Origin of the sequence: Pantoea sp. AN62 (assembly GCF_050432985.1) — a bacterium.
GTDB classification, from domain to species: Bacteria; Pseudomonadota; Gammaproteobacteria; order Enterobacterales; family Enterobacteriaceae; genus Pantoea; species Pantoea brenneri.
In genome coordinates, this window is sequence record NZ_JBNPYB010000016.1 from 57,672 (window position 1) to 115,004 (window position 57,333).

The following is a 57,333-nucleotide window of genomic DNA, read 5'->3' on the forward strand; positions in this document are numbered from 1 at the left end:
AACACCGCGCAGCGCAGTGCCAGCAGCGCATACAGCTCGGTAGTGGTTAGTTCACGATGATGTTTATCCAGCCAGGTTATGTCCATAGGGTCTCCTTGTCAGCTTACTTACTTTAGCGGATCGGCCTGTGGCGGAACAAATCTCCGCCGCGCGCAGGCAAATTGCGGGCAAAAAAAATCAGGCCCGCAGGCCTGATTGTCTGGTAAGGGTCGAACTTACATCAGCGGCTGGGCCATCTGTACCAGCGTAATCAGTGGCTGCGGGTAGACCCCTAACAGCAGCACCAGAATCGCTGAAATCAGCACCACTACACCGCCAGCGGTAAAGGCCCAGTTAGCAGGCGTATCGCGGGTATGCAGTTCCGGCGGGCTAAGATAGAGGCTCACCGTGACGCGCAGATAGTAGTAGAGGCCAATTGCACTGCCCGCTACCACCGCACCGGTTAACCACCACAGGTGCGCGCTGACGCCCGAGGCGATAACGTAGAATTTACCGATAAAGCCGAGCGTCATCGGGATACCGGCCAGCGACAGCATCATCACCGTCATCACGGCTGACAGGATCGGACGATGCCAGAACAGACCACGATAGGAGTAGAGCGAATCGGCATCCGGACCACGATACGGGCTGGACATCAGGCTGACCACGCCAAACGCGCCGAGGCTGCTGAACAGGTAACCGGCCAGATAAACCCCGGCCGTTTCCAGCGACAGCTGATGATCTTTCACCGCAATCAACGCCACCAGCAGATAACCGAGGTGGGCGATAGAAGAGTAACCCAGCAGGCGCTTGATGTTGCTCTGCGAAATCGCCATCAGGTTACCGAACAGGATCGAGACAAACGCGATCACGCCCAGTACCGTCCGCACCGCTTCACTGTCGGTCACCGGCGCGTACATGAACAGACGCATAATCACGCCGAAGATAGCAATCTTGCTGGCGGTTGCCAGGAAGGTTGAAACCGGCGCAGGCGCACCCTGATAAACATCCGGCGTCCAGAGATGGAACGGCACCAGCGAAAGCTTGAAGCCGAGACCGATGATCATCATGCCCAGACCCACCAGTAACAGCGGCTCCTGAATCATGCTGTCGGTCAGGCTCTTGCCAAGCGTCACGAAGCTCAGGTTACCGGAGTCTGCGTAAATCAGCGCAATACCAAACAGCAGGAACGACGAGGCCGCCGCCGACAGGATGGTGTATTTCAGCGCCGCTTCCAGCGAACGTTTCTGGCGGAAAGCGTAGCCAATCAGACCAAACAGCGGCAGTGACAGCAGCTCAATCCCGATGAACAGCGCCGCCAGATGGTTAGCGCTGGCCAGCACGATGCCACCGAGTGCCGCAATCAGCACCAGCAGATAGAACTCATCTTTGTTGTCGGGGAAATCTGTCAGCCAGGGATAAGCAAAGGTGCAGGTTGCCAGACTCGCCAGTACCACCAGCGCGGTATAGAAAATGGAATAGCCATCAACCCGCAGCAGCGGCGTGACATCCATCGCCCCGACCTGGCCGACAAAGTAGAGTGACAGCAGCGCCAGGTTCAGGCCCACCACCGTTAGCGTGGCGTTAACGAAGTGGTTGCGTCGCCAGGCAATGGACAGCATCACAACCACCACCGTCAATCCGACGATTAACAGCGGCAGCAACGCGATCAATTGTTGAGGAGTTATTGTCATGGCGAATTACGGCCTTGTAGTTGAAATTGAAGCGGTAAACCACTGCTGAATATTGCTCATGGCAGCGTGCGAAGTATCCAGAATCGGCTGTGGATAGACGCCCAGCAGCACCAGCAGCACCACCAGAACCCCGATGGTCAGAAACTCACGCGGCGACATGCCCGGCAGCGGATCTTTCGATTTCGCTTCGCCATAGTAAGCGCGCTGCATCATCACCAGCGAGTAGACCGAGGCGAACACCAGGCCAAAGGTGGCGATGACGATAATCACCGGCACCACCTGGAAGCTGCCGGTCAGAATCATAAATTCGCCGACGAAGTTACCGGTGCCCGGCATCCCGAGGTTAGCCACGGCAAAGAACAGCGACAGGCCAGGGATCCATTTAATCCGTGACCACAAGCCGCCCATCTGACGCATGTCACGGGTATGCAGACGCTCGTACAGCTGACCACACAGGATGAACAGTGCCGCGGCTGACAGGCCGTGCGCAATCATCTGCACTACCGCACCCTGGAACGCCAGCTGGCTGCCGGTGTAGATCGCAATCAGCACAAAGCCCATGTGCGAGATTGAGGTGTAGGCGATCAGACGTTTGATGTCGGTCTGCGAGAACGCCATCCAGGCACCGTAGAAAATACCGATGATGCCTAACCACATGGCAATCGGCGCGAACTCGGCGGAGGCGTTCGGGAACAGCGGCAGGCTAAAGCGCAGTAAACCGTAAGCCGCCGTCTTCAGCAGAATACCGGCCAGGTCGACCGAACCTGCAGTCGGTGCCTGACTGTGTGCATCAGGCAACCAGCCGTGCAACGGAACCACCGGCATTTTCACCGCGAAGGCGATAAAGAAGCCCAGCATCAGCAGATACTCGACACCGCTCGACATTGGCGTTTTCAGCAGCTGCTCGTAGTTAAAGGTCCAGACGCCGGTGGCGTTGTAGTGGACGAAAACCAGTCCCAGAATCGCAATCAGCATCACCAGACCTGACGCCTGGGTATAGATGAAGAATTTGGTGGCGGCGGTAATACGGGTTTTACCGTCAGAGGCTTTATGACCCCAGAGCGCGATGAGGAAGTACATCGGCACCAGCATCATTTCCCAGAAGAAGAAGAACAGGAACATGTCGATGGCAAGGAACACCCCGATCACGCCACCCAGAATCCACATCAGATTCAGGTGGAAAAAGCCCTGATACTTTGAAATCTCATTCCAGGAACAGAGCACCGCCATCAGGCCGAGCAGGCCGGTCAGTACCACCATCAGCAGCGACAGACCGTCGATGGCGACATGGAAGCTGATGCCGAAGCGTGGGATCCACGGTACGGAGAAACTTGACTGCCACTGCGGAATGCCCGCTGCCTGCGTCAGTGAATAGCCTCCCTGCAACCAGAGTTGCAGCGAAAGCGCCAACGTCAGCCCCATGGTGATCAGTGCGATCCAGCGTGGCACCTTCGCGCCGAGGCGCTCGGTCAACCAGCAAATCAGACCACCGACGAAGGGTATGATAATTAGCCAAGGTAATAACACGGCACACTTCCCTTTTCTTTGTCTTAGTTCGGGCTATCTTACTTGCCATTTTGGCTCCCGGCAGTGCTCGCAATCCTCACATACTTCAGTATGCTCCGGTTGCTGTGCGCTGGCGGTAACCAAACTGGCCGCGACGATAACGCCCTTGCTCAGGACAATTTTTGACATTCTCAATGGGCAGATTAGCTAACCTGCCCCGCTCATCAATCTTTAAATCACCAGCAGCAGAGCCAGCACGACCACGGCACCGACACTCATCGACGCAACGTACCAGCGCAGGTACCCGTTTTCACTGACCACCAGACCTTTATTGGCGATACGTGAGAACAGCGCGGGCAGGTTCATCAGGGCATTCAGTGGATCACGTTTCAGCAGCCACGCAATACCGAGGTAAGGTTTGACGAACACTTTGTCGTAAAGCCAGTCGAAGCCCCATGCAGCGAACCACCAGGTACCGAAGAAACGGCCCGGCGCACTGTTAGCGATCTTCGTTACCAGCTCACGTTTGCCCAGCCACAGCGCGGCAGCGATCAGAATGCCGACCACAGCGACCACGCCAGAGGTGATTTCAAGTCCCACTTTACCGGCTTCACCAAACTCATTGGCAGGCAGTACGCCAGCCAGTGGCGGCGTAATCAGCGCGCCGATGAAGGTGGAAAGCAGCAGCAGCACAATCAGTGGCAGATGATGGGTAATGCCTTTACCGGCATGCGCATGAATTTTCTCTTCACCATGGAACACGATGAAGATCATGCGGAAGGTGTAGATAGAGGTCAGGAAAGCGCCCACCAGACCGGCAACCATCAGGTTGATGTGACCGTTGGCCAGTGCGCCAAACAGGATCTCATCTTTACTGTAGAAGCCCGCGGTAATCAGCGGCAGCGCCGCCAGCGCCGCGCCGCCCACCAGGAAGCAGGTATAAACCAGCGGAATGCTCTTACGCAGGCCGCCCATCTTAAAGATGTTCTGCTCATGGTGACAGGCCAGGATCACTGAACCGGAGGAGAGGAACAGTAACGCTTTAAAGAAGGCGTGCGTCATCAGGTGGAAAATCGCCGCATCCCACGCCTGGACGCCCAGCGCCAGGAACATGTAGCCAATCTGGCTCATGGTGGAGTAAGCGAGTACGCGTTTGATATCGGTTTGCACCAGCGCGGCAAAGCCAGCCAGCACCAGGGTAATCGCCCCGATAATGCCGACCAGATGCAGCACTTCCGGCGTCAGCAGGAACAGACCGTGACTACGGGCAATCAGGTAGACACCGGCGGTCACCATGGTCGCGGCGTGGATCAGTGCCGAGACCGGCGTCGGACCGGCCATCGCATCTGCCAGCCAGGTCTGCAGCGGTAACTGCGCCGATTTACCGACCGCGCCGCCCAACAGCATCAGCGTCGCCCACTGCAGCATGTGGTTGTCTGCGGCAAAGTGCGCCGGTGCCAGTTCCATCATCTCGCGGAAGTTCAGCGTGCCCAGCTCGTTGTAGAGAATGAACAGCGCGAACGCCAGAAACACGTCGCCGACACGGGTGATGATGAACGCTTTCATCGCCGCTTTGCCGTTGTCCGGATTGCTGTAGTAGAAGCCGATCAGCAGATAAGAGCAGAGCCCTACCCCTTCCCAGCCGAGATACATCAGCATCAGGTTATCGGCCAGTACCAGAACCACCATGCTGGCGATAAACAGGTTGGTGTAGGCGAAGAAGCGCGAGTAGCCCTCTTCACCGCGCATGTACCAGGAGGCGAACATGTGGATGAAGAAACCGACGCCGGTGACCACTGACAGCATGGTCAGCGACAGGCCGTCCAGCGTCAGGTTCACTTTCATATCAAAATTGCCGACATGCATCCAGGTCCAGAGCGCCTGAGTATAAGCCTGCTGGCCGTTGGCGAAGAAGTCGATGCCGACCATCACCGTGGTCAGCGCCGCCAGTCCTACCGATCCCATACCAATAGCGGCCGACAGATTTTCTGACCAGCGACCACGGGAAAACGCTAACAGCAGGAAGCCGATCAGCGGAAACAGTACTGTTAAATAGAGAAGATTCATCCGCGCATCTCGCTCACAGTGTCAATGTTCAGCGTCTGACGACGACGATAGAGCTGGAGCAGCAGCGCCAGGCCAATACTCGCTTCGGCGGCGGCCAGACTGATCGCCAGGATATACATCACCTGTCCATCGGCCTGCCCCCAGTAGCTCCCCGCAACCACCAGTGCTAAGGCGGCGGCGTTAATCATGATCTCCAGGCCAATCAGCATAAACAGCAGATTGCGGCGGATCACCAGCGAGGTCAGACCAAGGACAAATAGCACGGCAGCAAGTATCAATCCATGTTGTAACGGGATCATGCATTCTCCTTTTTCGCTTGCGCGGCGTCAGAAACGCGGTTGCTGAGAACTTCACCCTGACGATCTTCACGACCGACGTGGAACGCCACTACCAGACCCGCCAGCAGCAGCATTGACGCCAGTTCAACCGCCAGCACGTAAGGACCAAACAGGCTGATGCCGACCGCTTTCGCGTCGATAATGGTGCCGTCAATGCCCTGATCGTTAGCGGTCAGGATGGCGTAGACCATGACTACCAGCAGCAACAGCGAGACCAGGCCAGGCCCAATCCACAGTGACGGACTCAGCCACTCGCGCTCCTGCTTCTCAGTCTGTTTGCCCAGGTTCAGCATCATCACCACGAAGACGAACAGCACCATAATCGCACCGGCGTAAACGATGATCTCCAGCGCGCCGGCAAAATAGGCGCCCATAGAGAAGAAGACGCCGGCAATCGACAGCAGCGAAATGATCAGGTACAGCAACGCATGTACCGGATTAGTGTGGGTAATGACGCGCAACGTCGTCAGCACCGCCACCAGCCCGCAAAGATAAAACGCAAATTCCATGCCTTGCTCCTTAAGGTAATAAGCCTTTGACGTCGATAGGCTTAGCTTCATTTTCCGCTTCGCCTTTATCTTTACCGTCAATCGCCATACCCGCCATGCGGTAGAAGTTGTATTCCGGATATTTACCCGGACCCGAGATCAGCAGATCGTCCTTCTCGTACACCAGATCCTGACGCTTGAACTCACCCAGTTCGAAATCAGGCGTCAGCTGAATCGCCGTGGTCGGACAGGCTTCCTCACACATGCCGCAGAAGATGCAGCGTGAGAAGTTGATGCGGAAGAACTCCGGGTACCAGCGACCATCTTTGGTTTCCGCTTTCTGCAGCGAAATACAGCCGACCGGACAGGCAACGGCGCACAGGTTACAGGCTACGCAACGCTCTTCGCCATCCGGATCGCGGGTTAACACGATGCGGCCGCGATAGCGTGGTGGCAGATAAACCGGCTCTTCCGGGTACATCTGCGTTTCACGTTTGGCGAAGGCGTGCAGGCCAATCAGCCAGATACTGCGGACTGTCGTGCCGAAGCCAACGACAATATCTTTTAAAGTCATTTGTTAACCCCTTACTGCGCTGTGTAGAGAATCACTGCGGCGGTCGCCAGCAGGTTCAACAGCGTCAACGGCAGACACACTTTCCAGCCGAACGACAGCACCTGGTCATAGCGTGGACGCGGAAGCGCAGCACGAATCAGGATGAACATCATCATAAAGAACGCCGTTTTCAGGGCGAACCAGATGAACGGCGGCAGGAATGGGCCATGCCAGCCACCAAAGAACAGCGTGACGATCAGCGCCGACACGGTGGTAATCGCCACATATTCGCCGACAAAGAACAGGCCGAACTTCATACCGGCATATTCAATGTGGTAACCATCGGCCAGTTCCTGCTCGGCTTCCGGCTGGTCAAATGGATGACGGTGACACACCGCAACGCCAGCAATACAGAAGGTTACGAAGCCGAAGAACTGCGGAATGATGTTCCACAGGTGCGTCTGGCTGTTGACGATATCGTTCATGTTGAACGAGCCCGCCTGCGCCACCACACCCATCAGCGACAGCCCGAGAAACACTTCGTAGCTCAGCGTCTGCGCCGAAGCACGCATCGCACCCAGCAGCGAGTATTTGTTGTTACTCGACCAGCCAGCGAACAGCACGGCGTAGACCGCCAGGCCCGCCATCATCAGGAAGAACAGCAGACCGATATTCAGGTCCGTCACCATCCAGGTCGGCGAAACCGGCACAATCGCAAACGCCAGCAGCAGCGACACGAAAGCGATAACCGGTGCCAGGGTGAAAATGAAGCGGTCGGTAAACGGCGGGACCCAGTCCTCTTTAAAGAACATTTTGATCATATCCGCCACCAGCTGCAGCGATCCGCCCCAGCCTACCCGGTTCGGTCCGTAACGGTTCTGGAACAGGCCGAGCAGACGACGCTCGGCAAAGCTCATGAACGCGCCACAGGCCACCACCACCAGCAGAATGACGATGGCTTTACCGATGGCCAGCAGAATGTCGATAACATCCGGTGTTAACCAGCTCATTGCGCCGTCTCCTGCAGTTTGTCGATTTTTCCGTTCGCCAGGAACGGCGGTACACCCGGCATGCCCAGCGGCAGGCCAATCTGTCCCGCCTGCAGTGACGCTGAGAAACGGACCGGCAGACGTACGGTTTCACCGGCACAGGTAAACTCAACGGCTGCGCCGTTGTTAACACCCAGTTTCGCCGCATCATCCGGGTTAATCACCAGCATCGGCTGCGCCATGCGCTGCTGGAATACCGGCGAACGCTGTGACATCTCTTCACTGCCAAACAGCTGATAGTAAGGTGCCACGCGCCACTGCGTTTCGCTGACAAACGCCGCAGGGACGTTGCTGAACCACGGCAGCTGGGCGGCGCTGGCTTCAAACAGGCGTACGCCCGGATCGCCATTACGCAGTTTACCGCCCACTTCAACCTGGAATTTGTTCCACGCCTGCGGTGAGTTCCAGCCCGGTGCCCAGGCAAACGGAATCTGCGAACGTGGCGCGCCTGGCTGGTTGTTGCCTTCCATTGAGAAGGCGAACATGGTGTCCTGATCCTGCGGCTGACGCGGTTCGTGCACGCTGATGTTGGCGCGCGCGGCGGTACGGCCACTGGAACGGTGCGGTGAACGCGACAGTTTCTGCCCGCGAATACGGAAGCTGGCATCCGGCGCCGCATCCTTGATGCCGGCCAGCTGTGGCAGATGACTCACCACCGCATCGATCACGTGGTCCAGCTGCGTCCAGTCGACGTGACGACTTTCCAGCGTGCTGTGCAGCGAATGCAGCCAGCGCCAGCTTTCAAGCATCACAATGCTGTTGTCGTAGTAGGAAGGATCGTAAACCTGGAAGAAACGCTGTGCGCGGCCTTCATGGTTAATCGAGGTTCCGTCACTTTCGGCGAAGCTGGCGGTCGATAACACCAGCCCGGCTTTCTCCAGCGTAGCGGTACGCTGATGATCCACCACAATCACGTTGGTGGTCTGTGCCAGTGCCGCATCAACCAGCGCTTTCGGTGCATGGCGATAGAGATCGTTTTCCAGCACCACCAGCGCATCGGCTTCACCGTTGCTCAGTTGCTCCAGCGCGCTTTCCAGCGTATTGCCGCCCATCAGGCCAAGACCCACACTGTTGGCATGTCCCGCCAGCAGCGTTATCCCGACATCGGCACCGCGCGCTTTCAGCGCTTTGGCCACGTTGGCAGCCGCTTCGATCATCGCGCTGCTGCCGGAATGGGTACCGGAAATGATTAACGGTTTTTTCGCGCCGGCCAGCGCCTGCACGATAACATCCATCTTGCCGTTCAGTTTGCTGTCGAAATCGGTCACCGCCGGAGCAGTTTCATCCAGCGCGTTGGCGATGGCGAAACCGAGGCGCGCCTGATCTTCAACCGGTGCACGGTAGCTCCAGGCAGCGATATCATCCAGACGGGTTTCATCGACGTTAGTGATAAACAGCGGATGTTTGGCGTTCTGACCGATGTTGAGAATCGCTGCAATCTGCCAGTCTGCCACTTTCTGGGCGGCAGCCATGTCGCGCGCCTTGCCTTTAACGGCCTGACGCACTGACAGCGCCACGCGTGCGCCAACCTGGGTCAGATCTTCACCCAGCACCAGCACCGCATCGTAGCTTTCAATTTCGCGCAGCGATGGCGTGTAGATCCCGCCTTCACGCAGTACTTTCAGCATCAGTTCCAGCCGGGCCTGTTCGCCAGCCGGCATCCCGGTGGAGAAGTTTTCGGCGCCAACCAGCTCACGCAGCGCAAAGTTGCTTTCAACACTGGCGCGCGGCGAACCGATACCAATCACTTTTTTCGCCTGACGCAACAGATCTGCGCCGGCATTAACTGCCTGTTCTGCGTTCAGCGTCACCCAGTCGTTGCCGCGCAGCAGCATCGGCTGGCGGGGACGATCTTTGCGGTTAACGTAGCCGTAACCAAAACGGCCACGGTCACACAGGAAGTAGTGGTTTACCGTGCCGTTGTAGCGGTTCTCAATGCGGCGCAGCTCCCCGTAACGCTCACCCGGACTGGTGTTACAGCCAACGCTGCACTGCTGGCAGATGCTCGGAGCAAACTGCATATCCCATTTACGGTTATAGCGTTCAGAGTGGGTTTTATCGGTGAACACGCCGGTCGGGCAGATCTCAACCAGGTTACCGGAGAATTCGCTCTCCAGCGTGCCATCTTCCGGGCGACCGAAATAGACGTTGTCGTGCGCGCCATAGACCCCGAGATCTTTGCCGTCGGCATAATCTTTGTAGTAACGCACACAGCGATAGCAGGCGATACAGCGGTTCATCTCGTGAGAAATGAACGGGCCAAGATCCTGATTGCGGTGGGTACGTTTGGTGAAGCGATAACGGCGGAAGCTGTGGCCGGTCATCACTGTCATATCCTGCAGGTGACAGTTACCCCCTTCTTCACAGACCGGGCAGTCGTGCGGGTGGTTGGTCATCAGCCACTCCACCACGCTTTCGCGGAACTCTTTCGCTTCGCCATCGTCGATGGAGATAAATGTGCCGTCAGAAGCCGGCGTCATGCAGGACATGACAAGACGGCCGCGGGTATCTTCGGCATTCTGGAATTGCTTTACCGCGCACTGGCGGCAGGCCCCAACGCTTCCCAGCGCCGGATGCCAGCAAAAATAAGGAATATCAAGGCCCAGAGAGAGACACGCCTGTAGCAGGTTGTCCGCTCCGTTCACATCATACTCTTTACCGTCTACATGGATTGTAGCCATAGTGACATGCTTCCGTAAGGCTCGTCAGAAACGAGCGTTAATCAAATTCTTGCCCCGACACACTGCGATTATCGGGGCGGCGGCACCAGGCCTGATTCCGTGTGCTGCGGCGAATTACCAGCGCGCTTTCAGCAGGTTTGGCTGAATCCCGCCAATCGCGCGGGTATTACCGAACACCTGCGGCGCAATGCCGGCTTCAAACTCTTCACGGAAATATTTAATCGCACTCTGCAGCGGCTCAACCGCACCCGGCGCGTGTGCGCAGAAGGTTTTACCCGGGCCGAGCTGACGGCAGAGTTGCTGTAAGGTTTCGATGTCGCCTGGCTGACCCTGCTTCTGCTCCAGCGCGCGCAGAATTTTTACGCTCCACGGCAGACCGTCACGGCATGGCGTACACCAGCCGCACGATTCACGGGCGAAGAACTCTTCAAGATTACGCACCAGCGAAACCATGTTGATTTCATGATCGACTGCCATCGCCAGCGCGGTTCCCAGACGGCTGCCGGCTTTACCAATGCTGGCAAACTCCATCGGCAGATCCAGGTGCTCATCCGTCAGGAAGTCGGTCCCTGCCCCGCCTGGCTGCCAGGCTTTGAAGCGCAGTCCGTCACGCATCCCGCCGGCGTAATCTTCCAGAATTTCACGTGCAGTAATGCCGAACGGCAGTTCCCAGACGCCAGGATTTTTCACCCGACCGGAAAAGCCCATCATCTTGGTGCCGGCGTCGTCACTTTTCGAGATGCCTTTGTACCAGTCGACGCCGTTTGCCAGGATGGCCGGCACGTTTGACAACGTTTCCACATTGTTAACGCAGGTCGGTTTACCCCATGCGCCCGCACTCGCCGGGAACGGCGGTTTGGAACGCGGGTTAGCACGACGGCCTTCCAGCGAGTTAATCAGTGCTGTCTCTTCGCCGCAGATATAACGACCCGCGCCGGTGTGCACAATCAGTTCGAAGTCAAAACCGGTGCCGAGAATGTTTTTACCGAGATAGCCCGCTTCGGTGGCTTCAGCAATCGCCCGGCGCAGATGCACCGCAGCTTCAATGTATTCGCCACGCAGGAAGATGTAGCCACGGTAAGCCTTCAGCGCAAAGGCACTGATCAGCATCCCTTCCACCAGCTGGTGAGGCATCTGCTCCATCAGCAGGCGGTCTTTATAGGTGCCCGGCTCCATTTCATCGGCGTTACACAGCAGGTAACGGATGTTCATCGACTCATCTTTCGGCATCAGGCTCCACTTCAGGCCGGTGGAGAAGCCCGCACCGCCGCGCCCTTTCAGGCCAGAGTCTTTTACTGCCGCCACGATTTCGTCAGGTGACATGCTGTTTAACGCTTTTTCAGCGCCGGCATAACCGTTTTTACTGCGGTATTCATCAATCCACACCGGCTGCTTGTCGTCGCGCATCCGCCAGGTAAGAGGATGGGTTTCAGCAGTACGAATGATAGTTTTCAATGTCATTGATACTGCTCCAGCAAAGTGGCGATGCCTTCAGGCGTCAGATGCACGTGGGTGTCTTCATCCACCATCATCGTTGGCCCTTTATCGCAGTTGCCCAGACAGCAGGTCGGCAGCAGGGTAAAGCGTCCGTCCGCCGTGGTCTGGCCCGGTTTGATATTCAGATTCTGTTCCAGCGCAGCCTGAATGCCCTGATAGCCGGTGATGTGACACACCACGCTGTCGCAGTAACGGATGACATGGCGGCCAACCGGCTGACGGAAGATCTGGCTATAGAATGTCGCCACACCTTCCACATCACTGGCCGGAATGCCCAGCACCTCAGCGATAGCGTGAATCGCGCCATCCGGCACCCAGCCGCGCGCTTTCTGCACGATCTTCAGCGCTTCGATTGAGGCTGCACGCGCATCTTCATAGTGGTGTTTTTCGTGCTCAATGGCGTGATGTTCTTCCGCGCTCAGCACGAAGACCTCGTTGGGGTCGATCGTTTTAATGGCAATGTGTTGATCGTGCATAATTAGCGGTCCACGTCTGACATAACAAAATCGATACTACCGAGGTATACGATCAGGTCGGATACCAGGCTGCCGCGGATGACTGAAGGAATCTGCTGCAGATGCGGGAAGCTGGGCGTACGCACGCGGGTGCGGTAGCTCATGGTGCTGCCGTCGCTGGTCAGGTAGTAACTGTTGATCCCTTTGGTCGCTTCAATCATCTGGAAGGATTCGTTGGCCGGCATTACCGGGCCCCACGAGACCTGCAGGAAGTGGGTGATCAGCGTTTCAATATGCTGCAACGTCCGCTCTTTCGGCGGCGGTGTGGTCAGCGGGTGATCGGCTTTGAACGGCCCTTCCGGCATGTTGTTCAGGCACTGCTCAAGAATACGCAGCGACTGCCACATCTCTTCCATCTTCAGCTGGACGCGGCTGTAAGCATCACTGATGCCGGAACCGATTGGGATTTCGAAATCGAAGTTTTCGTAGCCGGAGTACGGACGCCATTTACGCACGTCAAAGTCGAGACCGGTGGCGCGCAGACCAGCACCGGTGGTGCCCCACGCCAGCGCTTCTTCCATGTTGTACGCGGCAACGCCTTTGGAACGACCTACCAGCACGCTGTTACGCAGGGCGGCTTTGTCATATTCCTTCAGGCGCTTCGGCATCCAGTCAAGGAAGTCACGCAGCAGACGTTCCCAGCCTTTCGGCAGGTCGTGCGCCACGCCGCCAATGCGGAACCACGCCGGGTGCATACGGAAGCCGGTAATGGCTTCAACCACGTCATAAATTTTCTGGCGATCGGTAAAGGCAAAGAACACCGGCGTCATGGCGCCAACGTCCTGAATAAAGGTCGAAATGTAGAGCAGATGGCTATTGATACGGAACAGTTCTGACAGCATCACGCGGATCACGTTAACGCGATCCGGTACCACGATACCGGCCAGTTTCTCTACTGCCAGCACATAAGGCATCTCATTGACGCAACCGCCAAGATATTCGACGCGGTCGGTGTAAGGAATGTAGCTGTGCCACGACTGACGCTCACCCATCTTTTCGGCACCGCGATGGTGATAACCGATGTCAGGTACGCAGTCGACGATCTCTTCGCCATCCAGCTGCAGAATGATACGGAAGGCCCCGTGCGCCGACGGGTGGTTAGGACCAAGGTTGAGGAACATGAAGTCCTCATTGGCGGTGCTGCGCTTCATGCCCCAGTCTTCAGGCTTGAAAGTCAGCGCCTCCATCTCCAGATCTTCTTTCTGTTTGGTCAGCGTAAACGGATCGAATTCGGTGGCGCGCGCCGGGTAGTCCTTGCGCAGCGGGTGACCTTCCCAGGTCGGCGGCATCATAATGCGGGTCAGGTGCGGGTGACCATCAAAGGTCACGCCAAACATCTCCCAGGTCTCACGCTCATACCAGTTGGCATTCGGGAAAAGGCGGGTGAGGGTCGGCAGGTGCATATCATTTTCAGATAACGCTACCTTGAGCATGATGTCGCGATTACGTTCAATCGACAGCAGATGATAGAAAACGGAAAAATCCGCAGCAGGTAAGCCTGCGCGGTGGGTACGTAAACGCTCATCCATGCCATGCAGGTCATACAGCATGACGTAAGGCTTGGGTAATTTACGCAGGAACTCGGTGATTTCCAGTAGCTGTTCACGCTTCACCCAGACTACCGGAATACCGGTGCGGGTCGCCTGAACGGTAAAGGCATCCGGCCCAAAACGGTTACGCAACTCGCCGATCACCGGGTCATCCAGGTGATCACGGGTTTGCCATGAAGGCTGAGCGAGATCTTGCGTGGTCAAATCTGTCATACGTTACTCACCATTCCGGCCTGGTCTCAGGCACTCAAATGAAGGCGTCAGGATGGGGCCATGCATTAAATTGTGATGTTCTGCTGCAGGCGCGGTTTGCCATCCATACGGTTAACTTACACTTCGTCCGGGCTACGCAGGTTAGTGACCGCAATGCGCTCACCGCGTTTTCTCTCACGCTCGGATTGCATGTTGGCGCGGTAAACCCCCTGATCGCCGACCACCCAGGAGAGCGGACGGCGCTCTTTGCCGATCGACTCCTGCAACAGCAGCAGCGCCTGCATATAGGCTTCCGGACGCGGCGGGCAGCCAGGAATGTACACATCAACCGGCAGGAATTTATCCACGCCCTGCACCACGGAATAGATGTCATACATGCCGCCGGAGTTAGCGCAGGCACCCATTGAGATCACCCATTTCGGCTCCAGCATCTGGTCATACAGACGCTGAATCACCGGGGCCATTTTGGTAAACGGCGTACCGGCGATTACCATAAAGTCGGCCTGACGAGGCGAGGCACGCATAACTTCGGCACCGAAACGTGCCACGTCATGCACTGCGGTAAACGAGGTCGTCATCTCTACATAACAACAGGAGAGGCCGAAGTTGTAAGGCCACAGGGAGTTTTTACGTCCCCAGTTCACCATGTCGTGCAGGGCATTTTCGAGTTTGCCCATGTAAACGCTGCGATGAACGTGCTGCTCCAGCGGATCGCTGACGATTTCCTGCTTTTGCAGAGGATAACGGTCGTTCTCACCACCGTTCGGGTCTATGCGGGTGAGCGTATAGTCCATCTTATTGCCTCTCTTTTACTGCTTGTGAGGATTGGTGTGACTGATCGTGGTGGTTTTAACCACGACGCGACGACGTGCAGGAGCCCAATCGAGTGCGCCGATGCGTACCAGATAGACTAAGCCCGCCAGGAGCACCAAAATGAAAATTGCGGCTTCCACAAAGCCGACCCAGCCGCTTTCGCGGATTGAGGTCGCCCATGCGTATAAAAAGAGGGCTTCGACGTCGAAGATGACGAAAAACATCGCAACCAGATAAAATTTTGCCGACAGGCGGATGTGGGTATCGCCCACTGACTCGATGCCCGATTCGAACGGCGTGTCTTTATGACGCGCGCGTGCTCTGCCGCCAAGCAGCCATCCTCCGGTCAACATGAAAGCACACAGGCCAAATGCGATGACGATAAATACGATAAACGCCCAATGCTGAGCGATGATTTCGGTGGTAGTTGACATACTCATTGCTTACTCATCAAAAGTGGCGCTGGCATCCTGCACGCGTTTCCCGCAGCAAACTGACCACATCGATTCAAGGGAAGGATAAAAACCTTTTAAACGTCGCTGTTATTCTTAAATAAACAGCAATTTTATGGGGTTTTTTACTCCTTTCTATAACCTTTTGTCAACTTTGACAAAAGTATCCAAACATTATTTCACACCTGCATCATATTATTAACAAATGATGCCCCGCTTTCCAGCTAAATCGCTTCAGTCTGTGGGGTTAATTTTAGTGTAGCGGGTATTTACATGCATGGATCGTGCATTTAACAAACATATTTTGACAGGTATCACTGTGTTTTCCTTCCCCTTAGCAGGGGTATTTTCTTGATCCAGAACACACTTCTGCCCTTTTTGCGTTAAATTTCTCCGTTTTTTAGCACTAGCCGAAACATAACGTCCGTTTTTTTGGTGGGTAAATTTCAGATAGCGCAAAGATGAAATTAATTGCAACCCGTGACTATTGAAAAAGATGATTCAGGGGGAAATTCAGAGGGTCAGGAAGGTAGCGGCAGGCAAAAAAAAGCCTCTCGCTCTGCTTACAGAATGAAAGGCTTTTTTATCGGGGTTTTGATGCGCGCATTCTGCGCATTATTTGCGCAGCATGGAGGCAGCAAAATTATTCTTCGTCATCCAGTAACAGAGTACCGTCAGGATTAGCGCTCAGGTTGTACGGATCGTTGGTGGACTGCATGGCATTAAAGATCGCCAGCGCCAGTTCATTATCGCTGTCAGGATTACGACACAGCAGATACTGCGTATCTGGCAGAACCGGCAGCCCTTCCGCTGCACCCATTACCCGCAGTTCCGGACTCATCATCTCTACCGGGCGTGCCGTCACACCCAATCCTGCTTTAACCGCAGCACGTACCGCAGCCAGCGTCGACGCGACATACGAAATACGCCATGGGATGCCCGCTTCGTTGAGGTGATCGATCGCCATATCGCGATAAGGGCTTGGCTCATCCAGCAATACCAATGGAATGGCTTCACCACGCTGGAAGATGTAATCCGCCGCGCAATACCACAAGGTTGGCGAGGTGCGCAGCACCTGATAGGTGAAATTGCCCGGGCTGGAGGTGGTGACCACAAGGTCCACTTCGCCCTGATTGAGCATTTCCATCATGAAAGGGTTACGTTTTACCCGTACATCAATCGCCAGTTTCGGATAAACCGAGGTTACGCGGTTTAGCAGGAACGGCAGAATGGTGTCAGAGGTGTCATCGGAAGCGCCAATAGTCAGCACACCCTGAATATTGCTGTACATCAGAGAGGTGCAGGCTTCGTCGTTAAAACGAAGGATTTTTCTGGCGTAACCTAACAGCTGGATCCCGTGCTCTGTTAACAGCTTATTACGTCCATGTCTGGCAAACAGCTCTTTACCTACCAATTGCTCCAGACGTTGCATCTGCTGGCTGACTGCTGACTGGGTTCTGCAGACCGCTGCAGCCGCCGCAGCAAAAGTATTCAGGTCAGCAACGGCAACGAAGGTTCTCAGCAGATCGAGGTCGAGATTCAGTATCGGACGATTTGCATTAGTCATGTTTTTTCTTCACTTATTAGGTTTTTACGAACTACTACCCTGGTGTTATTACTAAGCTTATCAAAGTGATAAACAGTAATGGTGCTCAATGACAGTCCTGTGTTGAGACTGACACAAAAAATTTCACGAACGTTTACAGACCGCTGATGACCCCTAGAAAGCTAAAGATCCACAGGGTCGGAAGACAGATACAACTTCTGAACCGAAGGCGCGGGGTGCGCGTATGCAGGAAGCTGCGTAGTTGTCTTATTCCCACCCAAAAAGGCCAGGCGGGACAGAATGCGTGATGGGGCGACGCATTAAGCGGAGCGGCCATACACACTAAATAATAAATTATACTTAATCATTTTTGACTTCAAAATGGAAATGATTTTGTGAAAACCGCTGTAAATTTTGTGCTAAAGGCGTTTCCAGCACATCCTGGCAGCGTATCGCTTTCTTTTCATCCCGCCGGTGAAGAAAATTTCAGCAGAGAAGCAACAGACGATACGCTGAATTGCGCTTATCTGCTGCCATCCGGCCCTGATCATGTGGCACTTCTCCGGGAATCACAGGGTGATGGCCGCACCAATCTTTAACAGTCTTAAGCCGTAAGTGAAATCGCCCTGCCCTGAACGGTCATTATTTAACCATCAATAAAATATCGTTTAACTATTTCCCACAGTGTGTATTTCAAAAGCGAGGAAAGGTTCCGCCGCCATAAGTTCCAAAAATGTTTCATAATGTGCGAAAGGACAGCGGATTCCGCCTCCCATTATTAGCTCAAAATATCGTTTAATCATTCTAATGTGGATAGTTTAACTAATTATTACGTTAACAAATATCTTTTGCACTACACGCGACCGGAAAAGTTGCTGAACGCGCCAAAACCGAGCGGCACCCTTCTTTTGTGTCCGTGAGGAGAGTACATTGTGCTGGTTTGATTTCTGCGGCAGCCAAAAGGATTCTGCCCATTAAGGCGATAACAATGACTTTTCAGATTGATAAATCCGGTAAGCTGGATAACGTTTGCTACGACATCCGTGGCCCGGTATTGAAAGAGGCTAAGCGCCTCGAAGAAGAAGGCAACAAGGTTCTTAAACTGAACATCGGCAATCCAGCGCCGTTTGGCTTCGAAGCCCCTGATGAAATTCTGGTGGATGTGATCCGTAACCTGCCGAGCGCGCAGGGTTATTGCGACTCCAAAGGCCTCTATTCCGCCCGCAAAGCGATCATGCAGCATTACCAGGCGCGTGACATGCGCGATGTCACCGTAGAAGATATCTATATTGGTAATGGCGTCTCTGAGTTAATCGTGCAGGCGATGCAGGCCCTGCTGAACAGTGGCGATGAAATGCTGGTGCCGGCACCCGACTATCCGTTATGGACCGCGGCCGTGTCGCTGTCGAGCGGTAAAGCGGTGCACTATCTGTGTGACGAATCGGCTGACTGGTTTCCCGACCTGGACGATATCCGCAGTAAGATCACCCCGCGCACTCGCGGCATCGTCATCATCAACCCGAATAACCCCACCGGTGCGGTTTACAGCAAAGAGCTGCTGTTAGAGATTGTCGACATTGCCCGTCAGCATAACCTGATCATTTTCGCCGATGAGATTTACGACAAAATTCTTTACGACGAAGCCCAGCATCACTGTATCGCCGCTCTGGCACCCGATCTGCTGACCGTCACCTTCAACGGCCTGTCGAAAACCTATCGCGTTGCGGGCTTCCGTCAGGGCTGGATGGTGCTGAACGGCCCGAAAAAACATGCTAAAGGCTACATTGAGGGGCTGGAGATGCTCGCCTCAATGCGTCTGTGCGCCAACGTACCGGCTCAGCATGCGATTCAGACTGCGCTGGGGGGTTACCAGAGTATCAGTGAATTTATCGTGCCTGGTGGTCGTCTGTATGAGCAGCGCCAGCGCGCATGGGAACTGATTAACGACATTCCCGGCGTCAGCTGCGTCAAACCCCAGGGTGCGCTGTATATGTTCCCGCGCATCGATGCGAAAAAATTCAACATCTTTGACGATCAGAAGATGGTGCTGGATTTCCTGCTGCAGGAAAAAGTTCTGCTGGTGCAGGGCAGCGCCTTTAACTGGCCGTGGCCGGATCACCTGCGCATCGTTACCCTGCCGCGCGTCGATGACCTGGAAATGGCGATCAATAAATTTGGCCGTTTCCTGCAAGGCTACCGTCAATAATCTCAGCCGCGTATACTGACGCTATTTGGGGAGAGCCGGTCTCTCCCCTGTCGGCTCACAGGAACGCTCATGACTCAAAGCCACTTTTTTGCCCACCTCTCCCGCCTTAAGCTGATCAATCGCTGGCCGCTGATGCGCAATGTGCGTACCGAAAACGTCTCTGAGCACAGTCTGCAGGTGGCGATGGTGGCGCACGCCCTGGCGGTGATTAAAAATCTGAAATTCAACGGTACGCTTAACGCCGATCGCATCGCTATGCTGGCGCTCTATCATGATGCCAGCGAAGTGCTGACCGGCGATCTGCCGACGCCGGTGAAGTATTACAATGCGCAGATTGCCCATGAATATAAAAAGATTGAAAAAATTGCCCAGCAGAAGCTGATCGAGATGCTGCCTGAGGAGTTTCAGGCGATCTATCGCCCGTTGATTGATGAGCATCTGCACAGTGAAGAAGAACAGGCGGTAGTAAAGCAGGCCGATGCGCTCTGTGCTTATGTGAAGTGTCTGGAAGAACTCTCCGCCGGCAATAATGAATTTTTGCTGGCGAAGGCGCGGCTGGAAACGACGCTGGCGCAACGTCGCTCACCGGAAATGGATTACTTCGTTGAGGTATTTATTCCCAGTTTCAGCCTGTCACTGGATGAGATTTCACAGGATACGCCGCTCTGAATCTGGCGGCGCAGTGAGGCTATTACGCCTTGCGCCCAATGCTGAACTGGCCGCTGCTCTGTCGGTTGACGATTAACGACTCGAGCGACGACAGCTGCAGCGTGACGTCATTCAGTCGCGGCGTTTCAGCCGGTGCATTGACTGCAATCACCGCACAGCCGGCATTCAGACCGGATAAAATCCCGGCGGGCGCATCCTCAACCACGACGCATGACGTTGCCGCTAAGTCAAGCTTTTCAGCGCCCAGCAGATAAGGGTCCGGTTCCGGTTTGCCCTTTGCCACCTGCTCCGCGGTGATAAACACCGCCGGCTGCGGTAAGCCAGCGGCTTTATGCCGCGCATGCGCCACCGGTACCGAACCTGAAGTGACAATCGCCCACGGGATCTGCAGTTCGTTCAGCGTGTTCAACAACGCGTGGGCGCCAGGCAGGGCCTGAACGCCATCCGTATCGGCTGCCTCTGCTTGTTCCAGCGCAATAAACTCTGCCTGAATAGCCGCTTCCGGCTGACCAGCCATAAAGTGACGCAGTGAGGTGATCGCCTGTTTGCCATGAATAAACGCCAGGATCTCTTCCGCTGCAATGCCGTGGCGGGCGCCCCACTGGCTCCAGGCACGTTCAACTGCAGGCAATGAATCCACTAAGGTGCCGTCTAAATCAAATAGAAAACCACTGTAGGTCACGCGTCACTCCTCATCAGGCATTAATCACTTGCGCAATTTCATTGGCGCTTAAATGGTACTGTCGCGGACAAGTCTGCCATAAAGCCAGCATGCGTTGATACTTTTCCCACATCGGCGTCTGGGCATTAAAGCCGTGCGTGCCGGAATCAAAATGGGTATAGCGCCCTTCGCTGTTCACCATAAAGCGCACGTAGCCCAGATAGCGCGCTTCGGTTGCGGCATCAAAACCGAGGAACGCCAGACGCCGCTCCTCGAGCGTGCCGCTATCTTTGAGGTTCGACCAGGAGACGTGCAGCGCATGGTGCATCTCCATAATGTCGATGATGGTCCGGCAGGTCTCTTCGCTGAGTTCGCCGAACTCTTTGTCCAGCTCGCGCATCTGCAGCGCGTAGCCGCGTTCGATAATGGTTTGATAGCGGCGGAAGCGCTCGGCATTTTCTGGCTCAAGCATCGCCATGATTTTGTACTGGTTGGTAAGGATCAAACGCTGTGCATGGGTCATTTCCATCATTCACTCCCGGCCAGAGCCGCTCAGGTAACAGACAATGCGGAAATGATCACACAGCGTTAGCGATACGGAAATCTCCGTATCGCCTTTCTTTGATCTGGCTGCAGGTTAACCGGTATTTTAGTCAAAAACCCGGTATAACTCAGAGGTCGTCGAGGAAGGTGCGGTCCAGCTGTTTGAAGGCGCGTTTCAGCACGTCAGCCAGCGCCTGATAGGTTGGTTTGCCCTCAACCGGGGCGATCGCCTGACCCGCTTCTTCCAGCTTTGCGCGGACTTCGTGGAACCAGTTAAGCAAGGTGGGCGGAAGCGGCGTAATAGAACGTTTTCCCAGCCACCACAAGCCCTGCATCGGCAAGCTGCAGGCAAACAGCGCAGTCGCAACTGCCGGGCCAAGCTGACCGCCCATGGCAATCTGCCAGGTTAGCGTGAAAATCGCTAAAGGTGGCATAAAGCGAATGGCAAAGCGCGTCGCTGATGAGACACGGTTTTCAGGGAACACCGGTGCCAGGCGCTTGTCAGCCGGCCAGGTCTTCATATAGTGCTGTCCGCGCTGAAACATCCGGAACCAACTGGTACTGCCCGATTCATTCGCCATGGCTCACCTCAACTAATACTGCAAAGATTAAAAAATAGTTATAACTACACAACTTTACGTGACATCCTTCAATTTTTTTTGTCTTTAAAGGTGACTCCAGCTATTCTGACGCCGTTTCGACACCTTTCTGGCAGCGACCAGCGCCTTTGGGAAGAGGAGAGGTCAGGTTTCGACAAATAAATTTCAAATTTTTGCGTAAAATTACCAAAATTTTTTGCGGAAAAGCAGAATTCTGACTACCGCATGATGTTTATCATTAATCTACCAGCTTTCATGGGCTACGCTGATAGTCTGATTGCGTTTTTTTTAGCCACTCTCTAAAAATAGGTACTTCCATGTCGAGTAAGTTAGTTCTGGTCCTGAACTGTGGCAGCTCTTCCCTTAAGTTTGCCATCCTCAATCCTGCCAGCGGTGACGAATTTTTGTCTGGCCTGGCGGAATGCTTTCATCTTCCTGAAGCGCGTATCAAATGGAAGCTGGACGGTCAAAAACAGGAAGCCCCTCTCGGTGCCGGCGCAGCGCATAGCGAAGCACTGAATTTCATTGTTAAAACCATTCTGGCACAAAAACCAGCGCTTTCGGCACAAATTGCTGCAATCGGCCATCGCATCGTTCACGGCGGCGAGAAACTGACCCAATCAGTGGTGATTACTGAAGAAGTGATCCAGGGCATTAAAGACGCCTCTTCCTTTGCCCCGCTGCATAATCCAGCGCACCTGATCGGTATCGATGAGGCGATGAAAAACTTCCCGCATCTGTCAGATAAGAATGTCGCGGTATTTGACACCGCTTTCCATCAGACAATGCCGGAAGAGTCCTACCTTTATGCGCTGCCGTACAAATTGTATAAAGAGCACGGCGTTCGTCGCTATGGCGCGCACGGCACCAGTCACTATTACGTGACGCATGAAGCGGCCAAAATGCTCAACAAGCCGCTGGCATCGCTCAACATCATTACCTGTCACCTCGGCAACGGCGGTTCGGTTTCCGCGATCCGCAACGGCGAATGCGTTGATACCTCAATGGGCCTGACGCCGCTGGAAGGCCTGGTGATGGGCACCCGCAGTGGTGATATCGATCCGGCGATCATCTTCTTCCTGCACGACACCCTCGGCATGAGCGTTGATGCAATCAACAAGTTGCTGACCAAAGAGTCTGGACTGTTAGGGCTGACTGAAGTGACCAGCGACTGCCGTTATGTTGAAGAAAACTACACCACTAAAGAAGATGCGAAGCGCGCGATGAATGTGTTCTGCCATCGCCTGGCCAAATACATCGGCAGCTACACCGCGCTGATGGAAGGTCGCCTTGACGCCGTTATCTTCACCGGCGGTATCGGTGAAAACGCCGCGATGGTGCGCGAACTGACGCTGAAAAAACTGGCGCTGCTCGGATTCGATGTGGATCACGATCGTAACCTGGCAGCCCGCTTCGGTCAGTCCGGCTACATCAATAAAGAGGGCACCCGCCCGGCGCTGGTTATCCCAACCAACGAAGAGTTGGTCATCGCCCAGGACGCCGCGCGTCTGACCGCGTAATCGCTTCTCTCCGTCAGCTCAGGCTGACGGAGTTGTTTTTGACACCCTGCAATTCCTGAGAGGTTCAATCGTGTCACGTACAATTATGCTCATTCCGACCGGCACCAGCGTCGGCCTGACCAGCGTCAGCCTTGGCGTTATTCGCGCCATGGAACGTAAAGGCGTGCGGCTTAGCGTCTTCAAGCCGATTGCTCAGCCGCGCTCTGGCGGTGATACACCGGATCAGACCACCACCATTATCCGTAAAAACTCGTCGATTCCTGCTGCTGAACCGCTGCAGATGGCACGCGTTGAATCTCTGCTGGGCTCTAACCAGCAGGACGTGCTGATGGAAGAGATCATCTCCCGTTATCATGCCAACACCCAGGATGCCGAAGTGGTGCTGGTTGAAGGTCTGGTGCCGACCCGTAAGCATCAGTTCGCCAACGCGCTGAACTACGAAATCGCCAAAACGCTGAACGCGGAAATCGTCTTCGTAATGGCGCTGGGTAATGACTCTCCGGCACAGCTGAAAGAACGCATTGAGCTGACGCAAAGCAGCTTCGGCGGACAGAAAAATAAAAACATCACTGGCGTGATCATCAACAAACTTAACGCGCCGGTGGATGAACAGGGGCGTACCCGCCCTGACCTGTCAGAAATTTTTGATGACTCGTCAAAAGCCAGCATCGCGAACATCGATCCGAAACAGCTGTTCTCCGATAGCCCGCTGCCGGTATTGGGCTGCGTGCCGTGGAGCTTTGATCTGATCGCTACCCGCGCCATCGATATGTGCCGTCACCTTAATGCACGCATCATCAACGAAGGTGAGATTCAGACCCGCCGGGTGAAATCTGTCACCTTCTGCGCCCGTAGCATTCCGCATATGCTGGAGCATTTCCGTCCAGGATCGCTGCTGGTGACTTCGGCTGACCGTCCGGATGTGCTGGTTGCCGCCTGTCTGGCCGCCATGAACGGCATTGAGATTGGTGCCATCCTGCTGACCGGTAACTATGAGATTGACGAGCGCATTGCCAGACTGTGTGAGCGTGCGTTCCAGACCGGCCTGCCGGTGTTTATGGTAAAAACCAATACCTGGCAGACCTCGCTCAGCCTGCAGAGCTTTAACCTTGAAGTTCCGGCTGATGACACCCAGCGCATCGAAAAAGTGCAGGAGTACGTCGCCAGCTACATCAACGCTGACTGGATTGAGTCACTGACCGCCACCTCTGAACGCAGTCGTCGCCTCTCTCCACCGGCCTTCCGTTATCAGCTGACCGAGCTGGCGCGCAAAGCCGGCAAACGTGTGGTGCTGCCAGAGGGTGATGAGCCGCGTACTGTGAAAGCCGCGGCCATCTGTGCCGAACGCGGCATCGCGACCTGCGTGCTGTTAGGTAACCCGGATGAAATTCAGCGCGTCGCCGCCGCTCAGGGCGTCGAACTGGGCAAAGGCGTCGAGATTGTCGATCCGGCTCAGGTGCGTGAAAACTACGTGCCGCGTCTGGTTGAGCTGCGTAAGAGCAAGGGCATGACCGAAGTGGTGGCGCAGGAGCAACTGGAAGACAACGTGGTGCTGGGCACCATGATGCTGGAGCGTGGCGAAGTCGACGGTCTGGTATCGGGTGCCGTACACACCACCGCTAACACCATTCGTCCACCGTTGCAGCTGATCAAAACCGCACCGAACAGTTCGCTGGTGTCGTCAGTGTTCTTTATGCTGCTGCCTGAGCAGGTGCTGGTTTACGGTGACTGTGCGATTAACCCGGACCCGAGCGCCGAGCAGCTGGCCGAAATCGCCATTCAGTCTGCAGATTCGGCTAAGGCCTTTGGTATCGACCCTCGCGTGGCGATGATCTCCTACTCCACCGGCACCTCAGGTGCTGGCAGCGACGTCGAAAAAGTCCGTGAAGCGACCCGTATTGCGCAGGAGAAACGTCCGGATCTGGTGATTGATGGTCCGCTGCAGTATGACGCAGCGATCATGGAAGACGTGGCGAAATCCAAAGCGCCAAACTCACAGGTGGCCGGTCGCGCCACGGTGTTTATCTTCCCGGATCTCAACACCGGTAACACCACTTATAAAGCGGTACAACGTTCTGCCGACCTGATCTCAATTGGTCCGATGCTGCAGGGCATGCGTAAACCGGTCAACGACCTGTCACGCGGCGCACTGGTGGATGACATTGTCTACACCATCGCCTTAACCGCCATCCAGTCACAGCAGGCTGAAGGCTAAGCCTCACTGTGTCATACCGGGCATGCCACTGCGCATGCCCTTTTTTTGTCTGCGATACGCCACCGTCGCCGGTTGATATCAGGCCCGGTTCTCGCCGTTACGGCTCATCCACAGCGACAATGCCTTAAGCGAATCGTCGGTAAATTCGTCGCAACGCGCGGTGATTTCATCAGGCGTCATCCAGATAATCTCATCCACTTCCGTTTCCTGCATTGCGAAAGGACCGTGCGATACGCAGCTGAACAGTCCACCCCAGACGCGGCAATGCTCATCTTCGAAGTAGAATTTACCGTGTTCGGCAAACGGAACGTCGGCAATCCCCAGTTCCTCTTCCGCTTCACGTCGTGCCGATTCCAGCATATCTTCGCCGCTCTGCACCACGCCGCCTGCCGTTGCGTCCAGCTTGCCCGGCATAAAATCTTTGGTCTCGGTGCGACGCTGTACCAGAATTTTCCCCATACCGTCATGAACCACGATATAGGTGGCACGGTGACGCAGACATTCAGCACGCATCTGTGCACGTGTCGCCTGAGCAACCACTTCGTTCTCTTCGTTGACGATGTCGACCCACTCGACACCCTCACCCGCAATGTGATCCACCATCCGTAACCCTTTCCTGTTTGGCGTGCCCGGATGCACGCGCTGTTTACCACGTTATTATCATAGTGTGGCGTAAGGTAATCACTTCCGTTAGCTTGAGCAAGCCTCGAAAGTTATCGATTTTTGCCGCTTTCAGCTAACCACAGTTGTACTGAGGCACGCTGCCACTGAAACTCAGCATAGTGTTGTAAGCGCGCGGGTAACGGATCGCCGTGCAGTACCAGCCGGTTAAGCATCACCGCCAGATCGGTATCGGCGATGGACCATTCACCAAACAGATTCTGCTGCCCATCGGGTAACAGCCGTTCAACCGCCGTAACCAGCTTATCCACTGCCTGCTGCGCCGAGGCGGTCAGCGGTGAAAATCGCTCGCCGGCGAACAGCACTTCCGTCGGCCGTTCCTGACGGATCCACAGAAAGTCGCTGCGCAGCCAGGCCTGAATCTCTCTTGCCCTGGCGCGCTTCTCACGGTCGCGGGGATAGAGGCGCTCAAACTCGGGTGCCGGAAACCGCTCTTCCAGATATTCGCTGATGGCCGAAGACTCGCTCAGCAGAAAATCATCGATTTGCAGCGTAGGCACCCGGCAGGTTAACGACAGCTCACGATAGGCCGCAGCGAACTGCTGGTTTTGCGACAAATCGACACGTTTCAGGGTAAAAGGGATGCCTTTTTCGGTGAGAGCAACATAAGCCGACATGGCGTAAGGACTGAAAAATGATGAATCTGACCACAGGGTGATGGACGGATAATTCATCGGTTACCTCAATTGGCTGTCAGGATTGCATCATGTTTACCGATTTTTATTTCTGAAGGCAACGCTGAGCTGGTCCGATGTTTCGACCGATTGCAAGAAAGCGCGACGCGACTCACCTCACACTGGCCTCACTCTTCTATGCTGAAGAGAACAAATAACAAAAACGTCAAGGGAGCCGCAACATGCACATTCTTATTACCGGCGGAACAGGATTAATTGGTCGCCATCTGATTCCGCGCCTGCAGCAACTCGGACACCAGATTAGCGTGGTGACGCGTGATGTGGTCAGCGCGCGTGAAAAGCTGGGCGACGACGTGGCGCTCTGGTCAGGTCTGGCGCAACAGCACGATCTCAATAATGTTGATGCGGTAATCAACCTGGCGGGTGAACCGATTGCCGACAAACGCTGGACCGAACCGCATAAACAGCAGTTGTGTGAAAGCCGCTGGCAGATCACTGAACAGATCGCCTCACTGATCAATGCCAGCACCACTCCACCCTCAGTGCTGATTTCCGGCTCCGCGACCGGGTTATATGGCGATACCGGCGATCTGGTGCTGACCGAAGAGGATCCCGGCCACGACGAATTCACTCACCAGCTGTGCGCCCGCTGGGAGCAACTGGCGCTCAGTGCCGAAAGCGATCGTACCCGCGTCTGTCTGTTACGTACCGGCGTGGTGCTGGCAGCAGAAGGCGGCGCGCTCAGCAAAATGAAGCTGCCGTTCAAACTGGGTATTGGCGGCCCGATCGGCAGCGGTAAGCAATATATGCCGTGGATCCATCTCGACGATATGCTCAACGCCATACTCTGGCTGCTGGATCATGACGATCTGCGCGGTCCGTTCAACATGGTTGCTCCTTATGCGGTACGCAATGAGCAGTTTGCCGCGACCCTGGGCCGGGTAATGCACCGTCCGGCCTTTATGCGCACCCCCGCCAGCGCGATTAAGCTGATGATGGGTGAATCAGCGGTGCTGGTACTGGGTGGGCAGCATGTGTTGCCTAAACGGCTGGAAGCCTCAGGATTTACCTTCCGCTGGTATGATCTGCAGCAAGCATTACAGGATGTGATTAAGCATTAACGCGGGCGGCGGAATGGGTCGGGCGGATAATCGGGCTTCGCTGGGGCCGATTACTCTGCTGCAATCGCAGCGTTGGCCAGTGAGAGCGCCGATTGCCGTTACCGGTCGGAGATTAAGGCCGGAAACCGCCACGAACGCGACGATAAACCACCGTTACCACCCGCGAAATCCGTACCAGTCATAAGTAGTGCCTGGTACCGTCCGGCCGGCAATAAAAGTTCAGCGAGAGTGCGATTTTCAGACTGAGCCGGCGCACCCTATCGTGATGCGCCGGCTGGCGGGACAGATGATCGACCGCGGCTGCGGCATCCGCATTGCGGCAGCCCGTGCCAGCACGACGCGGACGCGGACGCGAACTTACTTCAGCGAGCCTTTCAGGAACTGCTGCAGGCGGGTACTCTTCGGGCTGCCGAACAGTTCCACCGGCGATCCCTGCTCTTCAATTTTGCCCTGATGCAGGAAAATGACATGACTGGAGACGTGACGGGCAAATTCCATCTCGTGCGTCACCACCACCATGGTTTTCCCCTCTTCCGCCAGTTTCTGCATAATGCGCAGTACTTCACCGACCAGCTCCGGATCGAGCGCCGAGGTGGGTTCATCAAACAGCAACACTTCCGGCTCCATCGCCAGCGCGCGCGCAATCGACACGCGCTGCTGCTGACCACCGGAAAGATGAACCGGGTATTTCGCCTGTGCCCGTGCATCAATCCCGACCTTATCGAGGTATTTGATTGCCCGTTCACGCGCTTCCGCTTTGCTCAGTCCCAGCACCTGAATCGGCGCTTCCATCACGTTTTCCAGCACCGTCATATGGCTCCACAGATTGAAGTGCTGGAATACCATGGTCAGGCTGGTACGCAGGGCGCGCAGTTGCTCTTTGTTTGCCACTTTCAGCTGACCATCTTTGTCGCGGACTAAGTTGATCTGCTGATTATTAACCACAATCGTGCCTTCGCTCGGTTTTTCGAGGAAGTTGATGCAGCGTAAAAAGGTACTTTTTCCCGAACCGGACGATCCGATAATGGTGATCACATCGCCCGCGTTAGCGGTTAACGAGACCCCTTTCAGCACTTCGTGTTCACCGTAACGTTTATGTAATTCGGTGACGCTTAATTTATTGTCAGCCATAGTTCTACTCAATGCGATGAAGAGGGTTTGACGTGGGCCAGCCAGCGCCGCTCCGCCAGACGGAACAGGCTGATTAACACGTAAGAAATAATCAGATACAGCACCGCGGCCAGGCCGAACGCGGTAAACGGCTGATAGGTCGCCGAGTTGATATCACGCGCAATTTTCAGCAAATCCGGCACCGTCGCGGTAAACGCCAGCGCGGTGGAGTGCAGCATTAAAATTACTTCGTTGCTGTAGGCCGGTAACGCGGTGCGCAGCGCCGACGGCAGAATAATGCAGCGATAGAGTTTGAAGGTGGAGAAGCCATAGGCCCGCGCCGCCTCGATTTCACCGTGCGGTACCGAGCGGATAGCCCCGGCAAAGATTTCGGTGGTGTAGGCACAGGTGTTGAGGGTAAACGCCAGTAAGGTACAGTTCAGCCCGCTGCGGAAAAAGGCATTCAGCAGTTCGGTGCCTTTAACAATTTCCAGTGTGTACATCCCGGAGTAGAACACCAGCAGCTGCACATAGAGCGGTGTACCGCGAAACACATAGGTAAACAGCCAGACCGGAAAACTGATAAACCGGTTCGGTGAAACCCGCGCAATCGCCAGCAGGATCGCCAGCGATCCACCAATAACCACCGACAGGATCAACAGCCACAGCGTAATGGCGACGCCGGTAAAGCGGTAACCATCGGTCCAGAGCAGCGATTTCCAGTATTCCTGAATAATATCAATCATAGCTCGCCCTCTTCACGCCAACCGTATAGCGCCGGTTAAGCCACCACAGCACGCCATTCGACAGCGTGGTAAACACCAGATAGATCACGCCCGCCACAATCGCAAAGTAGAACGGTTGCCAGGTACTTTTACCGGCCAGCTGCGTGGCTTTCACCACATCTTCCAGCCCCAGCAGTGATACCAGCGCGGTGGCCTTGAGGATCACCTGCCAGTTGTTGCCGATACCCGGCAACGCATAGCGCATCATCGCCGGGAACAGAATGCGGCGGAACACCTGTGAACCGGTGAAACCGAACGCGGTGGCCGCTTCGATCTGCCCTTTTGGCACCGCCATAAAGGCACCACGGAAGGTTTCTGTGAAGTAGGCACCATAGATAAAGCCGAGCGTAATGATACCCGCGACCATCGGGTCGATATCAAACTGGGCCATCCCCAGCGCGTCGGTAATCTGGTTAAGCACGATCTGCAGACCGTAGAAGATCAGCAGCATAAGAACGAGGTCCGGCACACCGCGAATCAGGGTGGTGTAGCCTTCAAAGATCATCGCCAGCAGCCGGTTACGTGACAGTTTGGCACCCGCGCCAATCAGCCCGAGCAGCACTGCCAGAACCACCGAGGTCAGCGCCAGCTCCAGTGTCACCAGCGTGCCCCGAAGAATTACATCAGAATAGCCATACAGCATCGAGAGGGTCCTGTCGTGGGGTGGAAACGGAACGCTGCCCGCCAGCAATCGACGGGCAGTTTTGCTCTGCTCAGCCATTCCGGACAGCAGCAGACCGTGCATTGCCGGTAAAGTAAACGCCGCTAGCTGGCGCTCTCTTTTCCCGCATCCGATCCGGCCTGCTAAGGTCCGTCATATTATGGGCAGAGCGACAGGATGGTTAGTCGCCGTACACATTAAAGTCGAAGTACTTCTTCGCAATCTTGTCGTAGGTGCCATCTTTACGCATTTCAGCAAAGGCTTTGTCGATGGCCGCTTTCAGCTCGCTGTCATCTTTACGCAGCCCCATACCGGTGCCGACGCCGAAGATTTTGTCATCTTTCACTGCCGGACCGGCGAAGGCGTAGTTTTTCCCGACCGGCTGCTTCAGGAACCCTTCGCTCGCCTGCACTTCGTCCTGGAACGCCGCATCAATACGTCCGGCATTCAGATCCTGATAGACCAGATCCTGGTTCGCGTACGGTGTCACGCTCACGCCTTTTGGCCGCCAGTACTGGTTGGCGTAAGTTTCCTGGGTGGTGCCCTGCAACAGACCGATGTTTTTGCCTTTCAGCGACTCAATCGTCGGTTCGATTTTAGACCCTTTCGGTGCCACTAAGCGCGCGTTGGCGGCGTAGAGTTTTTCCGAGAAGGCGATTTCTTCCTGACGTTTTGCTGTGATCGAGAGAGAAGAGATGATGGCGTCAATTTTCTTCGCTTTCAGCGAGGGGATCAGGGCGTCAAAGTCGCTCTCAACGTAAGTACACTGGGTATGAATGCGTTTGCAGATTTCGTTAGCGAGGTCGATATCAAAGCCCACTAACTGCCCTTGCGCGTTTTTTGACTCAAACGGTGGGTAGGTTGGATCTGTGCCGATACGGATTGAACCTGGTACCGCCGCAAATACGCTGGCAGCACTGGATAAACCCAGCATCAGGGAAAGAGCCAGAACACGCTTTTTCATAGATTACCCTCAAGTGAAGTGCTTTTTGTTATGTGGTACGTGATGTGTTTGCGCAAAGTAAGTTGCATGTTTCATGCCAGTTCTGCAAGTTATTCGCGCACTTAGCGTGACGTCCGACAGCCGAAAACGCTGAGCTTGTGAGGGGAATATAACAGTGAAGTAAAAGAGAAAAAGCGATGATGTTAACTTTTGGTGCATCAAATGCACGAAGAGTGATCCGAGGCGCGCTTATGCACTAAATAAGTGCGCCAGCGGAACTTTATGCACCTTGCCAGCGCGCGAACAAATCTTCTGGCAATTCGATATCAAACTGATCGATGACCCGATTGACCGTTTGATCAACCAGTTGCCCGATGTTTTCAGGGCGATGATAGAACGCCGGTACTGGCGGCATAATGATGGCGCCCAGCTCAGCGGCGGTGGTCATCATGCGCAGGTGGCCAACGTGCAGCGGCGTTTCACGCACGCACAGCACCAGCTTGCGCTGCTCTTTTAATACCACGTCAGCCGCGCGGGTCAGCAGTGAATCACTGTAACTGTGGACGATGCCGGACAGGGTTTTCATTGAGCACGGCAAAATCGCCATCCCGAGGGTTTTAAACGATCCTGACGAAATGCTTGCCGCAATATCGCGCACGTCGTGCACCACATCGGCCAGCGCCTGCACGTCACGTAGTGAGTAATCGCTCTCCAGCCCTAACGTCTGGCGCGCCGCCTGGCTCATCACCAGATGCGTTTCCACCTCATCGACCTGCTGCAAAACCTGCAGCATGCGCACGCCATAAATCACCCCGCTGGCGCCTGAGATGCCAATGATGAGTCGTTTCATATTCCAACCTTGCTCTACCCGGATGCATCATCATAACGCGGCCTGGGGATTTCTGAAAACAAACAGGGCGGGATTGCTCCCGCCCTGCTTTATCTGCCCTAACGCTGGCGCTTAGCCTTCGTTGTGCAGCTCGAGGTTTTCCACCTCATTCTGACGCGCAACCGCTTTTGCATCGTCATTACGCAGCGACTGGAGGTATTCCAGATAGCGCTGGTCAACATCCTTCGTGACATAAATTCCGTTAAACACCGAGCATTCAAACTGGGTAATGTCCGGGTTCTCTTCGCGAACCGCTTCGATCAGGTCATCCAGGTCCTGGAAAATCAGCGCATCCGCTTTGATCAACTGGCGGATCTCTTCGACTTCACGACCGTGGGCAATCAGCTCGGTGGCGCTTGGCATATCAATGCCATATACGTTCGGGAAACGAATCTCCGGAGCCGCTGACGCCAGATAAACCCGCTTCGCACCGGCTTCACGCGCCATCTCAATGATCTGCTCTGAGGTGGTGCCGCGTACGATGGAGTCATCCACCAGCAACACGTTTTTATCGCGGAACTCGGCGCGGTTAGCATTCAGCTTACGGCGAACCGCGCTGCGACGTAACTGCTGGCCCGGCATGATAAAGGTGCGGCCGACGTAACGGTTTTTCACGAAGCCCTGGCGATACGGCTTATCGAGAATGCGCGCAATTTCCAGTGCGATATCGGTTGAGGTTTCCGGAATCGGGATCACTACATCGATATCAAGATCTTCCCACTCGCGGGCAATTTTCTCGCCCAGCTTGGTGCCCATGCGCACGCGGGCGCTGTAGACCGAAATCTTATCGAGGAACGAGTCGGGACGTGCAAAGTAGACGTACTCGAACAGGCAGGGATTGCTTTTCGGGTTTTCGGCGCACTGGCGGGTAGAAAGCTGCCCCTGCTCAGTGACATAGACCGCTTCACCCGGTGCGACGTCACGGATGAATTCAAACCCTAACGTATCCAGCGCCACGCTCTCCGAGGCCACCATATATTCGGTACGGCCATCGGCGATCACGCGTTTGCCCAGCACCAGCGGACGGATACCGTTCGGGTCGCGGAACGCTACCATGCCATGACCGATAATCATCGCCACCACCGCATAGGCTCCGCGCACCTGCTGATGCACCGCAGCGACGGCGGCAAAAATATTGTCGGCTTCCAGCGGATCGTTCTGGAAGCGATCCAGCTCCTGCGCGAAAATATTGAGCAGGATTTCAGAATCTGAGGTGGTATTCACATGACGGCGGCCCTTTTCGAACAGGTGCTTACGCAGTTCGTGGGCGTTGGTGAGATTTCCGTTGTGCGCCAGCGTAATACCGTACGGCGAGTTTACGTAGAATGGCTGCGCTTCAGAGGCACTTGAGCTGCCCGCGGTCGGATAACGCGCGTGACCAATGCCCATGTTGCCCTGCAAACGCTGCATGTGGCGTGCTTCGAAAACGTCGCTGACCAGGCCATTTGCCTTTCGCAGACGGAAGCACTTCAGCGCATCGATAGTACAAATGCCTGCGGCATCCTGCCCGCGGTGCTGGAGCACCGTTAACGCGTCATAGATCGACTGGTTTACCGGCATGAAACCGGTGATACCGACAATACCGCACATGTTGTCATTTCCTCATTAAGCCGCACTCCCGGTCGCATCACCGGGGTAAAAAACTCGACGTGCTTTTCAGGTAATCGAAAAACCACCTGATTATATAACTGAACTCGGGAATGAGTTGAGACTGTTGCCAGTCCGGACTTTTCGAAAAGCCGGTGAAAGTATCGAGGAAGAACAGCAGAGCGGCCACTATCAGCACACCACGCAACGCCCCGAAACAGACGCCCAACACCCGGTCGGTTCCCGACAGGCCGGTTTTTTCCACCAGCGAGCCGATCACGTAATTCACAATCGCACCGACAATCAGGGTGGCGACAAACAACACCCCAATGGCGATACCGTTACGAACCAGTTCGTCGTCAAAACCTGTAAACCAGACTGCAAGGTAGGCGTAGTAATGACTGGCGACAAAAAACGCGCATCCCCAGGTAACAAGAGATAAGGCTTCCCGGACAAACCCACGGATCAGGCTGACCAGAGCCGAAAAACCAACTACCGCAATAATGACGTAATCAATCCAGATCATGAACTCTTCCAGCGCCAGTGCCATTGCACCCCTGCATCCAGTTCGGGGCGCATTCTAACAGAAAAAGAAAACGTTTGCGTAGCGGTTTTCCAGTTCTGCATCCATAAAAAAGGCGATGAAAAAAACCTTCGTCGCCCGGTTGATTTCCCGACGGTCAGGCCGTTGAAAATCGTCATTTTTTACCCGTTTATCCGCTTTAACCCGCCGTGGTTTAGCCCAATTGGCGCTGCCTGTTACTGCTATTGGCAGCGCCAATTGATGAGTTTAGCGAGCGCTGTACGGCTTCACGACGCCGCCCAGCCCGGAGATGCTTTTCAGCTCGCCTACCGCACTTTGCATTTTGGCTTTTGAGGCGTCCGGTCCCACGTAAATGCGGGTGATCTGTCCCTGTACCGGCGTTGATGGCACGGTAAAGGCGCGATAGCCCGACAGTCGCAGCTGCGCGACAATCTCATTCACCTTGCTGGCGTTTTTCAGCGCACCCAGCTGTACCACATAAGCCTGACCGGCTGGTGCGCTCGGTTCGGCCGCCTTCGGCGTCTCGGCCTGCTTCGGCTGCTCCACGGTTTTCGGTGGCTCAACCGTTTTTGGCTTCGGCTGTTCGACCGGTTTAGGCTTCGGCTGCTCAACCGGCTTCGGTTTAGGCTGCTCGACCGGTTTCGGTTTCACCGGCGTCGGCTGATGCACCGGCGGTGGCGTCACAACGGCCGGCTCGCTCTCTTCGGTGGGTTTTGCGCGTCCCTGTTCAGCCGCTGCGGTGGTTTTTCCGCTGCTGCTGCTGACCGCATTACCTGCGCCTTCCGGCGGCTGGGCCGGCAGCGACTGGGTCACCGGCGGCACCATTTCGCTGTCCTGCTGATCGTCGGGTTTCGGCACCAGCGGAATGGCGGCGAACTCTTCTTTATAGTGCTTCTTCTGCCCATCCAGCAGCCCCGGCAATACAATCACGCCGACGGCCACCAGAATGACGGTGCCGACTAAACGGTTCTGAAACTTACTTGCCACGTCCTTTCTCCGTTTCAATCGATTCCATGACCTGTGCCACGGTGTGGAACGATCCACACACCAGCACAATGTCCTGCGGCTGCGCCTGCTGGCGCGCCTGCTGCCAGGCCTGCTCTACCGTGCTGAACGCCTCGCCCTGCGGCAGCCACTGCAGCAGCTGCTCCGCCGTCGCGCCGCGCGGGCCGTCGAGCGGTGCGCAGTACCAGGCATCCACCGCCGGTGACAACGCCGCCAGCGTACCGGCAATATCTTTGTCGTGCAGCATACCCACCACCGCGAGTACCCGGCCGGTTTTGGGCAGCGCGGCCAGCCGTGACGCCAGATAGTGCGCCGCATGCGGATTATGCGCCACGTCGAGAATCACCCGCGGCGATTCGCTGATGGTCTGAAAGCGGCCCGGCAGCATGGCTAACGGCAGCGTAGCGCGGATCTGCGCTTCACTGACCTGCAGTCCGGACGTGCGCAGCGCGACCAGCGCCGTCGCGGCATTCGGCAGCGGCACCTGCGGCAGCGGCAGATCGTTCAGCTCACCGTGCGCGTCACGCAGCGACCAGCTTTCCGGCTGCTGACGGTAACACCAGTCACGGTCGCGTTGCAGCAGCTGTGCGCCCTTCTCACTGGCCACTGCGGCAATGCTGTGCGGCATATCAGGCTCACCCACCACCGCCGGTTTGCCGGCACGGAAAACACCCGCTTTTTCGCGGCCAATGCTTTCCCGATCCGGACCGAGCCAGTCGATGTGATCGAGCGCAATGCTGGTGACCACCGCCACATCTGCATCCACGATATTGGTGGCGTCGAGCCGTCCGCCGAGGCCGACTTCGAGGATCACCACGTCCAGCTGCGCCTGTTGAAACAGCTTCAGCGCTGACAAGGTGCCAAACTCAAAATAGGTCAGTGAGATATCACCGCGTCCGGCTTCAATGTCGGCAAAGCTGGCACAGTGCTGCGCTTCGCTCAGCTCCTGCCCCTGAACCCGTACCCGTTCGGTATAGCGCACCAGATGCGGCGAGCTGTAAACGCCCACGCGATAGCCGGCCGCCATCAGCAGCGTTTCCAGGGTACGACAGGTGGTGCCTTTGCCGTTGGTGCCAGCGACGGTGAAGACGAAGGGAGCGGGTTTCAGCAGGTCAAGACGTTGCGCGACCTGGCGAATGCGATCCAGCCCCAGTTCGATGGCCTGAGTGTGCAGGTGCTCAAGATAATAAAGCCACGTGGCCAAAGGCGACGTGGCTTGAGGGAGGTGAAGATTGTCCATATGTCCCGTTTTGCTTATTTATACCCGACAGACTGGTGCTGAGGTATACGGTGCATTGGTGAAAGGCGCGACGGGCGCGCCTTTCTATCTCCTGTCAGGCCTCGTTGCTCTCCGGCTCAGTCGTCGCCGGGGCGGACTGTTCACCGTCGTGCAGCGGTGCTGGCAGGTTCATCATTTTTGCCAGCAGGCTTGCCAGTTTGTACCGCATTTCCGGACGGCGAATGATCATATCAATCGCGCCCTTTTCAATCAGGAACTCACTGCGCTGGAAGCCCGGCGGCAGTTTTTCACGCACGGTCTGCTCGATAACGCGGGGACCGGCAAAGCCGATCAGCGCTTTCGGTTCCGCCACGTTGAGGTCGCCCAGCATGGCAAAGCTGGCTGACACGCCGCCCATGGTCGGGTCGGTCAGTACCGAGATGTAAGGCAGACCGCGTTCCTGCATTTTAGCCAGCGCGGCGCTGGTTTTCGCCATCTGCATCAGCGACATCAGCGCTTCCTGCATACGCGCGCCGCCACTGGCAGAGAAGCAGATCAGCGGGCAGTTATCCGCCAGCGCCTGCTCAACCGCACGCACAAAACGGGCACCCACTACCGAGCCCATTGAACCGCCCATAAAGGCGAATTCGAAGGCGGCAGTGACAACCGGCATGCCATGCAGCTGGCCTTTCATCACGATCAGCGCATCTTTCTCGTTAGTCGCCTTTTGCGCAGCGACCAGACGATCTTTGTACTTTTTCGAGTCGCGGAACTTCAGCAGATCCTTGGGTTCCAGTTCACTGCCCAGCTCAACCAGGGTGCCCTGATCGAGGAAGCTGCCGAGGCGCTCACGGGCGTGCATACGCATGTGATGGTCACACTTCGGACAGACTTCAAGATTACGCTCCAGCTCGGCACGGTAGAGAACCTGGCCACAGCTGTCGCACTTGGTCCAGACCCCTTCCGGGATACTGGCGCGGCGCGCAGGCGTAACGTTGCTTTTATTAAGAATGCGTTCAATCCAGCTCATTGATGACCTTTCTGTTTAAAACTGACCTGGTCCAGTCGTCTTGATACTGCTGAAAACCGCTTCAGCAGACGGTAAATGTCGCTCATTAAACCACAACCCGTTCAGACTGTGGATAAAAATCTGGTCTTACCCCTGAGCAAAGCGGCCACTCAGGGCTGCTTCTGCTGCTTTGCCTGGCGGCGATGACGCCAGACTTCAATCACGCCCGGCAATACCGACACCAGGATAATCCCGACAATCAGCAGCTTCAGGTTTTCCTGCACCACCGGCAAATCGCCAAACAGGTAACCGGCATAGGAGAACAGCAGGACCCAGGCCAGCGCACCGGTGACGTTGAACAGCGCAAAGTGACGATAGGACATGTGGCCCATACCGGCAACAAACGGCGCAAAGGTGCGAACAATCGGCACAAAACGCGCCAGGATAATGGTTTTACCGCCGTGACGGGCGTAAAACGCATGGGTTTTATCCAGGTAGCTGCGACGGAAGATTCTGGAGTTCGGGTTACTGAACAACCGCTCGCCAAACAGACGGCCAATGGTGTAGTTCACCGCATCGCCAAGGATCGCCGCAACCACTAACAGCGCCACCATCAGATGCACATTCAGGTCGTTGCCAGGCAACGCCGCCAGTGCACCCGCCACAAACAGTAACGAGTCGCCAGGCAGGAATGGCGTCACCACTAAACCGGTTTCGCAGAACAAAATCAGGAACAAAATAGCGTAAATCCAGACACCGTACTGCGCAACCAGTTCGGCAAGATGCACATCAATGTGCAAAATAAAATCAACCAGAAAATGGATGAACTCCATAACGCGCCCTTTTAAGCCCTAAAAGTGAATTAATCCGCGAGGAACAACGGTCCCATCGACGGCTGTGGTAACGCAAAGTGGGATGGATAATCCACCGCCACCAGATACAACCCTTCTGCCCGGGCAGTGGCTGCAGCCAATGTCCGATCCTTCGCCGCCAGCAGCGTGGCCATCCAGGATTCCGGCTGATTGCCACAGCCAATCTCCATCAGGCTGCCGACGATATTGCGCACCATGTGATGCACAAAGGCGTTGGCTTTAATATCGACAATCACGTAAGGCCCCTGACGCGTCACATTCAGGTGAATCACGTTGCGCCACGGGGTACGCGACTGACACTGCACGGCGCGAAACGAGGTAAAGTCATTCTCACCCAGCAGACACTGGCCGGCGCGATGCATCTTTTCAGCATCCAGCGGATGATAAAAATGGGTCACGCCCTGCGCCAGCACCGCCGGACGCAGCCGCTGATTGTAAATCAGGTAGCGATAACGACGGGCGGTTGCGCTGAAACGGGCGTGAAACGGCTCTGGCACCGCTTTTACCCAACGTACCGCGATATCCGGCGGCAGGTTGGCATTGACGCCGAGTGTCCAGGCCCCGTCCGCCCGCTGCGAAGTGGTTTCAAAATGCACCACCTGCCCGGTCCCGTGGACGCCCGCATCGGTGCGTCCGGCACAAAACACGCTGACCGGATGATCGGCGACTTTTGACAGCGCGCGCTCTAACTTTTCCTGCACGCTGCGCACTTCCTGCTGACGCTGCCAGCCATAATAGCGGCTGCCGTCATACTCGATGCCGAGCGCCAGTTTTTGCGTCTGACCGTCGGACATGGTTACAGATACTCCTGAACCAGTTTCTCAGCCGTTTTCACCGCCATCAACGCGCCGCCAAAACGAATATTGTCGGCCACTGACCAGAACTGCAGCAGCTCCGGAATACCGTAATCGTTACGCACGCCGCCAATGCTCAGTGCACCGTTACCCGACGCATCGGTGACCGGCGTCGGCACCGAATCCTCTTCGCTCAGCGAGATGTCTGACACCAGCGCCAGTTCGGCACGCGCCTCTTCAGCCGAAAGCGGACGCAGGTTTTCAATGTGGACAATCTGCGCATTGCCGTAAAACACCGGTGCCTGCACGCTGCTGACCGCAATCGGTAAGCCTTCATCCTGCAGCACTTTACGCACCTGATCGACCAGACGGCGTTCGCTTTCAACGCTGCCTTCCGCGTCCACCTGCTGCGGCATCAGGTTAAACGCCAGCTGACGACCAAAGTGATGTTCATCTGCCGGAATGCCGTTCAGCAGGCGGGCACTTTCACCGGCCAGCGCATCCACCGCCACTTTGCCGTAGCTGGAGACCGAGATCAGGTTGGTGACCTGCAACCGGCCTAATCCAGCCGCATCGACCAGCGGTTTGATCGCGGTCAGCAACTGACTGACCAGGTTGTCCGCCACGCTGATAATATTGCGGTTGCGGTAATCGGCCAGCACATGCGGATTTACATCCGGCACTACCAGCGGCACATCCGGTGACAGCGCAAACAGCTCGCTGCTGTCGATGACCAGACAACCGGCGTTCGCCGCATCATCGGCAAAGCGGGCGGATGCGTCGCGGCCGGCGACGAAAAAGGCCAGCTGCGCCTGCGACCAGTCAAATTCTGCCGCATTTTCAACCCGCACCGAGCGGCCTTCAAAACGTTTGATCTCACCGGCGCTGTTTTCACTGGCCAGCAAATACAATTCACCAACCGGGAACTGGCGTTCCGCCAGCAATTCCAGTACAGCGTTCCCTACTGCGCCTGTCGCGCCCAGTAGCGCAATATTCCAGCCGTCAGACATGTTGGTTTACTCCAGACAATGACATAAAAACAGAAGGCGGTGATCTCACCGCCGAGGGATTCGGATTTTTCCCTGCCCGCAGGCCGTTGTGCCAGGGCATCAACTATCGGGAAGAGAGCGTTGCGTTAAAACCCAGTTGGGTCAGCATCTCAGCCGTGCTGGCGTCGTCACAGATCACCTGCAACGAGGACCATTCGCGGCGCTCCTGATACTGCTTACGCAGGCGATCAAATTCGCCAGGCTGAGCCGCCACTTTTCGCAGGGGCGCATCGTCGCGGCGCACATCATACACCAGATGCACCAGGCGTTTCAGCGTTGCCTGATCCAGCGGGCCATTCAGGGTGATTTCACTGAATTCCGGCACCGGCAGCAGGCTGCTGAGCGGGACCTGTTGCGGCTGACCGATAAAGTCACACCAGGCTTCAAACACCTGAGTAGTGCCGCGCGCCTTGCCTTCGAGGGTATAGCCCGCAATGTGCGCCGTGGCGATGTCTACTTTGTCGAGCAGCGCCAGCGACAGATCCGGCTCCGGTTCCCAGACGTCAAGCACTACGCTGAGATCGGCGCGCATCTTCAGCACTTCCAGCAGCGCGGCATTGTCGACCACCGGGCCGCGACAGGCGTTAATCAGAATGGTATTGGGCTTCAGCGCCATCAGTAATGCCGCATCTGCCAGGTGCCAGCTTTTATAGCGGCCGGCTTTAAACAGTGGCGTATGGAAGGTCAAAATATCCGCCTGCTCCACCAGCTGCTCCAGCGAAAGAAAATCGCCTTCGTCACCGCGATCGGCGCGCGGCGGATCGCACAGCAGGGTTTTCACCCCCCACGCCGCCAGCCGTTTCTGCAACCGTCCACCGACGTTGCCGACGCCGACAATGCCGACGGTGCGGTCACGCAGCTGGAAGCCGTCACGTTCCGCCAACAGCAGCAAAGACGAGAAGACATACTCCACCACCGCGATGGCGTTGCAGCCGGGCGCGGCGGAAAAGGCAATGCCCGCCTGCTGCAGCCAGTTTTCGTCGATATGGTCGGTGCCGGCAGTGGCGGTACCGACAAACTTCACCGGCTTACCGGCCAGCAGCGCTTCATTGACCTGGGTCACCGATCGCACCATCAGGCCATCGGCATCGGCCAGTTCCGCCGCCGGCAAGGGACGACCCGGAACCGCCACCACTTCGCCGGTCCGGCTGAACAACTCACGGGCATAAGGCATATTTTCATCGACGAGAATCTTCACCACGGCTTTCCTGTCTGTTGCATTGAAGGCCATTATTCTGGCACAAAGCGACGCGTTAGCCTAACCGCGCGCGGTAACGATCCGGTGTGGTTCCGGCCTGCTGCTGAAACATCACAATCAGCGCCGATGCCGAGCTATAGCCCAGTTCGTGGGCGATGCTCTGCACGCTGACGCCCTGCTCCAGCAGTACGATAGCGCGCAGAAAACGCAGCCGCTGTCGCCACTCGCCGAAGGTCATGTGCAACTGCTGCTGACAGCGCCGCGCCAGCGTGCGTTCGGTGGTAAAAACCCGCGCTGCCCAGCCGGCCAGCGTGGTGTTATCACCCGGATTAGCTTCCAGCGCATGCAGCACCGGTGCCAGAAATTTATCGGTTGAGGTCGGCAGGTAGCTCTCCTGTACCTGCGCCAGCGGCAGACGATCGCGTAGTACCTCACACAGCCGCCACTGCGCTTCGGTGACCGGCTGCTCGATCTGCTGCCCGGCAAACTCATCCATGATGGCGTGCACAATCGGATCGACAATCAGCAGGCAGGCGCGCTGTGGCAGGCCGGTACACAGCGCGGCGGCGAGGTTAAAGGTGCGGAACTGCGCCTGACGGTAGTTATAGCTGCTGTGCCGGTGGCCTGGCGGGATCCACACCGGGATATCGGCCGGAGTCAGCAGCCGCTCACCCTCTACCCGCATCTCCAGCACGTGACTTTTCACAAAGATCAGCTGTCCCCAGTCATGGGCATGCGGCAGATATTCGGTATGCGCGTTGGCCTGTTCGAAACGCATAAAGTAGTGCAGCTGTGGCGCATCCAGCGGCGGCTGGTAGGTAATCTGTAAGGTCATTATGTCCGGAGAGCGATTAATTTTGTCTGATATTAACTATCTGGATAAATCCGGACAAGCGTACACTGCGCCTCATCTAATGCTGTGGAGCGTGAACATGTTTTTCCTCTATCCGCTGTGTGCGGTGTTGATCTGGTCGATCAACTCGATTGTCAGCAAACTGTCGGCTTCCGCCATCGATCCGGCGGCGATCTCTTTCTACCGCTGGCTGCTGGCGTTGCTGGTATTGACGCCGTTTGTGCTGCCCGGCGTATGGCGGACGCGTCAGGCGATCCGGCCACATCTGTGGCGGTTACTGATCCTCGGCCTGCTCGGCATGGTGCTGTATCAGAGCCTGGCTTATTATGCCGCCCAGAGCGTCAGCGCACTGTTCATGGGCATTATCGGGGCGTTGATCCCGCTGCTCACCGTGTTGCTGAGCGTAGTGATCCTAAGGATCGCGCCGACGCTCGGCATTCTGCTCGGCAGTATCATCTCGTTTATCGGTCTGGTGTGGCTGGTGAGTCAGGGCGATGTGATGCAGTTACTGAGTCACGGACTCGGCAAAGGCGAACTGCTGATGCTGGCCGCCTCCGCCGCTTATGCGCTGTATGGCGTGCTGACCCGGCGCTGGGCGCTGCCGTTGCCGATCTGGCACAGCCTGTATGTGCAGATTTTATTCGGCGTACTGTTGCTGTTACCGGGCTTTCTGCTGGCGCCTGAGGTGTCACTTAACCGGCATAACCTGCCGCTGGTGGCGTTTGCCGGTCTGTTTGCCTCGATCATTGCGCCCTTTTTGTGGATCCACGGCGTGCAGCGCCTCGGGGCCAGTACCACCAGTATCTTTATGAACCTGATCCCGGTGTTTACCGCACTGATCGCGGTGCTGTTCCTGCATGAGCAACTGCACAGTTACCACTGGATTGGTGGCGGCCTGACCCTGTCCGGCGTGATTCTGGCCCAGCGGCTGCGTACGCCGCTAACCCGCGCTAAACCGGTCAACCTGCGTCGGTTGTAAACCGTATCGTCACGCGCAGCCCGCCCAGTTGCGGGCTGCGATCGAGCTGCATGGTGGCACCATGCCAGGCACAGATATCCTGCACCAGCGCCAGACCAATGCCGGCCCCTGGCTGAATACCAACATTATCCAGCCGCTGAAAAGGCTGTAACGCTTTTCGCTGTTCCGCCCCGTCGATGCCGGGACCGCTGTCTTCAATCTCCAGTTTGCCCGCCACCACCCGCGCGGTGACGACGCCGTGATGCGGGGTATATTTAATCGCATTATCCAGCAGGTTGGCGCACAGTTCGCCGAGCAGCACCCCGTCTCCGATCACCTGACTGCTCTCCTCGCCCTCATAACCGAGATCGATTTGCCGGGTGCGTGCCGCCGTGTAGCGGCTCAGGCAGGCTTCACGGACGATGGCCGCCAGATCGACCCGCATCATCGGCTTGTCTTCGCCGTGACGTGCCTTGATGCGTGCCAGTTGCAATAGCCGATCGGTGAGTAAGATGGTTTCATCCAGCGTATGACGCATGCCGAGTAAACTCTCCTGCCACTGTTCCGGACGTTCGCTGTTGAGCGCCACGCTCACCTGGGTTTTGAGGATAGTCAGCGGCGTGCGCAGCTGATGTGCCGCGTCAGCGCTGAAACGATCCTGCCGCGCCAGCAGGCCGCGCAGACGTTCCAGATAACGGTTAAAGGCGATGATCAACGGCTGCAGTTCTGACCACGGCAACGACGGCAGCGGGGTCAATTCGCCGCCGTCACGCTGTAATACAATGCGCGAAAGCTGCCGCAGCGGACGTAATACCCGGCGCAGCATCAGGCTGGCCAGCAGCAGTGTCATCAGCACCAGCCCGCTCTGGCTGATCAGGGCGGTACGCATCAGTCCGCGGGCAAACTCCTGGCGGGAGTTAACAGTTTCAGCCACCAGCACCAGCGCCATCCCGTCGACGCCCGCCTCACTCACCGGTTGCCACAGTGCCGCCACCCGAATGCGATGCTGGTGATAGCGTCCGTCATAAAAGTGCACCAGCGCCGGATAAGCGGTCGACATTTTGCTGGCCGGCGGAATCGGAGGCAGATCGTCATAGCCCGACAGCGTTTTCCCCTGTGGCGAAATCACCTGATAAAACAGCTGGTCGTTCATGTTGCGTTCGAAACTGTCGAGCACCACCCAGGGCACGTCCACTTCCAGATGATGCTGGCGCACCACCAGCCGTTCTGCCACGGTGCGCGCCGAGGCCAGCAGCGAGCGATCGTAAGCCTGATTGGCCGCCGCCAGCCCGCTCTGATAATGGGTGTAAACCGACAGCGCCCACAGCAGTAACAGCGGCAGACCCAGCCACGCCAGCAGTTCGCCGCGCAGCGAATGAATCAGCCGCACGGCAGCGTTTCCAGGCTGTAGCCGAGTCCGCGCAGCGTCACGATAGCCACGTCGCTACCCGCCAGTTTTTTACGCACCCGGTGGACATACAGCTCAATGCTCTCCGGGCTGGCCTCATCCGCCAGGCTAAAAGTCTGTTCATACAGATGCTGACGGGAAACCGGCCGGCCGTGGCGCTGCATCAGGGTGGTGAGGATGCTCGACTCACGCGGCGTCAGCGCCAGCGGCCGGTCTGCCAGCAGGAAATAGCCTTCGCCATCCAGCACCAGCTGGCCCAGCGACTGGCTTTGCGCCGCCTGGCTCTGGCTGCGCCGCAGCAGCGCCCGCAACCGCGCTTCCAGTTCATCCAGCTCAAACGGCTTGGTCAGGTAATCATCCGCCCCGAGATTCAGGCCGCGCACCCGGTCATCCAGCGCGCTACGCGCCGTCAGCAGCAAAACCGGCACGCTCTGACCCCGCCGCCGCAACCGCGTCAGCACTTCCAGGCCATCGATGCGCGGCAGCGAGACGTCCAGCACCACCAGCGCATAGGCTTCACATTGCAAGGCGTGATCGGCCGCGACGCCATCCGCCACCCAGTCGACGGCAAAGCCTTTTTGCGTCAGCGCTTTTTGCAACCAACACGCCAGGTCAACCGTGTCCTCTACCAGTAAGAGACGCATATCACATCCTGTTATTAAATCCGGGCAGTGAAAGGTAAATGAAAGGTAATTGTTTTAACAATTCAGCAACGCCAATATTTCGGCGGCAATCACACTCTGGAAGAATGAATGGAGCGCACGATGAAAAAAATAATCCATACCGCCCTGACCACTGCCCTGCTGTCGCTGATGGTGCCTGCTGCCATTGCCGCCGACGGTCCGGGCCGTACCGAATGTATTGCACCGGCTAAGCCGGGCGGCGGGTTTGACCTCACCTGCAAGCTGTTGCAGGTCTCGCTGCAGGAAACCAAACAGATTGAGACGCCAATGCGCGTTACCTATATGCCTGGCGGCGTCGGCGCGGTGGCCTACAACGCGATCATCGCTCAGCGCCCGGCTGAAGCCGGCACGGTAGTGGCTTTCTCGGGCGGCTCGCTGCTGAATCTGTCGCAGGGCAAATTTGGTCGCTACTCGGTTGATGATGTGAAGTGGCTGGCGGCAGTGGGAACCGACTACGGCATGGTGGCGGTACGTGAAGATGCGCCGTGGAAAACCCTTGGCGAGCTGATGGCGGCGATGAAAGAAGATCCGACCAAAGTGGTGGTCGGTGCCGGTGCCTCGATCGGCAGTCAGGACTGGATGAAAACCGCCCTGCTGGCGCGTGAAGCTGGCATCGATCCGCGCAAGATGCGTTACGTCGCTTTTGAAGGCGGCGGCGAGCCGGTTACCGCGCTGCTCGGCAACCATATTCAGGTGGTCTCTGGCGACATGAGTGAAATGGTGCCGCATCTGCAGGGCGGCAAAATGCGGGTGCTGGCGGTAATGTCCGATCAGCGTCTGCCGGGCCAGCTGGCGCAGGTGCCAACCGCCAAAGAGCAAGGCTTTAACATCGTCTGGCCGATCATTCGCGGCTACTACCTCGGCCCGAAAGTCAGCGATGCCGACTATCAGTGGTGGGAACAGGCATTCAAAAAGATGGTGCAAACGCCGGAGTTCAAAAAGCAGCGCGATCTGCGCGGCCTGTTCGAATTTAACCTGACGGGTCAGGAACTCGACAGCTACGTCAAAAAACAGGTGGCGGATTACCGTGAGCAGGCTAAATCGTTTGGCCTGGCCAAATAACCGGAGCGAATCATGAGCGATCGTATTTTTGCTGGCCTGTGGCTGGCGCTGTGCCTCGGCGGCATGGTGGTGGCCTGGCAAATTCAGAGCGAATACAGCTACGAACCGGTGGGACCGCGCCCCTTCCCGATGGCGATCCTCGGCCTGATGGCGATCTGCGCCCTGCTGATGCTGTTTCGCAAACCCGACACCATTCACTGGCCGTCCGGCGGCACGCTGAAGCGGCTGGTGGCGCTGGCGCTGATGATGCTGCTGTACGGCTGGCTGTTTGAAACGCTGGGCTTTGCCATCTGCACCACGCTGCTGACCTTTGGCATCGGCCTGCTGTTTGGCGCGCGCTGGTGGGCAGCGGCGCTGGCCGGGCTGGCGATGGGCACCACCCTGTTTTACGCCTTTGATCGCCTGCTGGAAGTGTCCCTTCCGGTCGGCAGCTGGCTGAGTTAAGGAGAGCATCATGGATACCTGGTCCTTTTTGATGCAGGGCTTTGCCGTCGCCATGACGCCAGAGAATCTGCTGATTGCCCTGATTGGCTGCTTTATCGGCACCATCGTTGGCCTGCTGCCGGGCCTGGGCCCGATTAACGGCGTGGCGATTCTGATGCCGCTGGCTTTTGCTCTGCACTTACCGGCGGAATCGGCGTTGATTCTGCTGGCAACGGTCTACATCGGCTGTGAATATGGCGGACGTATCTCCTCGATTCTGCTTAACGTGCCGGGTGATGCCGGGGCGATTATGACCGCGCTGGATGGTTATCCGATGGCGCAACAGGGCAAAGCCGGCGTCGCACTGTCGATTTCGGCGGTCAGCTCGTTTATCGGTTCTACCATCGCCATTATCGGCATTATTCTGTTCGCCCCGCTGCTGGCCAGCTGGTCGCTGGCGTTTGGTCCGGCAGAATATTTTGCGCTGATGGTGTTCGCCATCGCCTGTCTCGGCAGCATGATGAGCCACAATCCGCTGAAGTCATTCCTCGCGGCACTGATTGGGCTGGGAATGGCTACCGTCGGCGTCGATGCCAATACCGGCGTCTACCGCTTTACCTTTGACAGCGTTCATCTCTCCGACGGTATTCAGTTTGTAGTGGTGGTGATTGGCCTGTTCTCGGTGAGTGAAATCCTGCTGATGCTTGAGTCGACCAGCAGTGGACAGAAGGCAGTGCGGGCCAGCGGCCGGATGATGTTCAATATGAAAGAGGCGGCGATGGCAACCGGTGCGACGCTGCGATCCTCCTTTATTGGCTTTTTTGTCGGCGTGTTACCGGGTGCCGGTGCGACCATCGCCAGCGCTATCGCCTACATGACCGAGAAGAAGATCAGCGGCAGCGACCAGTTTGGTAAAGGGGATATTCGCGGTGTGGCCGCGCCGGAAGCGGCAAACAACGCCTCAGCCTGCGGCTCTTTTATTCCGATGCTGACGCTGGGTATTCCCGGCTCCGGCACCACGGCGGTGATGGTCGGCGCGTTAACGCTGTATAACATTACGCCGGGACCGGCGATGTTTGTGGAGCAGCCGGATATTGTCTGGGGCCTGATCGCTGCGCTGTTAATCGGCAACGTAATGCTGTTGATCATGAACATTCCGATGATTAACGTCTTCGCCCGCATGCTGACCATTCCGCTGTGGTTCCTGGTGCCGGCGATTGCCGCCATCTCCGCCGTTGGCGTTTACGCGGTACACAGCACCACCTTCGACCTGCTGTTGATGGTCGGGCTGGGAATCTTTGGCTATATCCTGCGTAAAATGGACTTCCCGATGTCGCCGTTGATTCTGGGCTTTGTGCTGGGTGAGATGCTGGAGCAGAACCTGCGTCGCGCCTTGTCGATCAGCAACGGGAATCTGGTGATCCTGTGGGAAAGTCTGATCTGCAAAGTGCTGCTGGTGCTGGCGATTGCGGTACTGCTGGTGCCGCCGATCTGGAAACGCTGGCGTCGTCATCGTCTGAAGCTGGCAGAAGAGTAAATCTCCCGCCGAAACGCGTGCGCCCCCGTGGGATTTCCCGGGGGCTTTTGCTATCATGGCGCATTCATTTTCCGGCGCACCCCACGCTGTTCTGTTTTCCCAAGGAATCCGCCATGCAACCTCTCAGCGGCCCCGGTGTGCCGGTCGGCGATCGTTCATCTGTCAATCCGCAAACCGGCGCAACGCGTCCCGGTTCGGTGGCCGGTGAACAGCCCCTCTCTCCTGCCCAGCGCACTACCTTAGAACGTCTGATCGTGCGTATTCTCTCGCTCAGTAATTTGAAAGCGCCTGAGCTGTGGGCCGGTGTGCGCCATGAAGTGGGCGTGAAGAGCGAAGCGGAATTACAGTCACGCCATTTTCCGGCGGCGGAGCAGTATCTGAATGCCCGCCTGACGCAGGCGCAGACCGGTCATGCGACGCGTCAGCTGATGACGCAGCTGACCGACCTGCTGCCGAAAGGCAATAATCGCCAGGCGGTCAGCGATTTCATTCGTCAGCAATTTGGCCAGACGGTATTGAGCGCGCTGAGCCAGGACCAGCTGCGTCAGGTACTGACCATGCTGCAGAACGGTCAGATGGCGATACCGCAGCCGCAGCAGACCCGCGTCAGCGATCGTAGCCTGCTGCCGGCTGAGCATCAGACCCTGAATCAGCAGGTGGTGCGCCTCGCGGCTGCCACCGGTGAATCAAGCGGAAAACTGTGGGCCGCGGCGTTAAAGCTGGTCAACCTGACCAGCGGCGATCCGATCCCGTCGCGCCACTTCCCGCTGCTGACGCAGTATCTGCAGGTGCGCCAGACCTTAAGTCAGCACAGCGCACCGACGCTGCAACTGCTGGAAGTCTCGCTGAAACAGCCGCTCGATCAGCACGAACAGCGTTTGCTGGAGGATTACAGCCAGCAGCGTTTCCAGGCGACGCCGCAGACGGTGCTCACCGCCACCCAGACTCAGGATCTGCTAAATTTCCTGTTCAGCCGTCGCGCCGAGAAGATGCACGAACAGCCGCTGGCCGCCAGCGAGATCAAACCGCAACCTATCTGGTCGCCGTTTGTCGCCTCACTGCCTCCGACGCTGCAGCCGCTGGCAAAACGGCCAATGCTGGGCGCATTTGTGGTGCTGGTGGTGCTGTTTTTACTGTGGCTGGTACTGTGAGTTAACAGCCGCAGGCGACGTCGGGCGCGGCGACTGGCCACTCGCCCGGCGCATCTCCCCAGGTCAGCGGATGACCGTCACGTTTCCAGAAATCCAGCCCGCCAATCAGTTCCTTTACCTGAAAGCCCAGCGAAGCCAGCTTCCACGCCGCTTTGGTCGATCCGTTACAGCCAATCCCGTCACAATAGGTGACATAGACTTTACTGCGATCAAGCCGGGCAGTGCTGGCCGCGTCCATATCGCGATGGGGAAAATTGATCGCACCGCAGATATGGCCGGCGCGATAGACTCCGGATGAACGCGCGTCGATCACCACGATCGCCGGCTGGCGTTGCGCCAGATCTTCTGCCAGATCCCAGGCATCGGTATAGTAAGCGAGTTTAGCCTGTAAGTAGTCGAGACTTTGCTGCGGGCTGGCCGCCGGAACACGTAACACCGATGACATAGTGATTCTCCTGTTGTGGTATGCCGGCAGTTTACGGCAAAGTGGACTGCTCTCTGAGACCCATTTTGCTTACCGGATAAGACCCTTATGCGCTCACCGCTGCTGCAACTTTTTCAGCATCAGGCCACCGGCGGCCTGCGCGAGCGGCTGTGTACCACGCTGCGGCTGGCGATTAGCCGCCACCATCTGCGCGCCGGACAACAGTTGCCCTCCACCCGCCAGCTGGCCGAGGATCTCAAGCTGTCCCGCGTCACGGTGGAGGCGGCCTACGCGCAACTGGAGAGTGAAGGCTACCTGCGGCGTGAAACCGGGCGTGGCAGCTTTGTGTCGATTACCATGCCCGAGCCGTCAGGGCCGCCTGCGGTTCATCAGCCTGCGCCTTTTTCGGCGCGCGGTCAGCAGGTGCTGGCAACCGGCGGCTGCCAGGATCCCCCTTTTCCCCATGCGTTTGCTGCCGGTTCGCCGGAGTTACGCGCTTTTCCTCATGAGACCTGGCGACGTCTGAGCAGTACCGTGCAGCGTTCACTGGGGAGCGCCGCGATGGGATATGGCGATCCCTGCGGCTATCTGCCACTGCGCCGCGCCCTGGCTGACTATCTGGCGCTGTCACGCGGCGTACATTGCCAGCCTGAGCAGGTGATGATCCTCACCAGTTCCCAGCAGGCATTACAGCTGCTGGCGCTGATGCTGCTGGATGCGGGCGATGAGGTCTGGCTGGAGGAGCCGGGCTACCCTGGCGCGCGCAACGCTTTTCTGGCGGCGGGCGCTCGGCTGCGCGCTATCGGGCTGGATGACCAGGGTGCGGTACCGATCGATGGCAGCCCGAAGCTGATGTATCTGACCCCTTCCCATCACTATCCGACCGGCGTTACGCTGAGCCTGCCACGACGGCTGGCCTGGCTGGCGTGGGCAGAGCGCAATCGCAGCTGGCTGATTGAAGATGACTACGACAGTGAATTTCACTATCACCAACGCCCGATCCCTGCCCTGCAGGGGCTGGACCGTCATCAGCGGGTGATTACCCTCGGCACCTTCTCTAAATCGCTGTTTCCCTCGCTGCGACTGGCGTGGATGGTGGTTCCGCCGGCGCTGGTGGCACCGCTGGGCCAGGCACGCAGCGTACTGGATGGTCACAGCGCCCTGCTGCCGCAGGCCATTACCGCCGCCTTCCTGCAACAGGGCCATTTCGCCAGTCATCTTCGGCTGATGCGACAGCTCTATCGCAGTCGGCGCGAGTTGCTGATCGAGCAGATTAACCAGCGGCTGACGCCGTGGATCACCCCGTTCGACAGCGGCGGCGGATTACAGTTAACGGTGAAGCTGGCGCAGGATGAGGCGCAGTTAACCGCCCGGGCCGCGCAGATCGGCCTGTTGTTGCCGCGTCTTAGTCCACTGTATGCCGGGCCGGCGCGTCAGCAAGGCTGGCTGCTGGGCTATGCGGCACTGACGCCGGATGAGATCGTGGCGGGTTGCGACAAACTACACTGGCTGCTGGCGGGGCAAGGCTGACAAGGAAGGAGGGGCAAAGAAAAGCGCGGATAAGCGGCAAAAAAAAGGACCGGCAAGCCGGTCCTTCTGGGATCTGTCAGCGCATTACGCCTGGTATTTACGCATGGTCAGGGTTGCGTTGGTGCCGCCAAAGCCGAAGCTGTTGGACATCACGGTGGTCAACTCTTTTTCCATTGGCTGAGTCACGATATTCATGCCTTCAGCCGCCGCATCCAGCGAGTTGATGTTGATGCTTGGGGCAATAAAGCCATGCTCCAGCATCAACAGCGAGTAAATCGCTTCCTGCACGCCTGCCGCACCCAGTGAGTGACCGGTCATGGCTTTGGTTGCTGAGATGTACGGCGTGTTGTCGCCAAACACTTCACGAATCGCACCCAGCTCTTTCACATCACCAACCGGCGTTGAGGTGCCGTGGCTGTTAAGGTAGTCGATTGGGGTATCTACGCCGTTCATCGCCATCTTCATGCAGCGAACTGCGCCTTCACCTGACGGTGCCACCATATCTGCGCCGTCTGAAGTTGCACCGTAGCCGACGATTTCAGCATAGATGTGCGCACCGCGAGCCAGCGCATGTTCCAGCTCTTCAACCACCACCATGCCACCGCCACCAGCGATCACGAAGCCGTCGCGCTCGTTATCGTAGGTACGTGAGGCTTTTTCTGGCGTGTCGTTGTAACGGGTAGAGAGCGCGCCCATTGCGTCGAACTCACAGGCCATTTCCCAGCACAGCTCTTCGCCGCCGCCGGCAAAGACGATGTCCTGTTTGCCCAGCTGGATCTGCTCAACTGCGTTACCGATACAGTGTGCCGAGGTGGCACAGGCTGAGCTGATTGAGTAGTTTACGCCGTGAATTTTAAACGGCGTGGCGAGACAGGCTGAAACGCCAGACGCCATCGCTTTGGTGACCACATACGGGCCAACCGCTTTCAGGCCGCGTGGGCTGCGCATTGCATCAGCACCAAACACCTGGAAACGCGGTGAACCGCCGCCTGAACCGGCAATCAGACCCACACGTGGGTTGTTCTGATACGCTTCCACGCTCAGGCCAGAATCTTTAATCGCTTCTTCCATGGAAAGATAGGCATAGATGGACGCATCACTCATGAAACGCACGACTTTGCGATCGATGAGGCCGGTGGTATCTAATTTTACGTTACCCCAGACGTGACTACGCATGCCGGAATCTTTCATCTCTTCAGAAAAGGTGATGCCAGAGCGGCCTTCACGCAGAGATGCCAGCACCTCTTGCTGGTTATTACCAATACTGGAAACGATCCCTAAGCCAGTAATCACAGCACGTTTCATTCAATAATCCTCATCCACTTCTTCTTAATTGACCAGCACTCTAGCGTACACTTGTACGCCGAACAAGTCCGATCAGCCATTTCCTTTTGTAAATTTGCGTCATGTCACGCTGGTCGCTAAAATCGCGCCACTGCCTGAAAAATGAGCCTTTAGCGTGAAATTAACCCCGGTCGAACATGCACAGCTGAACTGGAATGAACAGGGTACACCTGTTTCCCGAGCGTTTGGTGACGTCTATTTCTCCAACGATAACGGTCTGGAAGAGACCCGCTATGTCTTCCTTGGGGGCAATCAGTTGCCGCAGCGCTTCGCTCAGCATCCGCGTGATGTGCTGATTGTGGCCGAAAGCGGTTTCGGCACCGGTCTCAATTTTCTCACGCTGTGGCAGGCTTTTGATGCGTTTCAGCGCCAGCAGCCGGACGCGATTTTAAAACGTCTGCATTTCATCAGCTTTGAGAAGTTTCCGTTAACGCGCGCCGATTTAACCGCCGCGCATCAGCACTGGCCCGAACTGGCCCCGTGGGCTGACGAACTGCAGGCGCAGTGGCCCGCCGCCCTGCCCGGCTGCCAGCGTCTGCTGTTTGATGGCGGCCGCATCACGCTCGATCTGTGGCTGGGTGATATTAATCAGCTGATGAGTACGCTGGATGACAGCCTGCATCGTCAGGTGGATGCCTGGTTCCTCGATGGCTTTGCGCCGTCGAAAAATCCCGATATGTGGACGCCACAGCTGTTCAGTATGATGGCGACGCTGGCACGGCCGCAGGCGACGTTTGCCACTTTTACGGCTGCCGGCTTCGTGCGGCGTGGATTGCAGCAGGCGGGTTTCAGCGTCACCCGCCGGAAAGGTTTCGGCCCTAAACGCGAGATGCTGTGCGGCAGCCTGCAATCAGCACCGCCGCTGCCTGCGACGCAGCCGTGGTATGCCCGACCCGCCAGTTCGTCGCGGGAAGCGGCGCTGATTGGCGGCGGCATGGCCAGCGCCAGTTTAGCGCTGGCGCTGCTGCGGCGCGGCTGGCGCGTGACGCTCTACTGCGCCGATGAGGCACCGGCGCTGGGCGCGTCCGGCAACCGTCAGGGCGCGCTCTATCCGCTGCTTAATCAGCACGATCCGGCCATCGCCACCTTTTTTCCGGCGGCGTTCAGCTTTGCCCGCCGCCTCTACGATCGGCTGCCGCTGCCTTACGAACATCACTGGAGCGGCGTGTTGCAACTCGGCTGGGACCAGAAAAGCAGCAAAAAAATTGAACAGATGCTGGCGATGGGGTTACCTGACGACATTGCCTGTGCTGTTGATGCTGGCCAGGCAGAAGCGCTGGCGGGGGTGACGCTCGGCTGCGGCGGGATTTTCTATCCGCAGGGTGGCTGGCTGTCACCGGCCGAACTGACCTCGGCGATGCTGGCCCATGGCGAGACGCAGGGCTTGCGGATCCACTGGCTGCACCGCGTAACCGGGCTGGCGCATGACGGTGAACAGTGGACGCTGTCGTTCAGCGATCGTCCGGCGGTGCGCCATCCGACGGTGGTACTGGCGAATGGTCACGCCATCAGCGAGTTTACCCAGAGTGCGCCTCTGCCGATCTATCCGGTGGCAGGCCAGGTGAGTCACGTTCCGTCGACGCCGGAACTGAATGCGCTGCAGACCGTGCTCTGCTACGACGGCTACCTGACGCCGGTCAGTCCGCAGTTCGCTACGCACTGCATCGGTGCCAGCTATCATCGCGGCGAAACCGCCACCGCGTATCGGCAGCAGGATCAGCAGGAGAACCGCAGCCGTCTGCAACAGTGCCTGCCCGACAGTCGCTGGACCGACACGGTAGACATCAGTGCGGATGAGGCGCGTGTTGGGGTGCGCTGTGCGACCCGCGATCATCTGCCGATGGTCGGCAGCGTGCCGGATTATGCCGCCACGCTGGCGCGCTACGCCGATTTACCGGCACAGCAGGCGGCGGGCAGCGCGATCGCTGATGCTCCTGGCTTTAACGGTCTGTATCTGTTTGGTGCGCTCGGTTCACGCGGATTATGCAGCGCACCGCTGGCGGCTGAAGTGCTGGCGGCACAGTTGACCGGCGAACCGCAACCGGCAGATGCCGCCACGCTGGCTGCGCTGAATCCGAATCGTTACTGGGTCCGAAAATTGCTGAAGGGTAAACCGGTTTAAGCGGGGTTGCGGGCGGCATGCCGCCCTGTACCGTTATGCGGAGAGTTGACGAGCCTGGACAAACAGGTTGTCCCACATTCCGACCACTAAGGCCTGATCACGCGGCGACAACTCACCGGCGGCAATGGCATTTTGCAGACTACGGGTAACCTGAATCTGCAATGCTTCCGGCGTATGTTCGCCCAGTTGTTCGACTTCAGCGACCGCCAGCGTGAGGTGTCCACGCAGATAACCGCTGGCAAACAGCTCATCGTCACTGGCATGCTCAACCATGTCGTCAATCAGGGCCAGAATACGCGCTTCAAATTCTGCGATCATCTCAATTCCTCTTTTGATAATGCCTTGCTGCATCACAGATCGTCCGGCCAGGGAAACTGCGATGCGCTTAATGAAGGCCTGCCATAAAATTCCGCCAGGGCGGCAATAAAACGCGCGGGACGAGCGGGAATGCCCGACGTCAGATAGCTCATGACCTGAGCATGTACCTTACGCTGGAACGCAATGCGATCCGGCTCACAATCCCCGTCGAGATTGTCACAACTGACGTTGAAGGGAAAGCCTGCTGCAACACAAAACATCCATTCAAGCGCCTGCGGCTTCACTTCAACGGCTTCAAACTGACTCTGGGTGAGCGCATCGCGGCCATCCGGGCAGTACCAGTAGCCAAAATCGACCTGTTTGCGGCGCGCTTCACCGGCGATGCACCAGTGAGATATTTCATGCAGGGCGCTGGCATAAAAACCGTGGGCAAACACCACGCGGTTCCACGGCGACTCTGCATCTGCCGGAAGATAGATCGGTTCGTCGTCGCCTTTAATTAGACGGGTCTGAAATTCATCGCTAAAGCAGCGATCAAACAGCGTAATCAGCTGAGTGTAATCGTGTGTTGTGCTCATTGTTATCACGTAATAGTTACGGGTGCAGCGTGGCGAACCACGCCAGAACGGCGCTGCCGTGGCTGTCCCACAGCAATTTAACGCTCATGACGGCGGAGACGATCACCACCATCGGACGGATCAGCTTTTGCCCGCGGGTCAGCACCAGGCGTGCGCCCAGTCGCGCCCCGCAGAACGCGCCCAGCATCATGATCAGACCGGTTCCCCACACCACTTTGCCGCCAAACATAAAGAACAGCAGGCTACCGAAGTTGGAGGTGAAGTTAAGGATCTTGGCATGCGCCGTCGCTTTAGCGAGGTTGTAGCCACAGAGGGTGACAAACGCCAGTGCATAAAAAGAGCCGGCGCCGGGTCCGAAAAAGCCATCGTAGAAACCGATGCAACCGCCGCCCACCAGCGCATAAGCGATGCCGTGCAGGCGACGGGCGCGATCTTCTTCACCAATCCGCGGCATCAGCAGAAACCACAAACCGATAGCAATCAGAAACAGCGGCAACATCTGGCGCAGAATGTCCGCCTGCAGACGCTGAATCAGCACCGCCCCCAGCACCGAACCGAGAAAAGTCATGGCGATATTCAGCCACTGCTCATTCAGCTTCACCGCACCGCGCCGGATAAAGTAGAGGCTGGCTGAGAATGACCCGCCCACCGACTGTAGCTTGTTGGTCGCCAGCGCCTGCGCCGGGGAAAGCCCGGCGGCCAGCAGCGACGGCACGGTCAGCAGACCACCGCCGCCGGCAATGGAGTCAATAAAACCGGCCAGCATGGCGACAAAGAACAGCAGCCCGACCAGCAACGGGCTGATCACGAACCAATCCATGTGATCCCTTACAGTAAATGTTTATCCAGCAGCGCCTGACAGGCAGGCGGCAACGGTGGAGGTTCGCGTTTCACAGGCGCACCGCTACCCGGTTTTTTCGGCAGGAACCAGCTCTGCAACTCTGCGCCACAGCCATCACCCGCCGGCGGCGCAGGCTGATCTTCACAGCCGATGCTGCCGGCCGGACAGCGCAACCGCACATGCATATGGGCGCGATGGGCAAACCACGGGCGCACTTTACGCAGCCAGTCTCGATCCGCGCCAGCATCGGCACACAGCTGTTTCTTGATCGCCGGATTGACGAAGATGCGCGTGACGTCATCGTCTTTCGCCGCCAGCTTAATCAGACTGTCGATCTCCGGCTGCCAGTGACGGGCAATGACGTTTTTATCGCCCGGCCCCACCAGATCCAGCGGCTGCGGCTTCAGCAGCTGCTGCGCACTCCAGCGGGTTTTCGGCAGTTGCAGCCAGATATCCACATCCAGTCCGGTCTGGTGACTGGCGTGGCCGCTACTGAAGCGCCCACCTGCTGCCATGCCCATGTCGCCAATCAGCAGGTTACCCAGCTGCAGATTATGCACCTGGGTGCTGAGACGCTGAATGAACTGGATCAGATCGGGATGGCCGAAGTAGCGCCGCTGGTCCTGACGCATGACCTGATAATGA

56 protein-coding genes (2 of these 56 running past the window's edge) are annotated in these 57,333 nt (G+C 57.0%); 13 read left to right on the plus strand and 43 right to left on the minus strand.

The window, feature by feature from the left end; genetic code table 11:
- The 15 genes from FHW04_RS18415 to lrhA form a co-directional block, all read right to left on the minus strand.
- Window positions 1-86, minus strand: partial view of a GNAT family N-acetyltransferase gene (locus FHW04_RS18415; protein ID WP_069728988.1) — the 5' end (the start) only. Its footprint begins 373 nt before the window's first position; 86 of the gene's 459 nt are visible here — the first part of the coding sequence; the start codon lies at window positions 84-86; the stop codon falls past the left edge of the window.
- Between the two features lie 129 nt (window positions 87-215).
- Window positions 216-1,673 (minus strand): NADH-quinone oxidoreductase subunit NuoN, encoded by a 1,458-nt coding sequence (nuoN, locus tag FHW04_RS18420; protein ID WP_031376228.1) that lies wholly within the window; start codon window positions 1,671-1,673, stop codon window positions 216-218.
- A 6-nt stretch (window positions 1,674-1,679) separates the two neighbouring features.
- Window positions 1,680-3,200 carry an NADH-quinone oxidoreductase subunit M gene (nuoM, locus tag FHW04_RS18425; protein WP_031376229.1) on the minus strand — a complete coding sequence of 507 codons (1,521 nt, stop codon included), beginning with the start codon at window positions 3,198-3,200 and terminating at the stop codon, window positions 1,680-1,682.
- 210 nt (window positions 3,201-3,410) lie between these two features.
- On the minus strand, window positions 3,411-5,246 hold the full coding sequence (gene nuoL, locus FHW04_RS18430) for an NADH-quinone oxidoreductase subunit L (RefSeq protein WP_089561980.1): 1,836 nt from the start codon (window positions 5,244-5,246) through the stop codon (window positions 3,411-3,413).
- Window positions 5,243-5,545: an NADH-quinone oxidoreductase subunit NuoK gene (gene nuoK, locus FHW04_RS18435; protein WP_003854236.1), complete on the minus strand. Its 303-nt coding sequence runs from the start codon at window positions 5,543-5,545 to the stop codon at window positions 5,243-5,245. The genes nuoL and nuoK overlap by 4 nt, the downstream gene beginning before the upstream one ends.
- Entirely contained in the window at window positions 5,542-6,093 is a 552-nt protein-coding gene (nuoJ, locus tag FHW04_RS18440; protein WP_031376231.1) for an NADH-quinone oxidoreductase subunit J, read from the minus strand. Before nuoJ ends, nuoK begins: the two co-directional genes overlap by 4 nt.
- Before the next feature lie 10 nt (window positions 6,094-6,103).
- Entirely contained in the window at window positions 6,104-6,646 is a 543-nt protein-coding gene (gene nuoI / locus FHW04_RS18445; RefSeq protein WP_031376232.1) for an NADH-quinone oxidoreductase subunit NuoI, read from the minus strand.
- A gap of 11 nt (window positions 6,647-6,657) precedes the next feature.
- Complete coding sequence (gene nuoH, locus FHW04_RS18450) at window positions 6,658-7,635, minus strand: NADH-quinone oxidoreductase subunit NuoH (protein WP_046288193.1); 978 nt, start codon at window positions 7,633-7,635, stop codon at window positions 6,658-6,660.
- The gene (nuoG, locus tag FHW04_RS18455) at window positions 7,632-10,355 is read right to left on the minus strand and encodes an NADH-quinone oxidoreductase subunit NuoG (RefSeq protein WP_031376233.1); all 2,724 of its coding nucleotides are present in this window, start codon (window positions 10,353-10,355) and stop codon (window positions 7,632-7,634) included. Before nuoG ends, nuoH begins: the two co-directional genes overlap by 4 nt.
- Window positions 10,356-10,469: 114 nt before the next feature.
- Window positions 10,470-11,810, minus strand: a complete 1,341-nt coding sequence (gene nuoF / locus FHW04_RS18460; protein WP_031376234.1) for an NADH-quinone oxidoreductase subunit NuoF — start codon at window positions 11,808-11,810, stop codon at window positions 10,470-10,472.
- Between the two features lie 2 nt (window positions 11,811-11,812).
- A complete protein-coding gene (gene nuoE, locus FHW04_RS18465; RefSeq protein ID WP_046288191.1) occupies window positions 11,813-12,328 on the minus strand; it encodes an NADH-quinone oxidoreductase subunit NuoE in 516 nt (171 codons plus the stop codon).
- Between the two features lie 2 nt (window positions 12,329-12,330).
- Window positions 12,331-14,130 (minus strand): NADH-quinone oxidoreductase subunit C/D, encoded by a 1,800-nt coding sequence (gene nuoC, locus FHW04_RS18470; RefSeq protein ID WP_031376236.1) that lies wholly within the window; start codon window positions 14,128-14,130, stop codon window positions 12,331-12,333.
- 116 nt (window positions 14,131-14,246) lie between these two features.
- Window positions 14,247-14,924 (minus strand): NuoB/complex I 20 kDa subunit family protein, encoded by a 678-nt coding sequence (locus FHW04_RS18475; protein ID WP_009089012.1) that lies wholly within the window; start codon window positions 14,922-14,924, stop codon window positions 14,247-14,249.
- Between the two features lie 15 nt (window positions 14,925-14,939).
- Window positions 14,940-15,383, minus strand: a complete 444-nt coding sequence (locus FHW04_RS18480) for an NADH-quinone oxidoreductase subunit A (protein ID WP_031376237.1) — start codon at window positions 15,381-15,383, stop codon at window positions 14,940-14,942.
- A 655-nt stretch (window positions 15,384-16,038) separates the two neighbouring features.
- On the minus strand, window positions 16,039-16,962 hold the full coding sequence (gene lrhA, locus FHW04_RS18485) for a transcriptional regulator LrhA (RefSeq protein ID WP_021509211.1): 924 nt from the start codon (window positions 16,960-16,962) through the stop codon (window positions 16,039-16,041).
- Window positions 16,963-17,336: 374 nt separating this feature from the next.
- On the opposite strand from lrhA, the gene FHW04_RS18490 reads away from it, so the two are divergent.
- From FHW04_RS18490 to yfbR, 3 genes are all read left to right on the plus strand, one after another.
- The gene (locus FHW04_RS18490) at window positions 17,337-17,540 is read left to right on the plus strand and encodes a hypothetical protein (RefSeq protein ID WP_128088261.1); all 204 of its coding nucleotides are present in this window, start codon (window positions 17,337-17,339) and stop codon (window positions 17,538-17,540) included.
- A 389-nt stretch (window positions 17,541-17,929) separates the two neighbouring features.
- The gene (locus FHW04_RS18495) at window positions 17,930-19,147 is read left to right on the plus strand and encodes a pyridoxal phosphate-dependent aminotransferase (RefSeq protein ID WP_046288189.1); all 1,218 of its coding nucleotides are present in this window, start codon (window positions 17,930-17,932) and stop codon (window positions 19,145-19,147) included.
- A gap of 69 nt (window positions 19,148-19,216) precedes the next feature.
- Complete coding sequence (gene yfbR / locus FHW04_RS18500) at window positions 19,217-19,816, plus strand: 5'-deoxynucleotidase (protein WP_031376238.1); 600 nt, start codon at window positions 19,217-19,219, stop codon at window positions 19,814-19,816.
- A gap of 22 nt (window positions 19,817-19,838) precedes the next feature.
- On the opposite strand, the gene FHW04_RS18505 is transcribed toward yfbR, so the two are convergent.
- The 3 genes from FHW04_RS18505 to yfbV all read right to left on the minus strand — a co-directional run bounded on the left by FHW04_RS18505 (window position 19,839) and on the right by yfbV (window position 21,601).
- Window positions 19,839-20,498, minus strand: coding sequence for a sugar phosphatase (locus FHW04_RS18505; RefSeq protein ID WP_089561979.1), 660 nt, complete (start codon window positions 20,496-20,498; stop codon window positions 19,839-19,841).
- Between the two features lie 13 nt (window positions 20,499-20,511).
- Window positions 20,512-21,006 (minus strand): YfbU family protein, encoded by a 495-nt coding sequence (locus FHW04_RS18510; RefSeq protein WP_031376240.1) that lies wholly within the window; start codon window positions 21,004-21,006, stop codon window positions 20,512-20,514.
- A 142-nt stretch (window positions 21,007-21,148) separates the two neighbouring features.
- Complete coding sequence (gene yfbV, locus FHW04_RS18515; RefSeq protein WP_031376241.1) at window positions 21,149-21,601, minus strand: terminus macrodomain insulation protein YfbV; 453 nt, start codon at window positions 21,599-21,601, stop codon at window positions 21,149-21,151.
- Between the two features lie 335 nt (window positions 21,602-21,936).
- Between yfbV and ackA the strand changes: the two genes are divergently transcribed.
- A complete protein-coding gene (gene ackA / locus FHW04_RS18520) occupies window positions 21,937-23,139 on the plus strand; it encodes an acetate kinase (protein ID WP_031376242.1) in 1,203 nt (400 codons plus the stop codon).
- Window positions 23,140-23,209: 70 nt separating this feature from the next.
- Entirely contained in the window at window positions 23,210-25,354 is a 2,145-nt protein-coding gene (pta, locus tag FHW04_RS18525; RefSeq protein WP_072050970.1) for a phosphate acetyltransferase, read from the plus strand.
- 78 nt (window positions 25,355-25,432) lie between these two features.
- Here the strand turns inward: pta and yfcD are convergent, their stop codons facing one another.
- Both yfcD and yfcF read right to left on the minus strand, forming a co-directional pair.
- A complete protein-coding gene (gene yfcD / locus FHW04_RS18530; protein WP_031376244.1) occupies window positions 25,433-25,957 on the minus strand; it encodes an NUDIX hydrolase YfcD in 525 nt (174 codons plus the stop codon).
- 110 nt (window positions 25,958-26,067) lie between these two features.
- The gene (yfcF, locus tag FHW04_RS18535) at window positions 26,068-26,709 is read right to left on the minus strand and encodes a glutathione transferase (RefSeq protein ID WP_069728992.1); all 642 of its coding nucleotides are present in this window, start codon (window positions 26,707-26,709) and stop codon (window positions 26,068-26,070) included.
- A 182-nt stretch (window positions 26,710-26,891) separates the two neighbouring features.
- On the opposite strand from yfcF, the gene FHW04_RS18540 reads away from it, so the two are divergent.
- On the plus strand, window positions 26,892-27,791 hold the full coding sequence (locus FHW04_RS18540) for a TIGR01777 family oxidoreductase (RefSeq protein WP_089561978.1): 900 nt from the start codon (window positions 26,892-26,894) through the stop codon (window positions 27,789-27,791).
- Window positions 27,792-28,148: 357 nt separating this feature from the next.
- Here the strand turns inward: FHW04_RS18540 and hisP are convergent, their stop codons facing one another.
- The 15 genes from hisP to FHW04_RS18615 form a co-directional block, all read right to left on the minus strand.
- Window positions 28,149-28,922 carry a histidine ABC transporter ATP-binding protein HisP gene (hisP, locus tag FHW04_RS18545; RefSeq protein WP_031376246.1) on the minus strand — a complete coding sequence of 258 codons (774 nt, stop codon included), beginning with the start codon at window positions 28,920-28,922 and terminating at the stop codon, window positions 28,149-28,151.
- A gap of 8 nt (window positions 28,923-28,930) precedes the next feature.
- Window positions 28,931-29,647, minus strand: a complete 717-nt coding sequence (locus FHW04_RS18550; RefSeq protein ID WP_031376247.1) for an ABC transporter permease — start codon at window positions 29,645-29,647, stop codon at window positions 28,931-28,933.
- On the minus strand, window positions 29,640-30,329 hold the full coding sequence (locus tag FHW04_RS18555) for a histidine ABC transporter permease HisQ (RefSeq protein WP_031376248.1): 690 nt from the start codon (window positions 30,327-30,329) through the stop codon (window positions 29,640-29,642). Before FHW04_RS18555 ends, FHW04_RS18550 begins: the two co-directional genes overlap by 8 nt.
- A 199-nt stretch (window positions 30,330-30,528) precedes the next feature.
- Window positions 30,529-31,311, minus strand: coding sequence for a lysine/arginine/ornithine ABC transporter substrate-binding protein ArgT (gene argT, locus FHW04_RS18560; RefSeq protein WP_046288187.1), 783 nt, complete (start codon window positions 31,309-31,311; stop codon window positions 30,529-30,531).
- Window positions 31,312-31,570: 259 nt separating this feature from the next.
- Complete coding sequence (locus tag FHW04_RS18565) at window positions 31,571-32,140, minus strand: UbiX family flavin prenyltransferase (RefSeq protein ID WP_031376250.1); 570 nt, start codon at window positions 32,138-32,140, stop codon at window positions 31,571-31,573.
- 111 nt (window positions 32,141-32,251) lie between these two features.
- Window positions 32,252-33,769, minus strand: a complete 1,518-nt coding sequence (gene purF / locus FHW04_RS18570) for an amidophosphoribosyltransferase (RefSeq protein WP_069728995.1) — start codon at window positions 33,767-33,769, stop codon at window positions 32,252-32,254.
- A 37-nt stretch (window positions 33,770-33,806) separates the two neighbouring features.
- Window positions 33,807-34,292: a colicin V production protein gene (gene cvpA / locus FHW04_RS18575; RefSeq protein ID WP_031376251.1), complete on the minus strand. Its 486-nt coding sequence runs from the start codon at window positions 34,290-34,292 to the stop codon at window positions 33,807-33,809.
- 264 nt (window positions 34,293-34,556) lie between these two features.
- Window positions 34,557-35,297, minus strand: a complete 741-nt coding sequence (gene dedD / locus FHW04_RS18580; protein WP_089561977.1) for a cell division protein DedD — start codon at window positions 35,295-35,297, stop codon at window positions 34,557-34,559.
- Window positions 35,287-36,555 (minus strand): bifunctional tetrahydrofolate synthase/dihydrofolate synthase, encoded by a 1,269-nt coding sequence (gene folC / locus FHW04_RS18585; protein ID WP_179420052.1) that lies wholly within the window; start codon window positions 36,553-36,555, stop codon window positions 35,287-35,289. The genes dedD and folC overlap by 11 nt, the downstream gene beginning before the upstream one ends.
- 94 nt (window positions 36,556-36,649) lie before the next feature.
- Complete coding sequence (gene accD / locus FHW04_RS18590) at window positions 36,650-37,564, minus strand: acetyl-CoA carboxylase, carboxyltransferase subunit beta (protein ID WP_031377194.1); 915 nt, start codon at window positions 37,562-37,564, stop codon at window positions 36,650-36,652.
- Between the two features lie 149 nt (window positions 37,565-37,713).
- Entirely contained in the window at window positions 37,714-38,376 is a 663-nt protein-coding gene (locus FHW04_RS18595; protein WP_031377193.1) for a DedA family protein, read from the minus strand.
- A gap of 29 nt (window positions 38,377-38,405) precedes the next feature.
- Complete coding sequence (truA, locus tag FHW04_RS18600) at window positions 38,406-39,209, minus strand: tRNA pseudouridine(38-40) synthase TruA (protein ID WP_089561976.1); 804 nt, start codon at window positions 39,207-39,209, stop codon at window positions 38,406-38,408.
- A 2-nt stretch (window positions 39,210-39,211) separates the two neighbouring features.
- Entirely contained in the window at window positions 39,212-40,219 is a 1,008-nt protein-coding gene (locus FHW04_RS18605; RefSeq protein WP_031377191.1) for an aspartate-semialdehyde dehydrogenase, read from the minus strand.
- Between the two features lie 103 nt (window positions 40,220-40,322).
- Window positions 40,323-41,456, minus strand: coding sequence for a 4-phosphoerythronate dehydrogenase PdxB (pdxB, locus tag FHW04_RS18610; RefSeq protein WP_031377190.1), 1,134 nt, complete (start codon window positions 41,454-41,456; stop codon window positions 40,323-40,325).
- 55 nt (window positions 41,457-41,511) lie between these two features.
- Window positions 41,512-42,291, minus strand: coding sequence for an AraC family transcriptional regulator (locus FHW04_RS18615; protein WP_089561975.1), 780 nt, complete (start codon window positions 42,289-42,291; stop codon window positions 41,512-41,514).
- A gap of 97 nt (window positions 42,292-42,388) precedes the next feature.
- On the opposite strand from FHW04_RS18615, the gene FHW04_RS18620 reads away from it, so the two are divergent.
- Entirely contained in the window at window positions 42,389-43,288 is a 900-nt protein-coding gene (locus FHW04_RS18620; protein WP_046288513.1) for a DMT family transporter, read from the plus strand.
- On the opposite strand, the gene FHW04_RS18625 is transcribed toward FHW04_RS18620, so the two are convergent.
- The gene (locus tag FHW04_RS18625; RefSeq protein WP_046288184.1) at window positions 43,269-44,657 is read right to left on the minus strand and encodes a sensor histidine kinase; all 1,389 of its coding nucleotides are present in this window, start codon (window positions 44,655-44,657) and stop codon (window positions 43,269-43,271) included. The two genes, FHW04_RS18620 and FHW04_RS18625, sit on opposite strands and share 20 nt — an antisense overlap.
- Window positions 44,648-45,319, minus strand: coding sequence for a transcriptional regulator TctD (gene tctD / locus FHW04_RS18630; protein ID WP_069728999.1), 672 nt, complete (start codon window positions 45,317-45,319; stop codon window positions 44,648-44,650). Before tctD ends, FHW04_RS18625 begins: the two co-directional genes overlap by 10 nt.
- A 120-nt stretch (window positions 45,320-45,439) precedes the next feature.
- Between tctD and FHW04_RS18635 the strand changes: the two genes are divergently transcribed.
- From FHW04_RS18635 to flk, 4 genes are all read left to right on the plus strand, one after another.
- The gene (locus FHW04_RS18635) at window positions 45,440-46,420 is read left to right on the plus strand and encodes a Bug family tripartite tricarboxylate transporter substrate binding protein (RefSeq protein ID WP_046288512.1); all 981 of its coding nucleotides are present in this window, start codon (window positions 45,440-45,442) and stop codon (window positions 46,418-46,420) included.
- A gap of 12 nt (window positions 46,421-46,432) precedes the next feature.
- A complete protein-coding gene (locus FHW04_RS18640) occupies window positions 46,433-46,864 on the plus strand; it encodes a tripartite tricarboxylate transporter TctB family protein (RefSeq protein WP_031377187.1) in 432 nt (143 codons plus the stop codon).
- A 10-nt stretch (window positions 46,865-46,874) separates the two neighbouring features.
- Window positions 46,875-48,380, plus strand: coding sequence for a tripartite tricarboxylate transporter permease (locus FHW04_RS18645; protein WP_031377186.1), 1,506 nt, complete (start codon window positions 46,875-46,877; stop codon window positions 48,378-48,380).
- A 113-nt stretch (window positions 48,381-48,493) separates the two neighbouring features.
- A complete protein-coding gene (gene flk, locus FHW04_RS18650; RefSeq protein ID WP_031377185.1) occupies window positions 48,494-49,531 on the plus strand; it encodes a flagella biosynthesis regulator Flk in 1,038 nt (345 codons plus the stop codon).
- 1 nt (window position 49,532) lies between these two features.
- On the opposite strand, the gene FHW04_RS18655 is transcribed toward flk, so the two are convergent.
- Entirely contained in the window at window positions 49,533-49,976 is a 444-nt protein-coding gene (locus FHW04_RS18655) for a rhodanese-like domain-containing protein (protein WP_069729002.1), read from the minus strand.
- Between the two features lie 87 nt (window positions 49,977-50,063).
- Between FHW04_RS18655 and FHW04_RS18660 the strand changes: the two genes are divergently transcribed.
- A complete protein-coding gene (locus tag FHW04_RS18660; protein ID WP_089561974.1) occupies window positions 50,064-51,485 on the plus strand; it encodes a PLP-dependent aminotransferase family protein in 1,422 nt (473 codons plus the stop codon).
- A gap of 84 nt (window positions 51,486-51,569) precedes the next feature.
- On the opposite strand, the gene fabB is transcribed toward FHW04_RS18660, so the two are convergent.
- On the minus strand, window positions 51,570-52,790 hold the full coding sequence (gene fabB / locus FHW04_RS18665) for a beta-ketoacyl-ACP synthase I (protein ID WP_031377182.1): 1,221 nt from the start codon (window positions 52,788-52,790) through the stop codon (window positions 51,570-51,572).
- A gap of 154 nt (window positions 52,791-52,944) precedes the next feature.
- Between fabB and mnmC the strand changes: the two genes are divergently transcribed.
- On the plus strand, window positions 52,945-54,951 hold the full coding sequence (gene mnmC / locus FHW04_RS18670) for a bifunctional tRNA (5-methylaminomethyl-2-thiouridine)(34)-methyltransferase MnmD/FAD-dependent 5-carboxymethylaminomethyl-2-thiouridine(34) oxidoreductase MnmC (RefSeq protein WP_179420051.1): 2,007 nt from the start codon (window positions 52,945-52,947) through the stop codon (window positions 54,949-54,951).
- Between the two features lie 33 nt (window positions 54,952-54,984).
- Here the strand turns inward: mnmC and FHW04_RS18675 are convergent, their stop codons facing one another.
- The 4 genes in view from FHW04_RS18675 to mepA are tightly spaced (at most 32 nt apart) and all read right to left on the minus strand, a layout consistent with a single transcriptional unit that may run on beyond the window.
- Window positions 54,985-55,269: a YfcL family protein gene (locus FHW04_RS18675; protein ID WP_010257960.1), complete on the minus strand. Its 285-nt coding sequence runs from the start codon at window positions 55,267-55,269 to the stop codon at window positions 54,985-54,987.
- A 32-nt stretch (window positions 55,270-55,301) separates the two neighbouring features.
- Window positions 55,302-55,847, minus strand: a complete 546-nt coding sequence (locus FHW04_RS18680) for an elongation factor P hydroxylase (protein ID WP_031375923.1) — start codon at window positions 55,845-55,847, stop codon at window positions 55,302-55,304.
- 16 nt (window positions 55,848-55,863) lie between these two features.
- The gene (locus FHW04_RS18685) at window positions 55,864-56,667 is read right to left on the minus strand and encodes a sulfite exporter TauE/SafE family protein (protein ID WP_031375922.1); all 804 of its coding nucleotides are present in this window, start codon (window positions 56,665-56,667) and stop codon (window positions 55,864-55,866) included.
- An 8-nt stretch (window positions 56,668-56,675) separates the two neighbouring features.
- On the minus strand, window positions 56,676-57,333 hold the 3' portion of the coding sequence (gene mepA / locus FHW04_RS18690) for a penicillin-insensitive murein endopeptidase (RefSeq protein WP_069729005.1). 167 nt of this gene lie beyond the right edge of the window; the window shows 658 of its 825 coding nt (coding positions 168-825); its start codon lies off the right edge, out of view; it ends in the stop codon at window positions 56,676-56,678.

Bases quoted from the DNA above. Each gene is read 5' to 3' on its own strand.
- nuoN (WP_031376228.1), bottom strand. From the start codon at position 1,673: ATGACAATAACTCCTCAACAATTGATCGCGTTGCTGCCGCTGTTAATC.
- nuoL (WP_089561980.1), bottom strand. From the start codon at position 5,246: ATGAATCTTCTCTATTTAACAGTACTGTTTCCGCTGATCGGCTTCCTG.
- nuoK (WP_003854236.1), bottom strand. From the start codon at position 5,545: ATGATCCCGTTACAACATGGATTGATACTTGCTGCCGTGCTATTTGTC.
- nuoJ (WP_031376231.1), bottom strand. From the start codon at position 6,093: ATGGAATTTGCGTTTTATCTTTGCGGGCTGGTGGCGGTGCTGACGACG.
- nuoI (WP_031376232.1), bottom strand. From the start codon at position 6,646: ATGACTTTAAAAGATATTGTCGTTGGCTTCGGCACGACAGTCCGCAGT.
- nuoH (WP_046288193.1), bottom strand. From the start codon at position 7,635: ATGAGCTGGTTAACACCGGATGTTATCGACATTCTGCTGGCCATCGGT.
- nuoG (WP_031376233.1), bottom strand. From the start codon at position 10,355: ATGGCTACAATCCATGTAGACGGTAAAGAGTATGATGTGAACGGAGCG.
- nuoE (WP_046288191.1), bottom strand. From the start codon at position 12,328: ATGCACGATCAACACATTGCCATTAAAACGATCGACCCCAACGAGGTC.
- nuoC (WP_031376236.1), bottom strand. From the start codon at position 14,130: ATGACAGATTTGACCACGCAAGATCTCGCTCAGCCTTCATGGCAAACC.
- FHW04_RS18475 (WP_009089012.1), bottom strand. From the start codon at position 14,924: ATGGACTATACGCTCACCCGCATAGACCCGAACGGTGGTGAGAACGAC.
- FHW04_RS18480 (WP_031376237.1), bottom strand. From the start codon at position 15,383: ATGAGTATGTCAACTACCACCGAAATCATCGCTCAGCATTGGGCGTTT.
- lrhA (WP_021509211.1), bottom strand. From the start codon at position 16,962: ATGACTAATGCAAATCGTCCGATACTGAATCTCGACCTCGATCTGCTG.
- FHW04_RS18495 (WP_046288189.1), top strand. From the start codon at position 17,930: ATGACTTTTCAGATTGATAAATCCGGTAAGCTGGATAACGTTTGCTAC.
- yfbR (WP_031376238.1), top strand. From the start codon at position 19,217: ATGACTCAAAGCCACTTTTTTGCCCACCTCTCCCGCCTTAAGCTGATC.
- FHW04_RS18510 (WP_031376240.1), bottom strand. From the start codon at position 21,006: ATGGAAATGACCCATGCACAGCGTTTGATCCTTACCAACCAGTACAAA.
- yfbV (WP_031376241.1), bottom strand. From the start codon at position 21,601: ATGGCGAATGAATCGGGCAGTACCAGTTGGTTCCGGATGTTTCAGCGC.
- ackA (WP_031376242.1), top strand. From the start codon at position 21,937: ATGTCGAGTAAGTTAGTTCTGGTCCTGAACTGTGGCAGCTCTTCCCTT.
- yfcD (WP_031376244.1), bottom strand. From the start codon at position 25,957: ATGGTGGATCACATTGCGGGTGAGGGTGTCGAGTGGGTCGACATCGTC.
- yfcF (WP_069728992.1), bottom strand. From the start codon at position 26,709: ATGAATTATCCGTCCATCACCCTGTGGTCAGATTCATCATTTTTCAGT.
- FHW04_RS18540 (WP_089561978.1), top strand. From the start codon at position 26,892: ATGCACATTCTTATTACCGGCGGAACAGGATTAATTGGTCGCCATCTG.
- hisP (WP_031376246.1), bottom strand. From the start codon at position 28,922: ATGGCTGACAATAAATTAAGCGTCACCGAATTACATAAACGTTACGGT.
- FHW04_RS18550 (WP_031376247.1), bottom strand. From the start codon at position 29,647: ATGATTGATATTATTCAGGAATACTGGAAATCGCTGCTCTGGACCGAT.
- FHW04_RS18555 (WP_031376248.1), bottom strand. From the start codon at position 30,329: ATGCTGTATGGCTATTCTGATGTAATTCTTCGGGGCACGCTGGTGACA.
- argT (WP_046288187.1), bottom strand. From the start codon at position 31,311: ATGAAAAAGCGTGTTCTGGCTCTTTCCCTGATGCTGGGTTTATCCAGT.
- FHW04_RS18565 (WP_031376250.1), bottom strand. From the start codon at position 32,140: ATGAAACGACTCATCATTGGCATCTCAGGCGCCAGCGGGGTGATTTAT.
- purF (WP_069728995.1), bottom strand. From the start codon at position 33,769: ATGTGCGGTATTGTCGGTATCACCGGTTTCATGCCGGTAAACCAGTCG.
- cvpA (WP_031376251.1), bottom strand. From the start codon at position 34,292: ATGATCTGGATTGATTACGTCATTATTGCGGTAGTTGGTTTTTCGGCT.
- folC (WP_179420052.1), bottom strand. From the start codon at position 36,555: ATGGACAATCTTCACCTCCCTCAAGCCACGTCGCCTTTGGCCACGTGG.
- accD (WP_031377194.1), bottom strand. From the start codon at position 37,564: ATGAGCTGGATTGAACGCATTCTTAATAAAAGCAACGTTACGCCTGCG.
- FHW04_RS18595 (WP_031377193.1), bottom strand. From the start codon at position 38,376: ATGGAGTTCATCCATTTTCTGGTTGATTTTATTTTGCACATTGATGTG.
- truA (WP_089561976.1), bottom strand. From the start codon at position 39,209: ATGTCCGACGGTCAGACGCAAAAACTGGCGCTCGGCATCGAGTATGAC.
- FHW04_RS18605 (WP_031377191.1), bottom strand. From the start codon at position 40,219: ATGTCTGACGGCTGGAATATTGCGCTACTGGGCGCGACAGGCGCAGTA.
- FHW04_RS18615 (WP_089561975.1), bottom strand. From the start codon at position 42,291: ATGACCTTACAGATTACCTACCAGCCGCCGCTGGATGCGCCACAGCTG.
- FHW04_RS18620 (WP_046288513.1), top strand. From the start codon at position 42,389: ATGTTTTTCCTCTATCCGCTGTGTGCGGTGTTGATCTGGTCGATCAAC.
- tctD (WP_069728999.1), bottom strand. From the start codon at position 45,319: ATGCGTCTCTTACTGGTAGAGGACACGGTTGACCTGGCGTGTTGGTTG.
- FHW04_RS18635 (WP_046288512.1), top strand. From the start codon at position 45,440: ATGAAAAAAATAATCCATACCGCCCTGACCACTGCCCTGCTGTCGCTG.
- FHW04_RS18640 (WP_031377187.1), top strand. From the start codon at position 46,433: ATGAGCGATCGTATTTTTGCTGGCCTGTGGCTGGCGCTGTGCCTCGGC.
- FHW04_RS18645 (WP_031377186.1), top strand. From the start codon at position 46,875: ATGGATACCTGGTCCTTTTTGATGCAGGGCTTTGCCGTCGCCATGACG.
- flk (WP_031377185.1), top strand. From the start codon at position 48,494: ATGCAACCTCTCAGCGGCCCCGGTGTGCCGGTCGGCGATCGTTCATCT.
- FHW04_RS18655 (WP_069729002.1), bottom strand. From the start codon at position 49,976: ATGTCATCGGTGTTACGTGTTCCGGCGGCCAGCCCGCAGCAAAGTCTC.
- FHW04_RS18660 (WP_089561974.1), top strand. From the start codon at position 50,064: ATGCGCTCACCGCTGCTGCAACTTTTTCAGCATCAGGCCACCGGCGGC.
- fabB (WP_031377182.1), bottom strand. From the start codon at position 52,790: ATGAAACGTGCTGTGATTACTGGCTTAGGGATCGTTTCCAGTATTGGT.
- FHW04_RS18675 (WP_010257960.1), bottom strand. From the start codon at position 55,269: ATGATCGCAGAATTTGAAGCGCGTATTCTGGCCCTGATTGACGACATG.
- FHW04_RS18680 (WP_031375923.1), bottom strand. From the start codon at position 55,847: ATGAGCACAACACACGATTACACTCAGCTGATTACGCTGTTTGATCGC.
- FHW04_RS18685 (WP_031375922.1), bottom strand. From the start codon at position 56,667: ATGGATTGGTTCGTGATCAGCCCGTTGCTGGTCGGGCTGCTGTTCTTT.